Below are 54114 nucleotides of genomic sequence, written 5' to 3' on the forward strand. Positions count from 1 at the left end.
CGGGCCGCGGCGAGCGCGTCGAGTGCGGCGCTGGGCCAGGTGGCGCGGGCGGCCCGCATCATCTGCCGGCCGAGCCGCCGGGCGACCTGCCGCAGCGCCGGTACGGGCGTACGGGCGTCGGCAGCGTCGTCCAGGAGCAGCGGGTCGCAGCCGGCGGCGGCCGCGGCGGCGAGCCCCGCGGCGACCAGGCCCGCGGTGTGCAGCCGGCCCCGGCAGAAGGTTTCCAGGGTGGCGGCGTCCTTGATGCGTCCCGCGGTGACGGCCGGTTCGGCGCCGCCCGAGTGGGCGTGCCCTCCGGCGGGGAACCGGCCGTCGGCGAGGACGAGCAGCGCTGCGCGGCTCATCGGTGGTACGCGTCCTTCATCGGGATGTTCATCGGGCGGTACATCAGAAGAGGAAGTACCGCTGGGCCATGGGGAGTTCGGTGGCGGGGGCGGGTTCGACCACCTCGCCGTCGATGGTCACCGTGAAGGTGTCGGGGTCGACCTGGACGCGCGGCAGGGCGTCGTTGTTGCGCATATCGGCCTTGGTGACGCCGCGGGTGCTGCGGATCGCCTCGTAGCGCTTGGCCAGTGGGAGACGCTCGGGGAGATCGTCCTCGATTGCCTGCCGGGAGACGAAGTTGACCGAGTTGCTGCCCGGGGCCTTGCCGGTGGCGCCGAACATCGGGCGGGGCAGGATCGGCTGCGGGGTGGGGATGGAGGCGTTGGCGTCGCCCATCTGCGCGTAGGCGATCTGGCCGCCCTTGATGACGAGCTGCGGCTTGACGCCGAAGAACGCCGGGTCCCACAGGACGAGGTCGGCGAGCTTGCCGTCCTCGACGGAGCCGACGACATGGTCGATGCCCTGGGCGATGGCCGCGTTGATGGTGTACTTCGCGACATAGCGGCGGGCGCGGTGGTTGTCGGCGCTGCCGTCGCCGAGGAGGCTGCCCCGGCGCCGCTTCATGACGTGCGCGGTCTGCCACGTACGCATCACGACCTCGCCGATCCGGCCCATGGCCTGGGCGTCGGAGGACATGATCGAGATGGCGCCGAGGTCGTGCAGGATGTCCTCGGCCGCGATCGTGGAGGGCCGGATCCGGGACTCGGCGAAGGCGAGGTCCTCGGGGACGGCGGGGTTGAGGTGGTGGCAGACCATCAGCATGTCGAGGTGTTCCTCGACGGTGTTGATGGTGTGCGGGCGCGTGGGGTTGGTGGACGCGGGCAGCACATTCGGCTCGGAGACCATCGCGATCATGTCGGGGGCGTGGCCGCCGCCGGCGCCTTCGACATGGAACGCGTGGAGGGAACGGCCGCCGATGGCGGCGAGGGTGTCGGCGAGGAATCCGGCCTCGTTGAGGGTGTCGGTGTGGATCGCGAGCTGCGCGCCGCTCTCCTCGCAGACGTTCAGACAGGCGTCGAGGACGGCGGGGGTCGCGCCCCAGTCCTCGTGGATCTTGAAGCCGAGGATGCCCGCCCGCAGCTGGTCGCGCATCGATGCGAGCGAGGTGGTGTTGCCCTTGCCGAGCAGGCCGACATTGACCGGCAGGGAGTCCATCGACTCGAACATCCGGGCAACGTGCCAGGCGCCGGGGGTGATGGTGGTGGCCTTGCTGCCCTCTGCCGGTCCGGTGCCGCCGCCGACGAGGGTGGTGACGCCGGAGGCCAGCGCCTCGTCCACCTGCTGGGGGCAGATGAAGTGGACATGGGTGTCGATGGCGCCGGCGGTGAGGATCTTGCCGTTGCCGGCGATGACCTCGGTCTCGGGCCCGATGACCAGGTCGGGGTGGACGCCGTCCATGGTGTCGGGGTTGCCGGCCTTGCCGAGCGCGGTGATCCTGCCGTCGCGGATGCCGACGTCGGCCTTGACGATGCCCCAGTGGTCGAGCACCACCGCACCGGTGATCACGGTGTCGGGGGTGCCCTCGGCGCGGGTGGCGCGGGACTGGCCCATCGATTCGCGGATCACCTTGCCGCCGCCGAAGACGGCCTCGTCGCCGGCCCGGCCGGGCCCTCCCGAGCGGTCCTCGGTGATCTCGATGACCAGGTCGGTGTCGGCGAGCCGGATCCGGTCGCCGGTGGTCGGGCCGAAGAGATCGGCGTACGCCTGGCGGGTCAGCTCAGCCATCGAGGGTGCCTCCGGTCTCGCCCCGCAGGCCCATGACGATGCGCTTGCCCCCGATGGGGACGAGTTCGACCTCGGTGGGAATCCCGGGCTCGAAGCGCACGGCGGAGCCGGCCGCGACGTTCAGCCGCTTGCCGTGCGCGGCCGCGCGGTCGAAGTCGAGGCCGGGGTTGGCCTCGGCGAAGTGGTAGTGGGAGCCGACCTGGACGGGGCGGTCGGCGGCGTTGAGGACGGTCATGCGCGTGAGGGGGAGGCCTTCGTTCAGGCGCACCGGCTCGTCGGCGTAGAGGATCTGTCCCGGGATCATCTTCTGCTCTCCCGTGATCAGTTGATGGGTTCGTGAACGGTGACGAGCTTGGTGCCGTCGGGGAAGGTGGCCTCGACCTGCACATCGTGGATCATCTCGGGGACGCCCTCCATGACCTCGTCGCGGGTGAGCACCTTGCGACCGGAGGACATGAGCTCGGCGACGGTACGGCCGTCCCGGGCGCCTTCGAGGATGTGCACGGTCAGCAGCGCAATCGATTCGGGATGGTTGAGCTTCACCCCTCGGGACCGTCGCTTTTCGGCCACGTCTGCCGCCACATGAATCATCAAACGTTCTTGTTCATGCGGGGTCAGTTGCATACCTTCTCCACCTCACAGTCTTCACCACCCGGGACGCATTTACCCAGGTCACAGGCGTGGACGCACCTGTATCGATAGATGTACCACGCACTGATTAAAGGAGGAGCAAACCGACCTCCAGCACTTGGCCATCAAGAGCCCCACGACCGGAGGCTAGTTCGGCGGGATTTCATCGGCGTTACAGCCAGGGACACATCCGCGTCATCTGTTGCGCCTGATGTAACGCGGCGTCATTGCCGCCCGTTACGGCGCAGCAACCCGTTTGCCGGAACCGACTTACCCCCATCAAGCCCCCGCCCATACGGGACAACTGATGGCGAATTCCGCACCCCGAAGCCACCACCGGGCCGCGCGACAGCCGGGACATCCGGCGGCCTGACCGCCACGATCACCACAAACCCGACACGTCCCGCTCTGCGAACACCACTGTCCGATATGCGCTCTTGACGGGTTCGGGGACGGTCGCAATCCTCATGTGCGCGTCAAACAAGCTCAACCAACCCCCCACACTTGTATCGGAGCCACACTGTGACTCATTCGGCACGAATACGCCGGGCCGCGCTGGCCGCGGGCACCGTCACCGCCCTGGCCGCCACCCTCTTCACCGCGGCCGGCGCCTACGCCGACACCGCGCCGGCCGCCGCCCCGGACATCGACGTCAAGGCCGTCAAGGCCGACCTGGACCAGCTGCAGTCGATCGCCGACGCCAACGGCGGCAACCGCGCCCACGGCCAGCCGGGCTACAAGGCGTCCGTCGACTTCATCAAGGGCAAGCTGGACCAGGCCGGATTCACCACCCAGGTCCAGGAGTTCGACAACAACGGCGCCAAGGGCTACAACCTGGTCGCCGACTGGCCGGGCGGCGACGAGAGCAAGACCGTGATGACCGGCGCCCATCTGGACTCGGTCGACGCGGGCCCCGGCATCAACGACAACGGCTCCGGCTCGGCCGGCATCCTCGAGGTCGCCCTCGCGGTCGCCAAGTCCGACTTCAAGCCCGCCAAGCACCTGCGGTTCGGCTGGTGGGGCGACGAAGAGGACGGCATGGTCGGCTCGAAGCACTACGTCGACAGCCTGGCGCAGGGCGACCGCTCGAAGATCGACTCGTATCTGAACTTCGATATGATCGGCTCGCCGAACCCGGGCTACTTCGTCTACGACGACGATGCCCGCCTGGAGAAGGTCTTCAAGGACTGGTACGCGACCAAGAACATCGCGACCGAGCCCGAGACCGAGGGCGACGGCCGCTCCGACCATGCTTCGTTCAAGGACGCCGGCATCCCGGTCGGCGGACTGTTCTCCGGCGCCGACTACATCAAGACCGAGGCACAGGCGAAGGCCTGGGGCGGGACCGCGGGCAAGGCGTTCGACGCCTGCTACCACCAGTCCTGCGACACGTCGAAGAACATCGACGACACCGCGCTGGACAACAACAGCGACGCCATCGCCAACGCACTGTGGCAGCTCAGCTCTTGAGCCACCTGCCCCACCGCACGGTCAGCGCTCGCTGACCGTCATTTCTCCCGACCCGGTCGCCGATCCCCGGCGGCCGGGTCGCGGTGTTCCGCGGCGATACCGAACCGCCGTCGTTCGCCCGGAGCGGACGGCAGCTGCCGCACGGCGGACACCGTGCTGATCACCTGCTCCTCCTCCGCGTCCTGCTCGCACTGCCCGAGTTCTTCGAGTTGCTGCAGGTCAGCGGCGGATACCAGCGCGACGAGGGGCTTGCCGTGGCGGGTGACGACCACCCGCTCACCGCCGTAGACGACACGGTTGATCAGATCCGCCAGCTCCGCCCGGGCTTGCGTCACCGGAATTTCATAGGCCATGCTCCCATTCTAACGGGATGTACGTCCTGTACATTTTTTACAGAGAAGAGGAGCAGCCATGCTGCGATCGACAGCCCGCTATGTCCTTCCCGAGCTCACCGAGCGCACCTCCCAGGGGACGCGCACCATGGACCCGTACTCCAAACTGCTCAGCGAGCGCATCGTCTTCCTGGGCACCCCGATCGACGACGCCTCGGCCAACGACGTCATGGCCCAGTTCGTCCACCTCGAACACGCCGCGCCCGAGCAGGACATCTCGCTCTACATCAACTCCCCCGGCGGCTCGTTCACCGCGATGACCGCCATCTACGACACGATGCGCTTCGTGTCGTGCGACGTGGAGACCGTCTGCCTGGGGCAGGCCGCCTCCGCCGCCGCGGTGCTGCTGGCCGCCGGCACACCCGGAAAGCGGCTGGCGCTGCCCCGCGCCCGGATCCTGATCCACCAGCCGTCGCTCAGCGAACCCATCCAGGGCCAGGCCACCGACCTGCAGATCCAGGCGGACGAGATGCTGCGCACCCGCGACATGCTGGAGGAGATGCTGGTGCGGCACACCGGACAGCCTCGCGAGCGGATCGCCGCCGACATCGAGCGCGACAAGATCTTCGACGCCCCGGCCGCCCTGGAGTACGGCCTGATCGACGGGCTCACCCGTAACCGCAAGCAGTCGTCCCCCGAGCCCGTCGCGCGGTGATCCCCGATGCTGCCACCCGAACCCCCGCCACTGCCCGCCCTGACCCGCGCCGAGGGTGAGCTGATCGACTCCTATCTGGCGGTGCTCGACCTGCTCGGCCGGATCAATCCGACCCGCGGCGGCCACACCTACAGCGGGCTGCGCGCCGCCCAGGCACTGGTCGGCAAGGCCGCCGAACTACGGGACGCACTGACGCTGATGCACAACCGGGGCGAGAGCGAGCTGCACCGCGCAGCGCTGACCCGGGCGCTACAAGTACTGGACGGCGAGCGCCGGGCCGGGCTCGTGACGGTGCCGCCACCCGAGGACCTGTGACCCGACACGCGCGCCGGGGCTGCGCATACGGCGTAGCGTCCGCGCCTGTTGTAAGGAGGCGACGAATTGCGCGGGGCACACATAATTCATCCGGCCCTTGATGTTTCGCCGCTGGTCCCAGGGCCGCAACACCCCGCGTCAGACCACCTGCAGGAACAAAACTAACCATTCAGCCCAAATGTGACCCATGTCACATACGGCATTTTCAGCTCGGAATTCGGGCGGTGGGTGCGTGACGATCCCTTCGACGACAAGACCCCGCCACAGAGACGGGGCGGTCCGGACGGGCGCCCAATCCCGCCGCCGTACCGGATGTCCGGTCGACGATGTGGATCGGCGGGAGCGGAGGACCCGAGCACGACGGGGCCCCGGCCTTCCCGGCCGCGGGTTCCTTGGGGTGAAGCCGTACGCATGGCCGGGCATCTTCGCCTGCCCGAACCCGACAGGTCTTCCTTCGTAGGCGGCTGACGAAGGGTTTGCGCATGACCGTGCGCACACATACGCCGAATCTGCTGGCGCGCGCCGGCGCCGTCTCCGCGATGACGCTGGTCACCCTCGGCGGGGCGACACTCGCCCCGGGAGCGACCGCGGACGCCGAGGCCGCAACCGTCTCCGCCCATGCACTGCGGATCGCGGCGTCCAAGAGGGGCGCTCCCTACCAGTACGGCGCCCAGGGGCCCTGGCGCTTCGACTGTTCGGGGCTGACGCTGTACTCGTTCAAGCGCGCCGGCCGGGCCCTGCCACGCACCGCCGCCGCGCAGTACGGGCAGACCCGGCATGTGCCGGCCTCCTCCCGAAGACGCGGCGACCTGGTGTTCTTCTATTCGGGCAGCGGCATTTACCACGTCGGCATCTACGCGGGCCGGAGCCGGATCTGGCATGCGCCCAAGGCCGGCAGCGTGGTACGGCTGGAGCGGATCTGGAGCCGCGCCGTCTGGTACGGAAGAGTGCGTTGACCTGCGACTTCGCCTTACGCTCGGTCAGTTGTCAGTGGGCTTCGGTAATTTGACCGAGTGACCTCGCACCTGAGCAAGCTGCTGACGGCCGCGGCGCGCGGAAGCTTTCCGCCCGCCGACGGATCGGTGACGGTGCTGCCCCCGCCGTCACCACGGGACGTGGGGGTGGCGGCCTTCACCTGCCATGCCGTGGTGTTCGCGGACGTGGAGCCCTCATGGGTGCGGGACCGGATAGCGCCCGGTGATCTCTCGGCGCCGCTCAGCCCGCCGTTTCTCACGGCTCTGGGCGAGCGGGTGGGCCGCGAGGCCAACAACATCGACATGGTGACGGTCGCCGAGGCACTGCCCGGTCCGCCGCCGCTGGAGCTGGCGGAGACGACGGACCGCGGCCATCCGCGAATAACCCGGGCGCTGCGGCACCGCGACGACGTACGGGCCTGGACGACCGCCGACGGCGGGACGCTGGTCATCGGCCGTGGGGTGGCCGACCGCTGGGAGCTGGCCGTCGAGGTGGACGGCGTGGCACAGGGGCACGGCCTCGGCCGCCGGCTGGCGTACGCCGCCCGGCATCTCCTCCCGGCCGGCGAGCTGCTGTGGGCACAGGTCGCCCCCGGCAATGCGCGCAGCGTCCGCGGGATCCTGGCCGCCGGGTTCGTGCCGGTGGGCGCCGAGGTGCTGATGGTGCCGCACGGCGGTCGCGGCTAGGTCGGGTCCAGGACGTCGCTCAGGCGAGCACCAGCTCGACGAGCAGGATGCCGCCCAGGGCGGTGAGCAGCGCGCCGGTGGTGGCTTCCAGGGCCCGGGTCACCCGCGGGCGGCGCAGCCAGGCGCCCAGCCGGTCCACGAGCAGGGCGACGGCCGGGAACCACACCAGCGCCATCGCGACGACCATCGTGGCGAGCAGCAGCGTACGGGGCAGTGCGGGCTCGCCCGCCGGAACGAACTGCGGGAGCAGGCTGAGGAAGAGCACGGGGGCCTTGGGGTTGAGCGCATTGGTCAAAAAGCCCTGGCGCAGCCCCTGCGCGGTGCCCAGGAGGGCGGCCGGGCGGGCGCCGTCGGCGGACGGGGCGGCGGAGGGATCGGCCGAGGCGTCCACGACAGTCGCCGGGCGCCGGACGGCCGCGATCAGGGCGCGGCCACCGAGGTACAACAGGTAGGCGCCGCCGAGGAGTTGGACGGCACCGAAGAGCGCGGGCACGGCGACCAGCACCGCCGCGAGCCCGGCCACCGCCAGCGCGGTGTGCACCAGCAGTCCGCCCGCGACGCCGACGGCGGTGGCCACCCCCGCCCGGCGCGAGTCGAGGGCATTGCGCACCACGACCGCGAAATCCGCGCCCGGCATGGTGACCATGCCCGCGGCGACTCCGGTGAAGGCAATCAGCTGTCCGTCCATATGAGCAGCTTCGCCGGTCAGAGCCTTTAATAGGTATTGGCAATCTTCTTGGAGGGCCTAAAGAGGTTCTTATGTACGACCCCACACGGCTGGCCGCTCTGGTGGCGGTCGCGGAAGCCGGTTCGATCACCCGGGCCGCCGCCCGGCTCGGCTACACCGCCCCCGCGCTCTCCCAGCAGCTCGCCAAGCTGGAACGGGAGGCCGGGGCGGCGCTGCTGGTGCGCCACCACCGCGGGGCGCGGCTGACGGCAGCCGGGGAACTGCTGCTCATACGGGCCCGGCGGGTGCTCGACGAGCTGGATCAGGCCCGGCACGAGCTGTCGCAGCTGGCGGGGCTGTCCGGCGGCCGGCTGCGGATCGGCACGTTCATGACCGCCGGTACGCATCTGCTGCCGCCCGCGCTCAGCTCGTTCCGCCGTGCGCACCCCGATGTGGAGCTGAGCGTGACGGAGTTCGTACCGCCGCAGGACACCGCGGCGGTGGCGCTGGGCGAGATAGATCTGGCGCTGACGCACGAGTACGTGCCGGGCGAGGCGATGCCGCCGCCGGACGGTGTGAGTCTGGAGCCGCTGCTGGCCGAGGAGCTGGTGCTCGTCACGGCGCCCGGCCATGCCCTGTCGGCGGGCGCAGGACGGCTGCCGCTGGCCGAGCTGGCCGGCCAGCCGCTGGTCAGCATGGCGCCGGCCAACCCCAACCGGCGCGAGGTGGAGGCGGCGCTGGCGGCGGCCGGGGCGAGTGTGGCGGTGCGCTGTGAGTCGCCGAGCTATGCGGTGGTGTGTGCGCTGGTGAGCGCCGGGCTCGGGGTGGCGGTGGTGCCGGAGATGGTGGCGGAGGGCTCGGTGACCCCGCTGGGGATCCGCCGGCTGGACCCACCGGAGCTGCATCGCCGGATCTCGGTGGCCTACCGCCCCGGGGGCGGCACCCCGGCCGCTGACACCCTGCGGGCCCTGTTGCGCGGTGCCTTCACCCGCCACTCCCCCGCACCATGACGCACGGTCTCTGCGGCCGAAGCCCTGGTCAGCGGACGGCGACCGGCCATGGCATGGCGATCCCGACGGTCTTGCCGCCGGACGCGGTGGGGACGACCGAGAGGCGGCCGCCGGCCTCCGCGGCGAGGAAGCGGACGATGACCATGCCACGGCCGTTGTCCTGCTGGACCGCGGCGGGCAGCCGGCGCGGCCGGCGCGGATGGCTGTCGGTGACACCGACGCGCAGGTGTTCATCGCGGTCGAGCCGTAGCTCGATGGTGAAGGTCGGGGACTGGCCGAAGGTGTGCTGGACGGCGTTGGTCGCGAGTTCGGAGACGATCAGACGGACGGAGTCGGCGGTTTCGGAATCGGCCGGCAGGCCCCATTCGGCGAGCACTGCCAGGGCGTGTCGGCGGGCGATGGCGACCGAGGCCGGGGCGCTCGGCAGAGTGAGTGAGGATTGTTGGTGGTCTGCCATCGCGACGCCGTCCCTTTCCCACCGAGTCCCGGCTCCGGTCCGCTGACCAGGGACGCCGGGATGCCGCTCGGGACACCGATTCGGCCTCGGACTTCTGCTGTGCGCCAGAGTGCCACCCATGCTGCCGGTGTGGTGCTCGATCCACCAACATATACAGATATCTATCGCTCAATGCGGTGAACTCTGCTACGCGAGAACGGATTTGGGGCGCACGGGGCTCGATGGGCCCGAGGGATCTGGTGGACCCGGTGGAGCCGGTGGTGACGCCCGGACGGCGACCGCCCCACCGGTTCAAGCCGGCGCCGGATCAAGCCGTAGCCGGTTCAAGCCGGCGCCGCTTCAATCCGCCGCCGGATCGAGCCCCCGCCCATTCACACCACCGGCGCCGTGGCCACGATCGTGCCGACCGCCATGCCGAGCTGGGCATCCGTCAGATCCGCGCGGGCGGTGAGCCGCAGCCGGGAGATCCCGTCGGGTACGGACGGCGGCCGGAAGCAGCCGACTGCGAGGCCGGCCGTACGGCAGTCGGCGGCCCAGCGGACCGCGGCCTCCGGCGACGGGGCGCGTACCGAGACCACCGCGGCGTCCGGCCGTACCGCCGCCAGACCTGCCGCGGTGAGCCGCCCGTGCAGCTCGCGTGCGACCTGCCCGGCGCGGGTGGCGCGCTGCGGTTCGCGGCGCAGCAGGCGCAGCGCGGCAAGGGCGCCGCCGACCGCCGCCGGGGCGAGACCGGTGTCGAAGATGAACGACCGGGCGGTGTTGACCAGGTGCTCGATGACCCGGGCCGGGCCGAGCACCGCGCCGCCCTGGGAGCCGAGCGACTTGGAGAGCGTCACGGTGGCCACCACATCGCCGTCACCGGCCAGTCCGGCCGCCCGCAGCGCGCCACTCCCCCCGTCGCCCAGGACGCCCAGGCCATGTGCGTCGTCGACGAGGAGAGCCGCGCCCGCTGCCCGGCAGACCTCGGCGAGCGCGGGCAGCGGCGCGGCGTCGCCGTCGACCGAGAACACCGAGTCGGTGACGGCGAGCGCCCGGCCGTCGTGGCCGGTCAGCGCGGTGCGTACGGCCTCCGGATCGGCGTGCGGGACCACTTCGGTACGGGCCCGGGAGAGCCGGCAGCCGTCGATCAGGGAGGCGTGGTTGCCGGCGTCGGAGACGAGCAGGGTGCCGGGGGCGGTGAGCGCGGTGACGGCGGCGAGATTCGCGGCATATCCGGAGGACAGCACCAAAGCCGCCTCGAATCCGCAGAATGCGGCGAGTTCCGTCTCCAGCCGGGCGTGCAGCTCGGTGCTGCCGGTGACCAGCCGGGAGCCGGTCGCGCCTGCTCCCCAGCGGTGTGCGGCGGCGGCCGCGCCACGGGTGACCTCGGGGTGCCGGGCGAGTCCGAGATAGTCGTTGCTGGCCAGATCGAGCAGCGGGGAGTCGACGGGGCGGGGGCGCAGGGTGCGGACGAGTCCGGCACGGCGGCGCTCGGCGTGTGCCGCGTCGATCCAGTCGAAGGCCGCGTGATACGCCTGCGGGGAGGGCGAGTCGTGCGCCTGCCGGGCGGGCGCGGCGGACGGCTCGACGGGGGTCGCTGGCGAGGCGTCGCGGAGCAGCGACGGGGCGGAGTCCTGCGGCATCGGCGTCCTTTGTGAGTCGGCCTCGATTGTGGGCTGTCGATAGACGTTAGCGGTCGTTCCGCAGGCACACAGTGTGGTGATACACACACCCCGATCCACGCTCGTTGTGGGAATCCTCCTTGGCCGGGGGCGGTGGCGTACGTCAGGATCAACGCCATGGACCTGCTGAACACACTGGTGGACAAGGGACTGCGGCGCGAGTTGCCGACCCGCGAAGAGGCGCTGGCCGTATTGGCGACCTCCGATGACGAACTGCTCGATGTCGTGGCCGCGGCCGGAAAGGTGCGCCGCCAGTGGTTCGGGCGGCGGGTCAAGCTCAACTATCTCGTCAACCTCAAGTCGGGCCTGTGCCCCGAGGACTGCTCGTACTGCTCCCAGCGGCTGGGCTCGAAGGCCGAGATCCTCAAGTACACCTGGCTCAAGCCCGATGACGCCTCCAAGGCGGCCGCCGCCGGGGTGGCCGGTGGCGCCAAGCGCGTCTGCCTGGTGGCCAGCGGCCGCGGCCCCACCGACAAGGACGTGGACCGGGTCTCGGAGACCATCTCCACCATCAAGGAGCAGAACGAGGGCGTGGAGGTGTGCGCCTGTCTGGGTCTGCTCTCCGACGGCCAGGCGGACCGGCTGCGCGCGGCGGGCGCCGATGCGTACAACCACAACCTCAACACCTCAGAAGCCACATACGGCGACATCTGCACCACGCATGACTTCTCCGACCGGGTCTCCACCGTCCAGCAGGCCCAGGCGGCGGGCATGTCCGCCTGCTCCGGGCTGATCGCCGGAATGGGTGAGAGCGACGCCGACCTCGTCGATGTGGTCTTCGCGCTGCGCGAGCTGGACCCCGACTCCGTCCCGGTCAACTTCCTGATCCCGTTCGAGGGCACCCCGCTCGCCAAGGAGTGGAACCTCACCCCGCAGCGCGCGCTGCGCATCCTGGCGATGGTCCGGTTCGTCTGCCCGGACATCGAGGTCCGGCTGGCCGGCGGCCGCGAGGTCCATCTGCGCAGCATGCAGCCGCTCGCCCTGCACCTGGTCAACTCCATCTTCCTCGGCGACTATCTGACCAGCGAGGGCCAGGCCGGCAAGGACGACCTGGCGATGATCACGGACGCCGGCTTCGAGGTCGAGGGCACGGACACCACGACGCTGCCCGAGCATCGCAGGCCGTGCGGCGACGGGGCGGAAGCGCAGGCGGCCACTGCCGAGGAGGCCGAGGCTCCCGCCGCCACCGTTCCCGCCCCGTCCGACGAGACCCGCCGCGACCTGGTCGCGGTGCGCCGCCGCGGCGCCGGTACCGACCTTCCGCCCAATGCCTGAGCCGCTCACCCCCCGCGAACTGCTCGCCCTCGACCGGCAGCATGTGTGGCATCCGTACGGGCCGATGCCCGGCAAGGCCGCACCGCTGCTGGTCGAGTCGGCGTCCGGCGTGCGGCTCCGGCTGGCCGAACCCGCCGAGGGCCGGGACGAGTTGGTGGACGGTATGTCCTCCTGGTGGTCGGCGGTGCACGGCTACAACCACCCGGTGCTCAATGACGCCGCGCGCGGCCAGCTGGAGCGGATGAGCCATGTGATGTTCGGCGGGCTCACCCATGAGCCCGCCGTACGCCTGGCGAAGCGGCTGGTCGACATCACGCCCGAGCCGCTGCGGCATGTCTTCCTCGCCGACTCCGGTTCGGTGTCGGTCGAGGTCGCCGTCAAGATGTGCCTGCAGTACTGGCGCTCGCTCGGAAAGCCCCGTAAACAGCGGTTGTTGACCTGGCGGGGCGGCTATCACGGCGACACCTGGCAGCCGATGTCGGTCTGCGACCCGGACGGCGGGATGCATGAGCTGTGGCAGGGGGTGCTGCCGCGGCAGATCTTCGCGGACGCGCCGCCGGCCGGCTTCGACGCCGCGCCCGACGAGGCGTACGCGGCGCATCTGCGCGAGCTGATCGGCCGGCACGCCGAGGAGCTGGCAGCGGTGATCGTGGAGCCCGTGGTGCAGGGCGCGGGCGGGATGTCGTTCCACTCCCCCGGCTATCTGCGGGTGCTGCGCGAGGCCTGCGACACGCACGGTGTACTGCTCGTCTTCGACGAGATCGCCACCGGCTTCGGCCGTACGGGCGCCCTCTTCGCCGCCGAACACGCGGGGGTCGCACCGGACGTGATGTGCCTCGGCAAGGCGCTGACCGGCGGATATCTGACCCTGGCGGCGACGCTGTGCACGACGGCCGTCGCGGACGGCATCTCGCGCGGCGAACTGCCGGTGCTGGCACACGGCCCCACCTTCATGGGCAATCCGCTCGCCGCGTCCGTCGCCGACGCCTCGATCGAGCTGCTGCTGTCCCAGGACTGGGCGCAGGAGGTCAAGCGGATCGAGGCCGGGCTGCGGGACGGTCTGGCGGCGGCCGGGAGCATCGCCGGAGTACGTGACGTACGTGTCCTCGGCGCGATCGGTGTCGTCCAGCTCGACCACGAGGTGGACATGGCGGCCGCGACCCGGGCGGCGGTCCGGGAGGGCGTATGGCTGCGCCCGTTCCGGGATCTGATCTACACGATGCCGCCGTACATCACCGGCGACGAGGATGTGGCGCGCATCTGCGCCGCGGTGTGCGCGGCAGCTCGCGTGGGCTGAACTCCGGGGTGCGCGGGGCCAGTTGGCGAACGAGCCGGCCCGGCGCCCCCCGCCGCCGCACCGCAGGAACCATTCACCCAGTCAATGCGCGCGGGTTCGTCCGCGCGGAGTCGGAGGTACACCATGTCGGTGCTGTTCGTGACCGGCACGGGCACGGAGATCGGCAAGACCGTGACCACGGCCGCGATCGCCGCGGCCGCGCTCGCCCAGGGCCGTTCGGTGGCCGTGCTCAAGCCGGCCCAGACCGGCGTCACCGCGCACGAGAGGGGCGATGCGGCGGAGGTCGAGCGGCTGGCCGGTCCGGTCACCCTCAGCGAACTCGCCCGCTACCCCGACCCGTTGGCGCCCGCCACGGCCGCACTGCGGGCCGGTCTGCCGCCGGTGAGCCCCCAGGAGATCGCCGAGGCCGCCGCCAAGCTGGCCGCCTCGCACGACCTGGTACTCGTCGAAGGTGCGGGCGGTCTGCTCGTACGCTTCGACGCGGACGGCCACACCCTCGCCGACGCCGCGCGGCTGGCGGACGCCCCCGTCCTGGTGGTCGCCCAGGCCGGCCTTGGCACCCTCAACACCACGGCACTGACCGCGCTGGCACTGCGCTCGTACGGGCTCGACTCCCCCGGCGTCGTCATCGGCAGCTGGCCGGCCGAACCCGATCTGGCGTCCCGCTGCAATCTGGCCGACCTCCCGGAGGCCGCGGGCGCCCCGCTCCTCGGCGTCATCCCGGAGGGCTCCGGCGGGCTGCCGCCGCACGCCTTCCGCGCCGCGGCCCCCGGCTGGCTGGCGCCGGAGCTCGGTGGATCGGGCGCGTTCCGCACTCCCCCGAGCGCGTGATGTCGCGCGGCGCTCGACGCGGAACCGCCGGCGGGGTGGCCAGGAGGCCGCGCGGTCGGGCTCGTACGGATATCCGAATGCCGGGCGGGACGGCGCCGTGGGACTTGTCCCCTTCCAGGTGGGGAGACTGACAGGCAGGAGGGGGCACCGCCGGCGAAAGGGCCCGTCATGTTGCAGCGCAGGAGAATTCCGCAAGGCACCGTGCACCACCCGGTGTTCGCCCGCTTCTACGCGAGCTGCTGCGGTCCGGCCGCGGACGCGCGGGCGGGGGTCGCAGGGCTCCGCAAGGAGTTGCTGACGGGCGCTATAGGGCGGGTCATCGAGGTCGGCGCCGGCCCCGGACTGAACTTTCCGCACTATCCGGGGACCGTTTCGGAGGTGGTGGCCATCGAGCCGGAGTCCACGCTCCGGGAGGTGGCCCGGTCGGCGGCCGCGCATGTTGAGGTGCCGGTGGATGTGGTGCCCGGGGTGGCGGAGGCCCTGCCGGTCAAGAGCGAGGCGTTCGATACGGCGGTGGCGTCGCTGGTGCTGTGTTCGGTGCGCGATGTGCAGCGGGCGCTGATGGAGCTGCGGCGGGTGCTGCGTCCCGGTGGTGAGCTGCGGTTCTTCGAGCACGGGCGGGCGGCGGGGCGGGGGCTGGCGGCGGTGCAGTGGTCGTTGGACCACACGGTCTGGCCGCTGCTGATGGGGGGCTGTCACACCGGTCGCGATCCGCTGGGCGAGATCCGGGGCGCGGGGTTCGAGGTGGTGCGGATGCGGCGGTTGAAGGTACCGGAGCGGGGACCGACGCTCCCGACGTCGCCGGCGGTGCTGGGTGTGGCGCGGCGGCCGGGCAACTGAGCCACCCGGCGGCCGTCGCGCCGTCGGCGGCCGCTCGGTCGCCTCACACCGTCCAGGTGCGCAGTTCGTCGGCGATGGCGTGGACGTCCGCCGTGCCTTCCTTGACGAGGCGGGCGAGATCGCGGACCTGCTCGGGTGAGGTGGCGATCTTCAGGCCGCTGGCGACGAGATAGCCGTAGGCGACGGCGGTCGCGAACATGGCGTTCGAGCGCTCCAACGCCGGTACCTGGAGCAGGAGTTGGAGGAGGGCCGCGGCGCGGTCCTGGGGATCGGTGTAGACGGGCACACCGAATATTTCCGCTTCATGGCGGCTGACGGCGGCCACGAGGGCGCCCCAGTCGGAGACCTGAGGGTCTCCCGGGGTGTGCTGTTCGGCGATCAGGAGGAGCCAGGCGAGGTCGATGCGCAGCGTCACGTTGTGCCCGGCTGTCCTTCGCGGTGGGTGGTGGCGGGACGGCCTTGGGCGCCCCCCGGTTCCAGGCCGAATTCCTCGGCGAAGACCCGCTCGTACTGCTTCATGAAGTCGGAGGCGGCCTCGACGAAGGTCTGCCCGACCTCGCCGGCGTCCTTCAGGACGAGCTCCTCGATATAGCGGTTCACGCTCACTCCCCGCTGCAGGGCGCGCGCTCGCGCCGCTTCGGCGGTGGCTTCGTCCACCCGGACGTTCAGCTGTGTCTTCGCCACCCCTCCAAGCTAGCGCGCATCCGCTAGCACCGGCAAGCGTCGTCGCCCGTGTGGTACCGGGCCGGAGCGGAGGCCGCCCCGCGCGCCGCTGCCCACCCTGCCGGAGCGGATGCCGCACGATGTGATCCGTCGTGAGACCGGGGTGATCGTGCGGGACTCGGCACACCGGCGCGATCAGCGAACGACCGGACCGCCCACGACCGCTCGGCCCTCAGGAGGACCACCGCAGTGTCCGTCCCAGCCTCCGTCCCGAATCTGAAGCGCAGCCTGCGTCGCTTCGACATCATGGCGATCAGCGTCGCCGCCGTGATCTCCTTCGATGTGATCGGGCAGATCGCCTCCGGCGGCGGCCAGGCCGTCACCTGGATCGCCGTTATCGCGGTGGCGTTTCTGCTGCCCTACGCCCTGATCTTCGCCGAGACCGGCGCCGCGTTCCCGCAGGAAGGCGGGCCCTATGTCTGGGTGGAGGTGGCCTTCGGCCGGCTGGCGGCCGCGCTGACCACCCTGTTCTATTGGGTCACCAACCCGGTCTGGCTGGGCGGCTCGCTGGTCTTCGTGGCCGCCGAGGCCTGGGACGGCTTCGTCTTTCCGCTCGGCTCGGGAACGGTGGCCGACTACGCCTTCAAGCTGGTCTTCATCTGGGCCGCCATCCTCACCGCGGTGGTGTCGCTGCGCCGCGGCAAATGGATCACCACGACCGGCGCCGGGGCCAAGGTCCTGGCGCTGGCGTTCTTCACCGGTACCGCGGTGGCGTACGGCGTCCAGCACGGCTTCCAGGGCCTGTCGGGCGCCGGTTTCGCGCCCAGCGGTGCCGGGTTTCTGGCACTGGTGCCAGTGCTGCTGTTCGCGTTCGTCGGGTTCGAGGCGCCCAACGCGGCAGGGGACGAGATGCTCGATGCGCAGCACGATGTGCCGGTCGCGATCGGGGTCTCCGGCGCCATCGCCACCTGCTGCTATCTGCTGCCGGTCCTGGCCATCCTCTCCGTCGCCCCGGGCGGCCAGGTCACCGGAGTCGGCGGCTTCATGGATGCCGCCCGGCTGGTCTTCGGTATCTACGGCGGCTGGCGCGACCCCCTTCTGACCTTTGTCGCCGTGCTGTTCGCGGTGGCACTGCTGACCCAGGGCAGCGCCTGGATGATCGTCGCCGACCGGATGCAGGCGATGGCGGCCGCCGACGGCGGGTTCTTCACCCGCGGCCTGGGCGCCTTCCATCCACGGCTGGGCACACCGGTCCGGATGAATCTGGTCTCCGGTGTCACCGCCACCGCCTTCATGGTCGCCGCGATGCATCTGGCGAGCGGGGACACCTCTTCCGTCTTCGGTGTGGTGCTGTCCGTCGCGATCACCACGCTGCTGCTGTCCTATCTCGCCGTGATTCCCTCGCTGTTGGTGCTGCGGCTGCGTCACCGCTCGGTGCCCCGGCCCTATCAGGTGCCCTTCGGCACCCGCGGCTTCACGGTCGCGGTCGTGCTCGTCTACGCCTGGATCCTGCTCGGCTCATGGGTGGCGCTGTTTCCCGGCACTCTGGAGGAGCTCTTCGGCATCCCGTACGACTTCCGGGCGACCTGGAGCGTCTCCCGGCTCGCGTTCGAGACGTTCACCCTCGGCACCGTCGTCCTGCTGCTCGCGGTCGCCGCCGCCGGGTACATGACCCAGCGCATGCGCACACAGCCCCAGGACGATGAGCGCGAGACCGGCCCAGCCCGATAGTGCCGGCGCCGCCACGCCCACCATCAGCGCCTCACCGAGCAGGGTGAACGGCACCTCGGCCGCCTGGGTGGCCTCGACCGCGCCCAGGGTGGCGGGGTGGTGGCGCACCAGGTCGGTGGCGCGGAAGAAGAGGGTGGTGGCCACGACGCCGGAGACCAGGGCGACGATCAGCGACTGCGTCAACTGGCCGCCGCTGGGCGGGCCTTGGGTCACCGCCGCCGTGGCCGCCAGTGCCAGCCACAGCGGGAGCGAGCCCAGTGTCATCGCCAGGGTGCGCTGGACGCCGTCCAGGCCGTCGAGCCCGAGGAGTTTGCGGTTGCCGAGCGGGTAGGCGACGGCGGCGACCGTGACCGGCAGCACCACCCGGAGGACCGTGGCCGGGCCCGTACCGTCGGCGTGCTCCAGCTGGGCCAGCAGCACGCCGACGACGATCAGCACGGAGACCCCGAGCGTACGCAGCGGGACCCGGCCGCCGCCGAGCGCGCCCAGCCCGATGCCCGCGACGATCACCAGCTGCCAGGTCGAGGCGACCAGCCAGCCCGCCCCTGCCTGGCCGGCCCAGGTGAGCGGCGCGTAGAAGAGGCCGAAGCCGACGGTCGACCAGATCAGCCAGGTCGTGGGGCGGGCGCGCAGAGTGCGCAGTACGCCGGGCAGACCGCCGCGCACGGCCACCAACGCGACCAGCGGGACGACCATGAAGAGGTAGCGCAGGCTCGCGCTCCACATCCAGGAGCCGCCGGCCACGCTCATCCAGCGGTTGAGCACAAAGGTGGTGGCGAAACAGGCGGCGGCGATCAGCCCCAGGGTCATCGGACCCGCCACACCCCCCGTACCGGAGCGCGCGGCCGCGCCCCGGCCGCCGGGTATCCGTATCCGTGTCGGCACCTCGTCCGTCTCCCTGCTGTATCGCCGTTACATCGCCCTGGACAGACGTCCTGACCTCCCGCTTTCCCGAGAGAGGCGAAATTGACATCTGAAATGTTAGTTCCTCTTCGGGGCGCCTCGTCGCGCGGGGGTCCGCGCATAAGATCGAGGGCGTGACCGCACTGGAACCGGTGCCGAGAAGGCTGCTGCGCGACGAGGCGTATGACGCGCTGCTGGAGGCGATCGTCTCCGGCGAGCTGCCGCCCGGCCAGAAACTCAACGATGCCGAGCTCGCCGAACGGCTGGGGCTCTCCCGCGCCCCGGTACGGCAGGCGCTCGCCCGCCTGGCCGCGGAACGGCTGGTGGTGTCCAAGCCACAGAGCTACACCCGGGTCGCCCCCGTCGTGGCCGAGGAGATCCGGGACGCGCTCGCCGTCGTCCAGGCGATGCATGCGCTGGCCGTACGCGAGGCGGTCCCCCGGATGACCGAGGAGCACCTCGACCGGATGCGGGCGGCCAATGCCGCGTTCGTCCGCGCGCTGGACGCCGAGGACGCGCTCGCCGCCATCGCCGCCGACGACGAACTGCACGCGGTACCGATCGAGGTGTGCGGCAACGCGGCGCTGGCCGAGACGGTCCGCCGCTACACCCCGCTGCTGCGCAGACCGGAGCGCCGCCGCTTCTCCAGCGCCGCGGCGCGCGCGTCCGCCGAGCGGCACGATGCGCTGATCGACGCCTGCGCGGCGGGCGCGACGGAGGCCGCCGTGGAGCTGTCGGGCGAGATCTGGGGCGGACTTGACGCGATGGACGCCCCCTCCTGATCACCACCGACCACGGCATGAACGCCAAGAGCGAAGGCGCGGGCGAGGCCCAAGTGGTCTTTCGGCAGGGACGTGGCCGCCGCACGGGAATCGATGCTTCGTCCGCCAGCGTTGCAACGGATCATGGTTGCATGGGCCGGTGACCGGTCACGGTCACCGCCGATCGCGCACTTTCCAAGGGGACTTCGTGCCACGTCCGTTCCGCTTCGGCGTCAATATGCTCACCATCGATTCGGGAGCCACCTGGCACGAGAAGTGCCGGCACGCCGAGGAGCTGGGCTATGACGTACTGCTCGTCCCGGACCATCTGGGCATGCCGGCGCCGTTCCCCGCGCTGATCGCCGCGGCGGAGGCGACCGAGCGGCCGCGGGTGGGCACCTTCGTCCTCAACACCGGGTTCTTCAACCCGGCGCTGCTGGCCCGCGAGGTGGCCACCACCGATGCGCTGACCGGCGGGCGACTGGAGCTTGGCCTGGGCACGGGGTACGTCCGTGCCGAGCACGAGACGGCCGGTCTGCCCTGGGGCTCGCCGGGCGAGCGGGTGGACCATCTGACCCGCACCATCGAGGAGTTGGACCGGCTGCTGGGCGACGACGGGCATGTGCCGCAGCCGGCCCAGCGGCCGCGGCCGCCGCTGCTGATCGGCGGCAACGGCCCGCGGATGCTGCGACTTGCGGCCCGGCACGCGGAGATCGCGGCATTCACGGGTGGCCGGCAGTCGCCCGGCAAGCCGGAGGGCACGCTGGAGCTGATGCCGGCCGACCAGCTCGCGGCCTCGGTCGCCAGGTATCAGGAGTACGCCGCCGACCGCCCCGAGCCGGCCGAGCTGAACATCCTCGTACAGCAGGTGCTGGTCACCGACGACCGTCGGGCCGTCGCCCGGGAGATCGCCGCACTGGACATCGGGCTCGACGAGGAGCAGGCACTGGACGCACCGACGCTGCTGATCGGTACGCCGGCGCAGATGGCCGAGCAGCTGCGGGAGCGCCGTGAGCGGTTCGGGTTCTCCTACATCACCGTCCTGGACCCGTTCCTGGAGGCGTTCGCGCCGGTGCTGGAGGAGCTGAAGGGCAGCTGACGCCGGGGCAGCCCGCATCGTGGAATCCGGTCGACACCCCGCTCAGCCCGGTGGTGGGATCCGGCTATGAATGATCTTCAGATCCGGGCCGGGACGCCGGCCGATCTCGATGCCGCACTCGCCTTCTGGAAAATCGCCGCCGAGGGCACCAGCATCAGCGATGACACCGACGGCGTGGCGCGACTGGTGGCCCGCGACCCCGAGTCGCTGCTGCTGGCCATGGAGGTCCCCCTGGTCGAGCGAAGCCGAGAGATAGCGGGAACGACGGTGAGCTGGTGGGCACGGTGATCGCCGGCTTCGACGGGGAGAGCATCCACCTCAACGGCGAAGACCACCTGCGCGTCATCACCAGCGTCTACGGCAGCGCCACCGAGGCCATCGCACCCTCGCCCTCACGGGAGCACCCGCCATCACGCCTGCCACTTCGACAGAGCCGCTCACGCCGCAGACCCGGACCGTCCCGGTGTACGCCGCCGACCCCGGCGACCACGAAGCTCTCCTGAGTAGGTGTTTTTCAACCTGCCGAGATGCCCCGTGGCAGGTGGCATCGGTGACACTGGCGCTGGTGTAGAGGGCGTCAGCGGTCGACGTAGCCTTCGCGCAGAGGACCGCCTGTCAGGTTCAGCACTCGGATGGCTGAGGTCGCCGGCAGTGTGGGATCAGCGTGTCTGGCCAGAGCGAGGTGTCCGTCGAGCAGGCCCTTGCCGAGTACGGGGTCAGCTGCTCTCAAGCGCCTGGGCAGCCATTTTCCGGCACCGTTCCACATGCGATGGTGCGCGGTGAGCAGGTGCGCGGCTTCGCGCAGGACCCGGTCTGCCACGGCCAGCTGTTCGTGAGGGTCGCTGTTGGGGCCGGTGTCAGTGAGATCGTCCAAGAGGTCTGTGAGCAGGGCTCGCTGGGCGTCGTGCTCGGGCCCGGTCAGGGGATCTGGGCCTGCTGCCAACAGGGCTTTGGCCTCTTGGCGAAGCGCCTCGACATGGCCGTCGGGGTCGTGGAGAACGAGGGAATCAGCGAAGAGGAAGAGAGCGGTCGCCCTGCGCGTCGTGCGACTTTCCGCGAAGGCAGTTCGCAGGTCGGAGCGGCTGTTNACTTTCCGCGAAGGCAGTTCGCAGGTCGGAGCGGCTGTTGAGGAAGACCTCAGCCAGGATCTCGTCGTGACGAAGCACCTCACGACGTCTCATGCCGTGATCGGGGAGAAGGACTGTGATGTCGAGGTCACTGTTGGGAGTGGACTGACCGCGTGCGGCCGAACCGCCCAGCACCGCGCCGATCGCTTCCGGATAGCGCGCGGAAACGAGTCGGCTGGCCGCACGGACGTCTGCCGCTGCCTCGTTGGAACCGAGCCGGAGGCCTGACATTCCTGTATGGGGATGCGGCTGGGGATTCATGGCCGTCATCGTGCCAGGTCAGGCTAGGACCGCATCGTCCAACTGTCGGTGCGAGATCCTTTGTGGGTCAGGCGCTTGGTCATCACGGTGATGAGCGCCCAGTTGAGACGGGCCCGATGGCGATTATTGGGTCGCAGTCGCCAGGGCTCGTTGGTAGACAGATACGGTGGCAGACGACGGCTCCAGCGAGTTTCAGGCAGGGCAAACGGGACTCATCGTGAAGATCCCCGAGGCCGAGCCCGCTGTTCGTGCGTGGCGCGAACAGCTTGACCCCTCAGCCCGCGCGGGTGTTCCAGCGCATGTCACGGTGCTCTTCCCGTTCCTCGAAGAGAGCCGCATCGATAGCGCCGTCTGCGCTGCTGTCGGGGAGGTGCTGGAAGGGCACCGGGCCTTTGAGGTTCGGTTCGAGAGCTGTGGACGGTTTCCCGGGGTGCTGTATCTCGTCCCCGAACCGGACACGCAGTTCCGGCAGCTCACTCAGGCGATAGCCGATCGATGGCCACAGACCCCGCCGTTCGGCGGCCAGTTCACAGACGTCATCCCGCACCTGACCGTGGCCCAAGGCCAACAAGCCACTGCCCTGAAGAAGGTTGAGGCCGACCTCCTCGGCTGTCTCCCCATCACAGCGCGCGTATCGTCGGTAGAACTCATGGTTCACGACGGCACGGGGTGGCATGAGCGAGCGTCCTTCACTCTCCAGTAATGTCCCGCGCCTGTCGGCGGTCAGTTGAGGGGCTGGGATTCTTCGTCCAGCTGTCGGTACGGGCGCTTTTGCGAGTCAAGCGCTTGGTCATCACCGTGATGAGTGCCCAGTTCAGGTGGGCTTCGCTGTGTTGAGGCAGACGCTCGTGGTCTCGGACGTTTCGGCGGGCGTTCATCAGCCGGCCGATCGTGCGCTCGACCTTCCGTCGTCGCGGCAGAACAACGAAGCCTTCGGCTGTCCGTGGCCGGGCGACGGTCCGCAGGCTGAGCCAGAGCCGGTCGTCAGCCCAGTCGACAAGCTGGCCGGCATGGGCGGAGTCGGCCCAGACCCGGGTGAGCTGGGGATGGGTGAGGCGGAGGCGCCAGAGCATTTCGCGGGCGGCGTCGCGGTCGGTCATGTTGGCGCGCGTCACCATGATCATCATGGGAAGGCCGAGGGTGTCGACGGCGATGTGTCTCCTGCGGCCGTTGACTTTCTTCCCGGCATCGTAGCCGCGGGTGGTGCTGCCGACGGTGGAGGCGGCCTTGATCGATTGCGAGTCCACGATCAGTGTGACCGGGAAGGGGCAGCGTCCCTTCCCGGTACGGATCCGGCGCCGCAGCTGATCGCGGATGAAGGTCACCCACCCGCCCCGGTTCCATCGCTGAAAGAATCCGCAGACGGTCTCCCAGGGCGGGAAATCCGCAGGTAGAGCCCGCCACTTGGCGCCGTTGTCGACGATGTAGCGGATCCCGTCCACGATGTCCCGCCGCAGCCACTTCTCGGGGTGTCCGCCGGTATTGGTCTGACAGGCCGGGGCGGGCAGCAAAGGCTCGATCAGGGCCCACTCGGCGGCTGTGGTATCGGAGGGGTAGCGGCTGCGGCGGCGGGAACAGGTTCGCATGATGGGCTCGGCAATTCTCGTCATCGGGCTATTTCGTGAGCTGGGCCAGCGTCGCGCGGACGCCGGTGAGCTGGGCGGATGCGAGTTGGGCCCATTCGTCGTCGGGGTAGCGGGCCATGTGCGGATCGAGCGTGCCCGTGATCATCCGGGTGAGTCGGCCGAGGATCAGCCGGAATAGCTTCTTCTCGTACTCGACCCGGTCCGCAGGGTCCTCGGAGAACATGTAGCCGTCCCGGCGTCGCCAGATGTTGGGGGTAAGGTGCTCGGCCGCCCCGACGTCCCGCAGGTGCCGGATCCCGCGTCCGACCTGGGACTTCGTCAGACGGGTAGCGATGATGAGCTGTCTGGTCCGAAGGCCGGCGGGGCGGACTTCCATCAGGGCGACGCGGACCAGGTCGCCGTAGTGCTCCGAAAGCGGCAGGGCCTCCCGGCGGCGTGGCATGACTACTCGCCCTTGAGGAGCTGGGTCAGCTGCTCGTCGAGGGTGAACTCACCGTTGTCGATCGCGGCTTCGAGCCACTCGGCCCCAGCCCTCACCCTGGCGATTCCGCGGCGAACCGTCTCGCGCTCATCCTCGCTGAACTCCTGGCCCCGGAGCCTGGGGACCAGCCGGCCCAAGGCGGCTACGAACTGGTGGCAGGATCCCGCCAGGTTCAAGTACTCAACCGTGTGCTCGATCTTGCGGACAGCCGGGGTGCGTTCACGGATCGTCTCGCGAGTTTGGTCGGAGTTATCGAACTGGGCCCGGTTGACCAGAAACCTGACGGTGTCGTCCCGCATCGTCTCGCGGACGACGTCAGGCCGCCGCAGCAGATCGGTGGAGACCTTCTTTGCGACCTCGTCATCCCTGGTGAACTCCTGGATGAGCATCCACCCGGAGGAGATACCCGCTACCCCGCGGCGTAGCTGAGGCAGAACAGGTCCTGGGCACGCTCCAGGTCCCGCTCCGTACGAAGCTGCACCTCCAGATCGCCGGTGCCGTGGTGACCGAGGCGCGTCACGTCCCGGGTGAACCCGGGAACGAAGCCAAAAGTCGCGTCTGCGGTAAAGGCAGAGCCGCCCCGGGTGCGAACCAAAGGTGCAGGCTCGAATCGGAAATGCCCCGCTCCCGAGGTCATTCCTCCGGCTCGGCTGCCACGATGGCCAGCAATCCAGGAAACCGCCGCTCGAGGTCAGTCCGGCGCAGGCTGGCCATCCGACTGTTACCTCGGGAGACCTGCCTGACCAGCCCGGCTTCGCGCAGAATCCGGAAGTGGTGCGTGACGGTCGCCTTGGAGACCGGCAGTGCGAAGGAGCTGCACGTCCGCGCCGTGCCGTCGGGCTCGGCCGCCAACACACGCACCACTCGGCGGCGCAGGGGATCCGCCAGCGCGGTGAGCACCGAGCCGAGCTCGATCTCCCCGACGGCCGGGTGGCCTTCGTCGTCGGGCATCAGGACACCTCCATCTCCATTCAGGTATGACTTGCATCGTACCTACAGACTCGCTAGCGTCATGAAGGTACGAGATTCATCGTACCTATCCAGGAGAGAACTTTCATGACTCAGCCGCTCACACTCGTCGGCACCGCTCACCCCAAGCCCGAACGCGCCGCAGAGCTGAAACAGCTCCTGCTCTCATTCGTTGAGCCGACCCGGCAGGAGCCCGGTTGCCTGGAGTATCACTTCCATGAGGACCGCGATGAACCCGGCGTCTTTGTCTTCTACGAGGCATGGCGCTCTCAGGCTGATCTCGACGCCCACCTGACCCTCCCGCGCATGCGGGCCTTCTGGGAGCAGCGCATGGATTACCTGGAATCCGACCTCGACATCCGTTTTCTCACCATGCACAGCCCGTACCAGCCCGCCGCCCGGACCTGACTGCTGACTCTGACAGCCTCTGTGGCGCCGTGCCGAACTTGAGCTTCTCAGCCGGCCTTGCCCCTGCCATGGGAATCGGAAGAGGTCCGGTGAGACAGGGGCAAGGTTCCGCGGGACCGGATGGCGGCCATGCCCCCGCGGATCGTTCGCCTGAAAGGTGAGCGAATCGGACCCGGCTTATTGAGGCCGGGGGCCGGTTTGGCTGAAACGGGGCACAAATGCTGCCGCTCGGTGCGCGGCGCAGCGAGAATCCGCCGGTGCGGTTGAGATCGAGCGAGAGTCCGCTGGTTTGAAGGCGACAGGGCGGCAGTCGAGTTCGCCTTCACTCCGATCCAGCTCAACCACTCCGACCCCTTCGGCGCGACCGTCGTCCTGATGGAGGAGGACAGCAACAACATGCGTCTGCCCGAAGCGTTCGCCCGCTGACTGTGCGTGGAGAGGAAGGGGAGGGCGTGTCCCGCAGTTCCGATGATGACGCAGCGAGCCGAATGAGCGGTGCGGACGAGCAGCTCAGTGCCGACCAGCGGCAGGCAGCCGCGGGTGAGCGGGCAAATCTCGGTGGCATCCGGCGCACAATCAAGAAGTGGGAGCGGGATCTCACCCGCCGGAGGCGTGTCACCCGCGTGCGCCGTGTGGCACTGGCGGTCGCCGCCGGTGCCCTGCTGATCGGCCTTGTCCGTCTTGTCGAGGTGCCCGTACACCGTCGAGCGGGGCACGCCGGACATGTCGGCGATCTGCTGGACGGTCTTCTCTCGCTCGTCGTAGAGCCGTTGGGCGAGCGAGGCCTGGTCCGCGGTGAGCTTCGGCCGGCGCCCGCCGACGCGGCCCCGGGCGCGCGCGGAGGCGAGCCCGTCGTTGGCGTTCGCCACGATCAGCTCGCGCTGGAGCTCGGCGAGCACGGACAGCACGGACAGCACGGACAGCATCCCGAACATCGCCCGGCCCTCCATCGTGGCGGTGTCGATGCCCTGCTCGATGACGTGCAGCCCGATCCCGCGCTCGCGCAGGTCGGCGCCAGGGTCACGAAGTGCAGGACGGAGCGGGAGAGCCGGTCGAGCCGGGTCACCTTCAACGTGTCGCCCTCGCACAGCAGTTGGAGGACGAGATCGAGCTTTGGGCGGGACGCCTTCGCGCCGCTCGCCTTGTCGACGTGGATGTTGTCGCGGTCGACGCCGGCCCGCAGCAGGGCGTCAATCTGATGATCGAGGTTCTGGTCGGCGGTCGAGAGCCGTGCGTAGCCGATGAGGATGTGCCGGAATCCATCGGTCGGACCGTTCACCGACGTTGATTGCCGACTCGAGTTGTCGACACTGCCCACCTGCGGGTTCGTGATCACGGGGGTGAGTGTCGGCAGACGGTCGTGTGCCGACACTCCCGAGCCGGTCGGCTAGCTCGAGCAGATTGCGGCTTCGATTTGGGCGAGTTGGGCAGCGAGGATGTCCTCGAATGCGGCGCGGCGGTCCGCCCCGAGGGGGCGGACGTCGCGGGCGAAGTGGGCCAGGGCCGGGAAGTGTTCGGGGTCGGCGCCCAGTACCGCCACGCGGAACAGCTCCAAGCCCTGTTCGTGCTCTTCCGGGGTGACCGCGCCGGCCCCGGCCTCGGAAGCGATCAATGCGGCGATGAGGACCGCGATCCGGTGGTAGCGCACCGGGATCTCCTCGTCGGGCAGTCCCGACTCGCGCAGCGCCTGTAGCACCTCTTCCATGACCAGCCGGGAACCGGTGCCGCTTGACGCGTAACGTCCCCAGACCGCGGCGAGCTGGGGCTGCTGACCGAAGGCATCTCTCACGCGCAGGGCCAGGGCCGTGATGCGCTGCTTCCAGTCGCCCTCGGCGCGGTGGCCGTCCATGGCGGCCAGGAGAATCCGGTCGGCGACCGCGCGCAGCAGTTCGGTCTTGCTGCGGAAGTGCCGGTAGAGGCTGGAGGAATCGGTCCCGAGGGCCGCGGCCAGCTTGCGCACGCTGAACGAATCCGCGTCGCTCGTGCGCAGCAGCTCCGCCGCCGCATCCAGGATCTCTTCGGTCGACCAACGCCTTCGACCTGCCATCTTGCTCCTCTCGCCAGATCTCAGCCTAACCTATGCACTTGGCGTTGCACGCACCGCGTGCATAATGAGGACATGAGCATGCCGGGCGGGCCGGCATGCCACTCGTGCCCTGTTATCCGGGTCAGGCGACCGATGCGGAGCTCACCCCGGGGAATACGAAAGGACGCATGACGTGAAGAACCCACTGGATTCCGCGGCGCTGAACGCAGCCATCGAAAACGTCCACCGCGCCGGGATGCCGGGCCTGTTCGCCGAGGTGCGAGACGGCGACCAGGTCTGGCGCGGCGCCGCCGGGGTCGCCGATGTCGCCACCGGCCGCCCCGTCACCGCCGGCATGCGGCACCGCGTCGGCAGCATCACCAAGACCTTCACTGCCGCCGCGGTCCTGCAGCAGGTCGAGAGCGGTCAGATCGGTCTCGACACACCGATCGGCCGGTACCTTCCGAAGCTGGTTCCCGGAGAACGCGGTGACGCGATCACGGTCCGGATGCTGATCAACCACACCAGCGGCCTCGCCGAGTACCTCCCGTACGCCTACCCCTCCCTCAAGGCGTACCCCGCCCTCGCGGACACCGGACCCCAGAGCCTGGACGACCATCGGCTCACGCGGTTCGACCCCACTGAACTGATCGAGATGGGGGTCACCGCACCTGCCGTCGGCGCCCCGGGCGGTACGCCGGGGGTGTACTCCAACACCAACTACCTGCTCCTCGTCCAACTCCTGGAACAAGCGACCGGCACCACGGTCGAGCGGTACATCACCCGGAACGTCATCGAGCGCGCCGGGCTCCGGGACACCGAACTCCCCGCCGGACCGTACGTCACCGGGCCGCACTCGCAGCTCTACGAGGCGTGGTTCGGCATGATCGACCCGCCGCGCGACTACAGCGTCTACGACATGTCATGGGTGGGGCCGTCGGCCTCGCTGATATCAACCGTCGCGGACCTCAACCGCTTCTACGGCATGCTGCTGGCCGGGGAGATCGTCAGCCCGTCGTCGCTGGCGCAGATGCAACGCACTGTCCCGGTCGTCTCCCAAGAGGGAAGGACGATCGACTACGGCCTCGGCCTGCACCCGATGGAGGGACCCGGTCAGGGCACCTTCTGGGGCCATGGCGGCACGGTCTGGGGTGGTGGAGCGCTGGCCATGACCCGTGCCGACGGCAAGCGGCAGATGGCGGTCGCGGTGAACATGCAGAGGTGGAACAGGCTCGACTCCTCCGGCAAGCCGCAGCCCCATCCCATCGACGACGCGCTTGCGACTCTGTACCGCGTGGCGATGTACGGCTGACCGGGCCGGAGAGAGTCGCTTTCACCAAGCCGGCAAGGATCCCGGGACGGGAGAGTCGAGACGGCAGCAGGAATGACCGCAGCACGTTCGGCACGGCGACGCCGCAGGCTCCTGGCGGTGATGTGGATCGGGCTCGCCCTGACCGCCCTCGCCGCCGTCCACCCGTTCGTCGACCGTGCCACCACCCATCTGCTGACCGACCGCATCCGGGCCGGCTATCCCAGAGTGACTGTGCGGTTGCGAGTGCGGGTGAGTCGGTCGAGTGATGCGAGTTTGTTGCGGGCGGCGTCGAGGCTGATCTGGAGCCCTTGGACCTCGCCGAGCCAGCCGTTGACGCGTGCCTCCTCGATGCGGTCACCGAGGTTGCGGATGATCTCTTCCGACGCCGACGCTGTTGCGGGTCGACTCGGAGCATCGGACATCGGATGCATGCTTCTCTGAACCAGCGATAGCCCGGGCGAACGGGCGGGAGGGAAGATCGTGATTCTCTCGGCTCGCCTCGGGGCCAGGAACTACTGTCGCGAGCATGGTCGAACACGATGCCCTCAGTGCCACCCGCGAGGCTTACGACGCTGCTGCCTCCACCTATGCGCAGCTGTTCCGCGACACGCTGCGTGACAGTCCCCTGGACCGCGGGATCTTGGGTGCCTTCGCCGAGGTCGTAAGTGCGAGTGGGGACGGTCAGGTCGCGGACCTGGGGTGTGGGCCTGGCCATATCACCGCTTATCTGGACGAGCTGGGGCTGGCGGCGTTTGGTGTTGATGCCTCTCCTGCGATGATCGAGTTGGCTCGACAGGCCTATCCGGGCCTGCGGTTCGACGTGGGCTCGATGGCCGCGTTGAACATCGCTGACGGCGTGCTGGGCGGCGTACTCTCACGTTGGTCCATCATCCACACGCCGCCGCAGGAACTCCCCGTCATCCTGGGCGAGTTCCATCGCGTGCTGGCACCTGGCGGCCACCTTCTGGTCGGCTTTTCGGCAAGCGATGATCCGTCTCACCCCACGCAGATCTTCGATCACACAGTCGCGCCGGCCTATCGGTGGTGGCCTGATCACCTCGCCGCGATGCTGCGCAAGTCCGGGTTGGCCGAGGTGGCCCGGATGGTTCGCGAGCCTCAGCCCACCGACCGACGGCAGTTCCAGGAGATTCAACTGCTCGCCCGCAAAGCCTAGACAGGGGCTGTTTGGCCAAACACATGAGCGCATCCAACCTGTCGGACGGGGAGCCGTCAGGCTCCAGGCGTCGATTCATGATCAGGGCTCACCGCCGTTCGAGCTCCGATTTGGTCGAACGAGGGGACTCCGAGGAACACCTTCGATGACCTGCGCTGCTGGCGGGCATCGAGCTGGGCAATCTTCTCTTCTGCCCCAGCGAGGCTGACCCGTAGCCCTTCGACCTCGCCGAGCCGGCCTTCGCGTTCGGCCTCGGCGATGCGGGCGATCAGGTTGTCGCGGACGTCGGCAAGTCGTGTCCGCTGAGCCAGGTCCGGTCGAAGGAGTGAGCATCTGACACAAGCTTCTCTGAACTTCGAGTTGGGGACCGCAGTGCAGCGTCTGATCGGCCAGCAGCCGGTCAGGACAGGAGTCGGCGGAGCTCCGCCCAGATGAGAAGTTGATCCCGTGTTGGGCTGGGCTCCATGTGGTTGACGAGTCAGTCCAGATGGGCCGTCAGGTTCTTGTGCCGCCGCAGCTCGCGGATCTGCTCGATGGCCAGGTCACGCCAGCGGCCGGCGAGAGCACTGGCTTGTGAGGGCGAGAGATCCAGTGCGGCGAGAGTCTCGGACGCCAACGTCTCGGGGCTCCAGTCGGGATCACAGACCTGCTAGCGGCGCCTCGACCGGCAGCAGCAAGCAGGCGTCTTCGACCAGTTCCACCGCATCCTGCTCGCCGAACTCACCACGGCCAACGTCAACGACGTCACCCAGACCCTCGCCCTGGTCGACGGCACCCCGCCCGTGACGGGCCGCCCCGGGCGCCCCCGCAGGCGTCCCGACGCCCCGCTCGGGGGCAGGACCACGACTCCCACCCCGACCGCGAAGAGCTGCGCAAACGCCGAATCCTGCCCGTCACCTCCCGCAAGGGCGCCCCGAACATCCAGGGCATGGGCAAGCTCCACTACGTCGTCGAGCAGACCTACGCCCTGCTCCACCACTTCAAACGCCTCGACGTCCGCTGGGAACGCCGCCCGGAACTCCACGACGCCTTCGTCTCCGTGGCCTGCGGCCTCATCTGCCGGCGACGCCTCAAGAAGCACCGGTCATGACCCTGCTACGAGCTCATGGCACCCTGTGTCCACGTTCCCGGGGGCGGGGGCGACCCGGCCGTCAAGGTGCTCGATATACCGTGTCGACCGAGGATGATTGAGCCCGGTTCGACGCACCACATCAACCCAAGCTGATGAGCCGCAGCCGACCGCCCCTGTGGTCAGGAGTGGTCGTACCAGGCCAACGCTGCGATCCGCCAGCCCTCTGAGGTACGGACGAACTGGATGGTCTTGGTCCCGCCTCCCTCGAACGGCTCACCATCCAAGATCCCGGACTTGCGGTACTCGCCGAACCGCGACGCAATATCGCCCGCGATCTCTGTCCGTTCGGAGGTCTCCCACTCGGAGAACTCGACCAGCCGACCGTCGGTCAGCAGCCGCTGGCGAGGCTCGATGAACTCGTCCATGGTGTAGACCGTGAACTCCGGGCCGGTCTTGACGATCACGCCACCCGGAAGCATCAGCCGGCGGATCCGGGCCACATCGGCAGCCTTGCCGCCCCGGTTGTCAAAGGCATCGAAGAACTCGGCGGTCACCACGTCTATCTCGATCTTGGACATGGCGCGACGGTAACACCGAGGGGGCGCCGGACATCGTCGGTCTCGACAAGCTGCGGTACGTCGTCGAGCAGACCGTCGCGCACCAGTTCAGGCGCCTCGCAGTCCACTGGCAACGGCCTTAGCCTCGCCGGCCTGCGGACTGATCTGCTGGAGACAACTCGACAGTCCTTCACCATGATCGCGTTACGAGCTCGTAGGACTGGTTTCACCCCCGCCAGCAGCCGGACCATTTCCGCCGCTGCCAATGCCGTGCATCGCCCCGATCAAGATGCCCGCAAATCAGATCATCCGACTCCGCGCTGATTGTGCGTCAGGTGAGGGCCGTCAGGATCTCGGCGAGCGCCCTGTAACTGTCGTGCACTCCATCGGTATTTCCGAGGCGCTAGCGTTCCGGTCGAACAGAGCCGCGGTGCCGGGCTTCATAGATCCGTGCTCGCAACAGCGTATTGGGCGCTTCATCGCGGGACCTGTAGAACCCCCGGAACGCCTCCCGTTCGTCCTGCTTGGCCAGGGCCATGCGGACCGTCCAGTCGCCGCTGGATCGCCCCACAACGTGCGATCGAAGCCCCCGGTGCCCGGCTCACTCCCCCCGGCCTTCGTCATCGTCGTCGAGGCCGACCGCGTCCGGGTCACACAGGGGCCGCAGCCCGTCGCGTGGTACGGAGGCGGTGAAGCTGTATCGACCTAGGACATTGAGGTTCGTGTGCTTGAGCGGGGACAGCCGTGCCACGTCCTCGTCCGGATCTCGCGGCCCTCGGCGCGGAGCTGGGCAACCGCGACGTCGATGGAGCGAGTCGTCCACAGGACCAAGGCGTTCAGCCCGAGTGGGCCGCTGGCGTGCAACTTCGGCGGCCGGCTGCCCAAGGCCCAGTCCGACGCGGCAGGACTCTGTCTGGATCTGGCGGGCGCGTAGCTTGTTTGCGCCTGGACCAAGCTCGTTCCTCGGCACGGAAACCGTTCGCCGAAGAGGCCGGCGCTCTGCTTGGCTCGCCCCATGAGCGATCTCCACATCCGCTGTGCCACCCTCTCGGACATCGACACGGTGTTGCAGTTCTGGCGCGAAGCCGCGGAAGGAACGAGCATCAGCGACGACTACGACGGAGTGGCCCGACTCGTCACAAGAGACCCCGAAGCCCTGCTCCTAGCAGAGCGCGACGGCGCCCTCACGGGGACCGTGATAGCCGGCTTCGACGGATGGCGATGCTCCGCCTACCGACTGGCCGTACACCCGGACTGCCGCCGGCAAGGCGTCGCCACCGCCCTACTGGAAGCAGCAGAACAACGCTTCGCCACCCTGGGCGGGCGACGCGTCGACGCCATGGTCCTGGAAGCCAACGAGCGAGCACACCACACGTGGGCTGCGGCTGGGTACCGCCGCGAGGACCACTGGCGGCGCTGGGTCAAGCCTCTGTAAGCATGGGCACGGATGTTTGTGAGCAGCCAAGTTTCGACGGCTGGCGGTGCCATCTCTACCGGCTGGCCGTGCACCCCGAGCGCCGCCGGCAGGGCATCGGCGGTGCGCTGCCGGCGGCCGCCGAGGAGCGGTTCCTCGCGCCGGGTGGCCGGCGCGGCGACGCGATGGTGCTGGACCGCAATGAGCCGGCCCGGCATGCGTGGCGCGCGGCGGGTTACGCGCCGGAGCCGCAGTGGAGCCGCTGGGTCAAGCATCTGGTCGACCGAGCTGACTGAGCACCGGCACCCCAGGAGCCCGCCCCGCAGAGGGGCGGCTCCTCACTTACCACCGACTTTGCTGATCCTTTACCATGGTGTTTCCCCTCCCCGAGTGAAAGGTGTGTGAGCGTCCAGCCATGGGCGAGCCTCCCAGTTGTCGAGCACCCTCCCGACATAGCGCGAACCTCCCGATCCTGTTCGATCATGGGACGGAGGTGACTCGATGACCGACCTGCTCTTTCTGGGCGTGGCGCTCCTCCTGACCCTGGCCTGTGGTGTCTTTGTCGCGGCCGAGTTCTCCCTGACGACCGTCGAGCGCAGTGACCTCGAACGCGCCGCCGAGCGCGGCGACCGGGGCGCGGACAGCGCCCTGAAGGCGGTCCGTGGTCTCACCTTCCAGCTCTCCGGGGCCCAGCTCGGCATCACCGTCACCGGCCTGGTCATCGGCATGCTGTCCAAGCCGGCCATCGCCACCTTGCTGGCCGGACCGCTGGATGCGATGGGCCTGCCGCGGGCGGCCGCGGAGTCGCTGGCCCTGGTGCTCGGCACCGCGATCTCCACGGTCATGCTGATGGTCGTCGGCGAACTGGTCCCGAAGAACTGGGCGATCTCCAACCCCCTGGGCATCGCCAAGAGGGTCGCCACCGCCCAGCGTGGCTTCAGCGCCGCCTTCAAGCCGTTCATCCGGCATCTGAACAATGCCGCCAACCGCATGGTCCGCAGGATGGGTCTGGAGCCCGCCGAGGAGCTGGCCTCGGCCCGCGGCCCGCGGGAGCTGGTGGCGCTGGCCCGGCACTCCGCCAAGGAGGGCGCGCTGGAGCCGGACACCGCCGAGCTGTTCGTCCGTACCCTCAATCTCGCCGATCTGACCGCGGAGAACGTGATGACACCGCGGGTGCAGGTGATAGCGCTGGATGTGCAGTCCACCGCCGAGGACGTCGCCAACGCGACCCGGGCCACCGGACTGTCCCGCTTCCCCGTCTACCGCGGCAGCCTGGACGGCGTCGTCGGCGTGGCACACATCAAGGACGTCCTGACCATCCCGGCCGAGCGCCGCCCCCGCCACCCGGTCTCCGAGCTGCTGCGCGAGCCGCTGCTGGTGCCCACGACGCTGACCGTGGACCGGCTGCTGGACCGGCTGTCCGGCAAGCGCACGATGGCCGTGGTCATCGACGAGTACGGCGGCACGGCCGGTGTCGCGACGCTGGAGGACATCGTCGAGGAGGTGGTCGGCGAGGTCCGCGACGAACACGACCCGCTGGAGACCCCCGACCTGGCACCGGCGGGAACCGACGCCGAGGGCCGCAGTGTCTACCAGGCCGACGGTGCCGCCCGCACCGACCAGCTGGAGCGGATCGGCCTCTGGCTGCCCGAGGGCCCGTACGAGACCCTCGCCGGTCTGATCGCCACCGAGCTCGGCCGCATACCGGTCGCCGGCGACACCCTTGAGGTGGCCGGCTGGTCGATGGATGTGCTGGACGCCTCCGGCCACCGGGCCGCGCGGGTGCTGTTGCACGCCCCGCTGCCGGGCAGCACCGCCGAGCAGGACGCGGAGGCCGGCCGATGACCGCGCTCCAGCTTTTCGTGGGCCTGCTGACGCTGGTCGTCAACGCCTTCTTCGTGGGCGCCGAGTTCGCCCTGATCTCGGTGCGCCGCAGCCAGATCGAACCGTACGCCGAGCGCGGTGACCGCCGGGCGGCCAGTGTGCTGTGGGGTCTGCAGCATGTCTCGGCGCTGCTGGCGGCGGCTCAGCTGGGCATCACGCTGTGCACCCTGGTGCTGGGCGCGGTTGCCGAGCCGGCCATCGCGCACATCCTGGAGCCGGTGTTCCATGCGGTGGGCATCTCGCAGACGCTGATCCACCCGATCTCGTTCGTGATCGCCCTGTCGCTGGCCACGTATCTGCACATGCTCTTCGGCGAGATGGTGCCGAAGAATGTCGCACTGGCCGAGCCGGTACGCAGCGCGCTGATCCTGGGGCCGCCGCTGGTCGCGCTGACCCGGACGCTGCGCCCGGCGATCTTCGCGATCAATGCGCTCGCCAACGGGCTGCTCAAGCTGCTGCGGGTGGAGACCCGGGACGAGGTGGCCGCGACGTTCTCGGACGACCAGCTCGCGAAGATGGTCGAGGATTCCCGGCAGGCCGGACTGCTCGACGAACGGGCCCAGGAGCGGCTGCGGGACGCCCTGGAGCTGGGCCGCCGCCCCGTCAGGGACGTGGTGCTGCCCGTCGAGAAGGTCGTCTCCGCACGGATGGGGATCACCCCCGAGGAGCTGGAGCGCCTGGCCGCCGAGTCCGGCTTCTCCCGCTTCCCCGTCGTCGACGAGACCCAGCGCATCCTGGGCTATCTGCACGTCAAGGACGCGCTGGACGCCATACCGCGCCAGGTGCCGTTCCCGGTCTCCGCGCTGCGCCCGATCGCCCGCGTCAAGGCCTCGACACTGCTGGACGACGTGCTGACGGCGATGCGCGGATCGAGTACGCATCTGGCCGCGGTGATCGGCGACGACGGGCGGCTGGCCGGTCTGGTGACGATGGAGGACGTGCTCCGGGAGCTGGTGCTGCAGCAGCCCCCGGCCTGAGCGGCCCGAGCGCCCTGGCAAGGGGGCCGGAAGACAACGGACTGACCGATCGGTTAGATTGCTGACCGGTCGGTTAGATGCATGCCTTCCGGCGCTGCGTCCCCGCCGGTCGTCATCGCATCCGTACGCGACAAGGGGGCTGAAGCATGGACCGCACGACGTGCTGCATCGTGGGCGGCGGACCCGCCGGAATGATGCTGGGACTGCTGCTGGCCAGGGCGGGCGTCGAGGTGACCGTCCTGGAGAAGCACGCGGACTTCCTGCGCGACTTCCGCGGGGACACCGTGCACCCCTCGACCCTGCGGCTACTGGACGAGCTCGGGCTCGGCGAGGCGTTCGCGCGACTGCCGTTCGCCAAGCTGGAGGAGATGCGGGCACAGATCGGCGGGACGACGGTCGTCATGGGCGATATGCGGCGCATCCCCGGCCGGCACAAGTACTTCGCCATGGTCCCGCAATGGGACTTCCTCAGCCTGCTCTCAGCCGCGGCCGCCGGGGAGCCCGGCTTCACCCTGCGGATGCGCACCGAGGTCACCGGGCTGCGCACCGAGGGCGGCCGGGTGACGGGGGTGCGCTTCACCGACGAGCACGGCGCGCCCGGCGAGCTGGCCGCGGATCTGACGGTCGCCTGCGACGGCCGGGACTCGGTGGTACGGCAGGCGGCCGGGCTGCGGCAGCAGCTGTTCGAGGTGCCGATGGACGTCTGGCAGGTGCGGGTGGACGCTCCCCCAAGCTCTCAACTGCTCCCCCACTCTCGGCTTCGCTCAAGCGGGGGGACCCCCATGCGCAGGGGGGACCCCCATTCCGACGACCTCAAGAGCGGCCGGGTCTTGGCCCGCTTCGGCGGCGGCCAGGCGGCGGTCACCATGGACCGCGGCACGTACTACCAGACCTCCTATCTGATCGAGAAGGGCCGGGACGCACAGCTGCGCACCCACGACATCCAGTGGCTGCGGGACCGGCTCGGCGCGCTGTTCGGCTGGGACGACGAGGTGACCGGCGCGATCGGCTCCTGGGACGACGTCAAGCTGCTGGAGGTGACGTTCGGCCGGCTGCGGCGCTGGTACCGGCCCGGTCTGCTGTGCATCGGGGACGCGGCCCACACCATGTCGCCGGTCGGCGGCGTCGGGGTCAATCTGGCGCTGCAGGACGCGGTCGCAGCGGCCCGGATCCTGGCCGGGCCGCTGTGCCGTGGCGCGGTCGGCTTGGCGGATCTGGCGCGGGTGCAGAAGCGGCGGCAGCTGCCGATGGCCGTGGTGCAGAAGTCCCAGCAGGCCGAGCACTCGATGATCCGTGCCGCGCTGGACGGCACGCTCGACGGCGACCGGCTGCCGGTGCCGATGCGGCTGCTGCGGTGGGTGCCGCCGCTGCGGACGGTGACCGGCTACCTCGGCGGGATCGGCGTACGCCCCGAGCGGGCGCCCGCCTTCGCGCGGGTCAGGGCCGGCGCTCGATCGCGTTGAGGGTGAACTCCTCCAGCTCCGCGGCCGCTGCGTCCAGGTCGAGCTCCGGGTGGACCAGCCAGTGGGCGATCACCCCGTCGATCGCCCCGCCGATCGCCAGGGCGACCGTCCGCACATCGAACTCCCGGAACACGCCCGCCTGCTGACCTTCCGTCAGGAGTGCGGCGAGGGCCTGCCAGCGGCCGTGGGTGTCGTGCGAACCCGGCGTCTTGAGCCGGGTGCCGCCGTGGTCGTCGAGCAGCATCTCGGTGATCACGCGCACCTGGCAGCGGTTGGCCTGCTGGTAGCCGATCATCGCCCGTACGTAGGCGATGACCGCCTCCCGCGGGCCCGACGCCTGCGCCAGCCGCTCCGCGACATAGGCGCTGAACTGCTCGATCACCTGCTCCAGCGCCGCCCGGGTCAGGTTGTCCTTCGAGGAGAAGTGGTAGAGCACCGCGGCCTTGGACAGCCCGGCCCGCTCGGCGATCGCGGACAGCGAGGTCGCGGGGTAACCCCGGGTGGAGATCAGCTCGATGGTGGCCTCGATGAGCTGCTGCCGGCGGGCCCGCTCGGTGAACGTCGGCTCGTCGGGGTCGGCGCCCCGGCGGGGAGTCATCGCGCGTCCACCTCTGCCTTTCCTCGGCTGCCTGCCGTCGCCCTTGGGACGACAACAGACCGTACACCGCGCGGGAAACGCCGGACGGTGAGGGATGCCCGCCTCGCCGCCCTCCCCCAGCCTTCGGCCTTCGGCCGGGGGTACCCCCACCTCGCTCCTCTCGCCCGGTTTCCGCTACGCGGCATCTGGTGCCGTGGATGGCCCGGCGGCTCACCGGGCGGTCCTCGGGGGACGGCCGTCCCGCCAAACACCCCGAACTGTTGCCCTACGAGGGCTGATCGACTGCGCCGTCCCGGCTTGGAGGAAAGCACAGCCGGGACCGGGGCGCCGACCTGCGCGAACCGCCAGTAGACTCTCACCACGTGACTGCTGTGTCTGCGAAGCCTCGCATCCCCAATGTTCTGGCCGGCCGCTACGCCTCCGCGCAGCTGGCCGTGCTGTGGTCCCCCGAGTACAAGGTCAAGCTGGAGCGGAAGCTGTGGCTTGCCGTGCTGCGTGCACAGAAGGACCTCGGGGTGGAGGTTCCCGAGCAGGCGCTGGCCGACTACGAGCGGGTCCTGGAGACCGTCGACCTGGCCTCGATCGCCGAGCGCGAGAAGGTCACCCGGCACGACGTCAAGGCCCGGATCGAGGAGTTCAACGCCCTCGCCGGCCATGAGCAGGTCCACAAGGGCATGACCTCCCGCGACCTGACGGAGAACGTCGAGCAGCTCCAGGTGCGGCTGTCGCTGGAGCTGATGCGAGACCGTACGGTCGCCGTGCTGGCACGTCTGGGCTCGCTGGCCGCCCAGCACGCCGAGCTGGTGATGGCGGGCCGCTCGCACAATGTCGCCGCGCAGGCCACGACCCTCGGCAAGCGCTTCGCGACCGCGGCGGACGAGCTGCTGGTGGCGTACGCCCGGCTGGAGGACCTGCTCTCGCGCTACCCGCTGCGCGGCATCAAGGGCCCGGTCGGCACCGCCCAGGACATGCTCGACCTGCTCGGCGGCGACGCGTCCAAGCTCGCCGACCTGGAGCAGCGGATCGCCGCGCACCTGGGCTTCGGGCAGGCGTTCACCTCCGTCGGCCAGGTCTACCCGCGCTCGCTGGACTACGACGTGGTCACCGCGCTGGTGCAGCTGGCCGCCGCCCCCTCGTCGATCGCCAAGACGATCCGGCTGATGGCCGGGCACGAGCTGGTGACCGAGGGCTTCAAGCCCGGCCAGGTCGGCTCCTCGGCGATGCCGCACAAGATGAACACCCGCTCCTGCGAGCGCGTCAACGGACTGATGGTCATCCTGCGCGGCTATGCCTCGATGGCCGGTGAGCTCTCCGGCGACCAGTGGAACGAGGGCGATGTGTCCTGCTCCGTGGTGCGCCGGGTCGCCCTGCCGGACTCCTTCTTCGCGCTGGACGGCCTGCTGGAGACCTTCCTGACCGTGCTCGACGAGTTCGGCGCCTTCCCCGCCGTCGTCGCCCGCGAGCTGGACCGCTATCTGCCCTTCCTCGCCACGACGAAGGTGCTGATGGGTGCCGTACGCGCCGGTGTGGGCCGCGAGGAGGCGCACGAGGCGATCAAGGAGAACGCGGTCGCGTCGGCGCTGGCCATGCGCGAGCAGGGCGTCGAGCGCAACGAGCTGCTCGACAAGCTGGCCGCGGATGCGCGGATCCCGCTGGACAAGGCGCAGCTGGACGCGCTGATGGCGGACAAGCTCTCCTTCACGGGTGCGGCGGCCGACCAGGTGGCATCCGTCGTCGCCCGGATCGAGGAGATCGCCAAGCAGCACCCGGAGGCCGCGGCGTACACCCCGGGCTCGATCCTCTGACGTGCGTTTCACTCCTGAAGAGCTGCAGGCCGCTCGCGACCGCCTCGTCCCGGACGTGGCGGCGAGCGGCCTGCGGGTGCTCTTCTGCGGGATCAACCCCGGGCTGATGACGGCGGCCACCGGCCACCATTTCGCCCGTCCGGGCAACCGCTTCTGGCCGGTGCTGCACGCCGCCGGCTTCACCCCGCGCCTCTTCAGGCCCGCCGAGCAGGAGGAGCTGCTCGCGCACGGCCTCGGGATCACCAATGTGGTGGCCCGGGCGACCGCCAAGGCCGATGAGCTGACCGCCGAGGAGTACCGCGAGGGCGGCCGGCTGCTGGCCGAGAAGGTGGCCCGGCTGCGGCCTCAGTGGCTCGCCGTCGCCGGCGTCACCGCCTACCGCGTCGCCTTCGGCGACAAGCACGCCACGATCGGTCCGCAGCAGCGCACGCTGGGCTCCACCCGCATCTGGGCGCTGCCCAACCCCAGCGGTCTGAATGCCCATTGGACGCTGCAGACGATGGCGGAGGAGTACGGCCGGCTGCGTACGGCGGCGTTCGCGGAGCCCGGCGAAGGGTGAGGCGCGGGAGGCGGGTGCGCGTCCGGCGTATGTGAGGGACGCTGGAGTCGGGTCCGTATACGGCCGATCGGCCGCCGTTCGGCTACGCGTCATCTACAAGGCGTGTACATGCCACCGCGGCGGTTCTACGCTATCGCCGCCCGTACCACCCCCCTCACCCGTACGGAGGCCCCCGTGCCTGCTCCGTCCTCCTCGCCCTCCCCCACCACGCACCGCGTCCGCCGCTCGCGCCGGCGCAAAGTCGGCGCGCTCGCCGGGGTGTTCGCCCTCGCCACGACCGGACTCGGCCTCTGGGCAGGCACCGGCTTCGGCGCCGAGGCGGCCACTGCCGCCGTGCCCACCCCCGACCATGTGGTCGTGGTGGTCTTCGAGAACCACGCCTACAACCAGGTGATGGGCAGCTCCGGCGCCCCGTACATCAACTCCCTGGCCTCCGGCGGCGCCAGCCTCACCGCGTCCTACGCCGAGACCCACCCCAGCCAGCCCAACTACTACGCCCTCTTCTCCGGCGACACCCAGGGCGTCACCGACGACAGCTGTGTGACCCCGGGCTTCAGCGACGCCCCCAACCTCGCCTCCGAGGTGACCGCGGCCGGCAAGTCCTGGGCGAGCTACAACGAGTCCCTGCCGTCCGAGGGCTCCACCACCTGCAAGAGCGGCAAGTACGCCCAGAAGCACAATCCGTGGTTCGGCTTCAGCAACGTCTCCACCTCCTCGGCGCACACCTTCGGCGCGTTCCCCACGGACTTCTCGAAGCTGCCGACCGTGTCCTTCGTCGTACCGAATCTCTGCAGCGATATGCACGACTGCTCGGTGTCCACCGGTGACACCTGGCTGAAGAACAACCTCAAGAGCTACGCCGACTGGGCCAAGACCCATAACAGCCTGCTGCTGGTCACCTTCGACGAGGACAACCGGCTCAGCGGCAACCGCATCCCGACCGTCCTGTACGGCCAGCCGGTGCAGGCCGGGTCCACCTCGGGCACCACCTACAACCACTACGACGTGCTGCGCACCCTGGAGGACATGTACGGCACCTCGCATGCCGGGAACGCCGCCGACGCCAAGGACATCAGCGGCATCTGGGCCAGCTGACGTGTATCTCGCAGACCGCCGATCCGCCTCGTCCTCCGCGGCGTCCCCGGTGGAGCGGCCGCCCGGCCCGGACCGCCGTCCGGGCCGGCGCGCCGTGGCCGCCGTCCCCTCCACGGTGCTCGTCCTGGGCACCGTCAGCCTGATCACCGACATCTCCTCCGAGATGGTCACGGCCGTGCTCCCGCTCTATCTCGTCGCCGAACTCGGCCTGTCCCCCTTGGGGTTCGGCGTTCTGGACGGGCTCTACAACGGGGTGAGCGCGCTCGTACGGCTGGTGGGCGGCCGGCTGTCGGACCGGGGCAGGGGCGGCGGTCACAAGGCGGTGGCCGTGGTGGGGTACGGGCTCTCCGCCCTCTGCAAGCCGTTGTTGCTGATGGTGCACTCGCTGCCGCTGATCGGGGCGGTGCTGGCGGTGGACCGTACCGGCAAGGGGCTGCGGACCGCGCCACGGGACGCGATGATCTCCCTGGCCGCCGAACCGGCCACCCGAGGGCGGGCGTTCGGGGTGCACCGGGCGATGGACACGGCGGGCGCGCTGTGCGGACCGCTGGTGGCGTTCGTGCTGCTGCGGGTGGCGGCGGAGGGCTATGACGCGGTGTTCACGGTCAGCTTCTGCGTCGCCGTACTGGGCGTAGTCGTCCTCCTGCTGTTCGTCCCTGGCCGCGCCGCACGTGCCGCCGAGCGCACCCCTGCCGCTGAGCGCACAACTCCCGCCGAGAGCACCACTGTTGCCGAGAGAACCGCTGTTGCTGAGAGCACCGCCGTTGCCGAGAGCACCACTGTTGCTGAGGGAACCACTGTTGCTGAGGAAACCGCCGAGCGGGACCCGGCCGGGCCACGGATGCCGGTGCGCGCGCTGCTGGGCCGGCCGGAGGTACGCCGGCTGACCGGGTGTGCGGTGTTGCTCGGTCTGACGACCATCAGCGACTCCTTCCTCTATCTGACGCTGCAGCGAAGGCTGGATCTGCCCGGCGGGTGGTTTCCGCTGCTGCCGCTGGGGACCGCCGCGGTGTTCCTGTTGCTGGCGGTGCCGTTGGGTGCGATCGCCGACCGGATCGGCCGCCGGCGGCTGTTCCTGGCGGGGCATCTGGCGCTGCTGTGCGCCTACGGGCTGCTGCTCGCCCCGCTGAGCGGCGGCGCGGCCCTGGTCTGTGCCGTGCTCGCGCTGCACGGCTCCTTCTACGCGGCAACCGACGGAGTGCTGGCGGCCGCGACCGCCGACGCGGTGCCCGAGCACGTCCGCGGCAGCGGGCTCGCCGTGGTCCAGACCGGCCAGACCGCCGCTCGCTTCCTCTGCTCCCTCGCCTTCGGCGCCGCCTGGACCGCCTGGGGCGACCACACCGCCATCCTGGCCGCCGCCATCGGCCTCGCCCTCGCCGCAGCCGTCAGCGCCCGCCTTCTCCGCCGTGTCGGTGCGTCATCGCCCCTGAACTCCCCACCGGAGCAAGCATCGTGAGCCGCCCCCCGTTGAGCCGCACCGCACGTCTCCTCATCCTGCTGGCCACCGTCCTCGTACTCGGCGGGGTCGCCGTCGGCGCGACCCTGTACGCCGCGGGGCGCGCCGCCCAGAAGGACCGCACCCAGACCGGCGGTCCTGCGGTGACCCCCGGAGCCGTCCGCCTGGACGACCCGCACCACACCCTCTTCCGCAATATGGCCTGGGGCCCGCACCGCGATGAGATCACCGCCGTCCCGACGGACCGGCTCTCCGGCCCGCGGACCGCCTCCGGCGTCCGCTGCCTGCGCTTCTACCAAGCCTCCGGCACCGGCATCTGCCTCCAGGCCGTGCACGGCAAGCTCCGCGACACCTATCGCGCCATCGTCCTCGACAACCATCTGCACGAGCTGCGCCATTACGACCTGGCCGGCACCCCGACCCGCGCCCGGGTCTCCCCCAGCGGCCGCACCGCCGCCTGGACCGTCTTCGTCAGCGGCGACTCCTACGCCGGAACCGCCTTCTCCACCCGCACCTCCCTCGTCGACACCCGCACCTGGCACCTGGACGCCAACCTGGAGAGCTATGCGCTGGCCGTCGACGGACACCCGGTCCACGCGGCCGACATCAACGTCTGGGGCGTCACCTTCGCCGACGACACCCACTTCTACGCCACCGCCGCCACCGCCGGTAAGACGTATCTCGTCCGCGGCGATCGCATCGCCAAAACCCTGCGGGCGCTGCACACCAACGTCGAATGCCCCTCGCTCTCCCCCGACGGCACCCACATCGCCTACAAGAAGCGCGTCCAGGGCGCCGATCCGGACGCCCCGTGGCGGCTGTACGTCCTCGATCTGCGCACCCTGCGCGAGAGCGCGACCGGCGAACACCGCAACGTCGACGACCAGGCCGTCTGGCGCGACGACCACACGCTCGTCTACTCCCTACCGGGCAACTACGGCTCCGACCTGTGGACCGTCCCCGCCGACGGCACCGGCACCCCGCGCCGCCTCACCACCGCCGCACTCGCCCCCGCGTTCCAGCATTAGCCGAGCCGGCCCGGGCTCTCCTCCGACGGCGGCCCTCCCCGGGGCGGGTCCGCCACATCCCCCTCCCCCACCGCCACCAGCAGCTGAAAGGGCAGCTCGCGGTCCCCCTGCCCCACCCCCACGCCGACCCAGCGGCCCGCCACCCGCCAGCCGTGCATCCGCGGGACATAGCCGCAGAGCGTGTCCAGCGGCGGCCGGACCGGTATGCCCCTCGCCATCCGTTCCAGGTGCCAAGCGAGATCGAGTATCCCGGGCTCGCCCCACCGTAAGGACAACGCCTGCACCAGCGCCGTCAGCTCCGCGTCGAACTCCTCCTCGGCCTCCGCCACCTCGGCGAGGTCCGCGTCCCAGAACTCCTGGCTGACCCGCAGGCCGGCTATGTGGAAGCCCGGCCCGCTCTCGACCATGGCGGAACGGCCCCGCTCCGCCGGGAACTCCCGCAGACGCAACAGGTCGATGGCGGCCAGATACCGGTCAGTCGTCATGCCGTCAGTAAACCGCCCGGGTCTGACAATTGACCTCCCACGCCGCCCTTCCCGGCGACGCCGCGCACCACCGCGGGCCGACGGCACCCCTCCAGGGCTCGCCGCACACCGTCTGACCGGCTACGATCCGCCACACACGGAAAGCTAGGGAGACGGACGTTGGCGCGGCTCACGGGCGGGGATCCCTCGCTGCTGCGGCGGATCAACTCCGCGGTGGTGCTGCATGCGCTGCGCGCGGCGGACTCCCCCACGCTCACCCATCTCGTCCAGGTGACCGGTCTGTCCCGGCCGACGGTCGAGGGCGTGGTCGAGGGGCTCATCGAGACCGGTCTGGTGGTCGAGGTGCCCGCCGAGGAGGGCGAGACCCGTCGCCAGGGGCGGCCGGCCCGCCGGTTCCGCTTCCGTACGGAGGCCGGGCATCTGCTGGGCATCGAGATCGGCCCGCACCGCATCACGGCGCTGCTGTCCGATCTGAGCGGGCGGGTGCTGGACACCGCGCAGCGCGCCGTCGAGGAGACCGCACCGGCCGACGAGCGGCTGGAGCGGGTCCGCGCCGTGGTGGCCGATCTGCTGCGACGTACGGGCGTGCCCCGCAGTTCGCTGCGGGCCGTCGGTGTGGCCACCCCCGGCATCGTGGAGGCGGAGGGCACCGTACGGCTGTGCACGGCGCTGCCCGGCTGGACGGGGCTGCCGCTGGGCGAGCGGCTGCGGCGGTCGTTCCGCTGCCCCGTCCTTGTCGAGAACGATGCCAATGCCGCCGCGGTGGCCGAGCACTGGCAGGGCGCGGCCACCGGCTCCGACGACATCGTGTTCGTACTTGCGGGGCTGAGCCCGGGCGCCGGTTCCCTGATCGGCGGCCGGCTGCACCGCGGGTTCGGCGGGGCCGCCGGGGAGATCGGCGCGCTGCATCTGCTCGGCCGCGAGGCGACGCCGGAGAAACTGCTGTCGACGACCGGGAAACCGCTGCATCCCCTGGACGAGGCGCAGGTCGCCGCGGTGTTCGCGGCGGCGCGGGACGGCGAGGCACCGGCCCGGGAGGCGGTGGACCGCTTCATCCAGCGGCTGGTGCATGATGTCGCGGCCCTGGTCCTGGCGCTCGACCCGGAGCTGGTGGTGATCGGCGGCTGGGCAGCGGGGCTGGCCGGCGTGCTGGAGCCGCTGCGCGGAGAGTTGGCGCGCTACTGTCTGCGCCCGCCGCAGGTCGCGCTGTCACAGCTGGGCGAGGCGGCGGTCGCCACCGGGGCGCTGCGGCTCGCGCTGGACCATGTGGAGGGCGAACTCTTCGCGGTGGAGGGCACGGTGACGGCCCGCCGCTGACCGGCGGCCACAACGGCAACGGGCCCACACCGGCGAAATGCCCGGCGTGGGCCCGTAAGGGCGCCGCTCAGCCCGCGAGCAGCGAGACCGCTTCACTCTCACCGAAGGTGAGACGGCAGGTGTCCGCACGGTACGTGGAGACCGCGACGGCGCTGGTGCGGCCCCCGGAGACATAGCGGGTGGTGACGACCAGGACGGGCGCCCCGGGCAGCCGGTCCAGCTGCTTGGCGTCCTCCGCTCGGGCCGAGCCGAGCTCGACGGTACGGTCCTGGCCCTCCAGCTCCAGCGGCTGCAGCTCCTTGAGGACCGCACGGGCGCGACCCGGGGCGCCGAGCGAGGCCGCCCCGGCGAAGCCGGGGACCACGTCCGACGGGACGTACAGCAGCTCGGCGGCGACGGGCTGGCCGTGCGTGACCCGGCTGCGGCGCACTATGTGCACCCGGTCGCCAGGGGCGGTCTCCAGCAGACGGGCCACCGCGGCCGGCACCGTCTCGCTCTCGACGGCGTCGACCGGCTGCCAGTCGTCACCGGGGGCGCCGGGCCAGGTGTGCCGGGCGGGCGCGACGGCGACGCCGACGCGCGGCGGTGCGACCGTGGTGCCCACACCGCGGCGGCGCTGCAGTCTGCCTTCGAGCTCCAGCTGTTCGAGCGCCTGCCGCAGCGTGGCCCGCGCGACGCCGAACCGCGCCGCCAGCTCACGCTCGTTGGGCAGAATCTCGCCGACCGCGAACTCCGAGTCCAGCGCCTCGCTGAGCACGGTCTTGAGGTGCCAGTACTTCGGCTCCGGCACCGTTTCGAGCTGCGTGGTCCCCACCCTGTCCTCCGCACTGGCCGTTACCCCGCGGGGCTGCGCCCCTGGGAGGCGGGCCCGCACGCACGCCCGATTATGAGCGCTTCTTTATTAAAGGTTGTTGCAGTATCCCGACGATATGGCCGCCCCCACCCTTGGTCAAGACCAATCCCCCATCGGTTTCGCACCGGCCGCCCCTCCCACGGCACCCGCCCCGCCGCTCGCTACCCTGACCGCCATGCTCGCCCTGCTGCACACCTCGTCCGCCCATGTCCCGGTCTTCGACGCCCTGCGCGACGAGGACGCCCCCGGCTTGGCGCTGCATCACCTCGTACGCCCCGAACTCCTCAGCCGCGCAAGGACGCAGGGCCCCGACGCCGTGGCCGAGGATGTCTCCGACGAGCTCGCGGCAGCGGCCCGCGACGGGGCACGGGTCGTGCTCTGCACCTGCTCCACGATCGGCTCGGTCGCCGAGACGGCCGGCGCCGCACTCGGCCTCCCCGTCCTCCGGGTGGACCGCCCGATGGCCGCGGCCGCCGTCGCCGCCGGTCCGCGCATCGCCGTTCTCGCCACCGTGGAGAGCACCTTCGCGCCCACCGAGTCCCTGCTCGCCGAGGAAGCCGACCGAGCCGGCCGCGAGATCAGCGTGCGGAGGGTGCTGGTGCAGGGCGCCTGGGAGAAGTTCGAGACCGGCGACACCGACGCCTATCTGGCAACGGTCGCCACCGCGGCACGCGCGGTAGCGGACACCGATGTCATCGTCCTCGCGCAGGCATCCATGGCGCCCGCGGCCAACGACCTCGCTCTCGGCGTGCCGGTGCTCTCCAGCCCCCGCCCGGGCCTGCGGGCCGCCGCTCAACTCGCCGCCAGCGACCCCAACTTCTCCGGATTGCGCACGATGTAGACCGTCTGGATCTTCCCGTCCGCCATACCGAGCTGGATCACGGAGTCCGGCACGCCGCCGTCATGCGCCAACAGCGCCATACCGCCGTTGAGTTCCACCAGGCTGAACTCCAGACCGGCCGGCGCGGACTTCGCGACGCCGAACAGGAAGCGGGCGACCTTGTCCGCGGACTCGATGATCCGCAGCGGCGCCTTGGCCTTCCCACCACTGTCCCCGACCAGCCGCGCATCCGCCGCCAGCAGACTCAGCAGCCCCTCCAGATCCTCGCCGGCCGCCGCGGCCATGAACCGCTCGGTCAGATCACGCTGCCGGCCTGGATCGACCTCGAAGCGCGGTCTGCCCTCCTCCACGTGCCGCCGCGCCCGCCCGGCCAGTTGGCGCACCGCGGCCTCGCTGCGATCGAGGGCGGCAGCGATCTCCGCGTACGGATAGCCGAACGCCTCACGCAGCACGAACACCGCGCGCTCCAACGGAGAGAGCGACTCCATGACGACGAGCACGGCCAGCGTGACGGACTCGGTGAACACCGCCCGCTCCGCGGTATCGGGGGCGCTACCGAAGTCGGTCGCCAGCGGCTCCGGCAGCCAGGGCCCCACGTACGACTCGCGCCGCGACTGAACCTGCCGCAGCCGGTCGATGGCCAGCCGTGTGGTGACCCGTACCAGAAAGGCCCGCGGCTCCCGCACGTCCGCCCGATCCGCACCCGACCACCGCAGCCACGCGTCCTGCACCACGTCCTCGGCGTCGGCCACCCGCCCGAGCATCCGGTAGGCCACCCCGAACAGCACGGGCCGGTGCTCCTCGAAAACATCGGTCGCAGAATCCTTCAGCACCCGTCCATCCCACCGGCCCGTCCCCGCGTTGTCCAGCGGAAACGGCGGTGACGTCAGCCGCACCGTGCGGCGGACCTCAACGGCGCTCGGTACGGCCGGAAAGGTCGCCGACGCGCGGAGGCCGGAGAGTTGCCGGGTGTCCCCTCCGGCTCCCCACCCACGGTGGGCACCGCACCACCCCTGACCCCACTGCCACCCCCACCCCCACCATCAAACTGCCCCCCACCTGCGCCATCCCGTACCCGCCCGTCCCGGCCAACGGCGCGGTGAGCGCGGCGAAGACGGGGATCAGCCCGGAAAACAGGGTGGCGCGCTCCGGGCCGATCCGCTGGATGCCCGCGTACCAGCAGACGAACCCCACGACGGTGACGACGACGGCCTGCCAGCCCAGCGCCACCGCCTCCACCGCATCCGGCATCCGCAGCCAGCCACTCCCCTCGGTCACCACTCCCAGCACACCCGCTTCGACCGCGGCGACCCCGCTGACCACCGCCGACAGGAGCTTGGGCCCGAGCGGCGCCAGAACGGGTACGGCCAGGACGGCGAAGCCGACCTCGCCGCAGAGCGCCGCCACGGACCAGACGATGCCCATGCCATCGGTGCGCCCCCAGCCCTGTACGGCAAAGGCACCCGCCGCCACCAGCAGCGCGCCCTGGACCACGGCCGGGCGGGGGCGGCGCCCCGCGAACGCGGGCACGATCACCGCGACGACGACCGGCGCGCAGCCGACGAACACCCCCGGCACGGCCGGTTCCGCGGTGCGTTCCGCCGCCAGGATCGCCAGGTTGAAGCCGAGCATGCCGACACCGGCGAGCAGGGCGAGGCGCGCCCATTGCCGGCCGGTCAGCGCCCGCAGCGGTGCGCCGGCGCGCCGTCCGACGAGGGACAGCAGGATCAGGGCGGCGAGGCCGTAGCGCAGGGCCTGGCCACCCGCGTACGGATAGCCGCCGAGCAGGCTGTTGGCGGTGAACGAGCCACCGACGAGGAAGCAGGCGAAGGCGGCCAACAGAGCGCCGTGCAGAGGAGTCCGGTTCATGAGACGGACGCTAGGGATGCGGGCGGCCCGTCTTAAGGTCCACTTTCATGACGCCTTGGAGGACCACTTTCAGCGTCGGCGGGCCAAACCAACAGGGGGAACACCGGCACATGCCGCACGACGACGAGGGACCCGGCACCGCACTCTGGACCACCGCCTGGGAACTGCTCCTCCCGACGGCCTCGGCACCACCCCGCCGACGCGGCCGCATCCTCCAGGAGGCCCTGCGCGACGCGGTCCGCTCGGGCCGCCTCGCGCCCGGCACACGGCTGCCGTCGGGCCGGGCGCTGGCCGCCGATCTCGGGGTGTCGCGGGGCCTGGTGACCGAGGCGTACGAGCAGTTGACGGCCGAGGGCTATCTGCACAGCCGACGCGGTGCGGGCACCTGGGTGGGCGGGGCCGTACGCGCCACGGTGCCACCGCGGCCCACCGACACCCCGCCGGCCGGCGTCCCGCTCGTCGACTTCACGCCCGGCACCCCCGATCTCTCGCTCTTCCCGCGGGCGGCCTGGTCGGCCGCGCACCGCAGGGCCCTCGGCCGGCTGCCGCATCGCACGCTGGGCTATCCCGACCCGCGGGGTCTGCCCGAACTCCGCGCGGAACTTGCCCAGTTGCTCACCAGAAGGCGCGGTGTGGTGGCCGATCCGCAGCGGGTGGTGGTGTGTTCAGGGGTGGCGCAGGCGATGACGCTGCTGGGGTTCACGCTGCGCGCGGCCGGGCACCGGGCCGTGGCCGTGGAAGACCCGGGGAGCCCCGAGCATGCGCAGCTGTTCGCCGCCGCGGGGCTGGCGTCCGTACCGGTGCCGTTGGACGACGAGGGGCCCGACCCGACCGCCCTCGCGGACTCCGGGGCCCGGGCCGCCGTGCTGACCCCGTCCCATCAATTCCCGTCCGGAACCTCGGTATCGGCGCCCCGCAGGGCACAGCTGCTGCGGTGGGCGCGGGCGGCCGACGGGCTGCTGATCGAGGACGACTACGACGGCGACTTCCGCTACGACCGGGCGCCGGTCGGCGCGTTGCAGGGCCTGGACCCGGACCGGGTGGCGTACACGGGCTCGGTGAGCAAGTCCCTGGCCCCGGGGCTGCGGCTGGGGTGGCTGGTGGTGCCCGAGCGGCTCGCCGCCGAGGTCGTGGCCCGTAAGCGCACGATGGATCTGGGCAATCCGGTGCTGGACCAGGCGCTGCTGGCCGATTTCATCGCCCGCGGCGACTACGACCGCCAGCTGCGCCGCTGTCAGCGCGCCTACCGGGAGCGGCGGGACGCGCTGACCGCGGCGCTGGCCGCGCACTGCCCCGGTGCGGAGGTGACCGGCATCGCCGCGGGGCTGCATGTGATCGTCACCCTGCCCGCGCGCCACGGCCCGGAGGAGGCGTTCCTGACGCGGGCCCGCCGCGCGGGGCTGGCACTGCGGCCGCTGTCCGCCTACAAGAGCCCCCGCCCCGCGGGCGACAGCCACGTACGCCCCGGCCATGCACGCCCGGACCACCCACCCGTAGACGCACACGTGCCCCCCGACCGCATACGCCTGGTCCTGGGCTACGCACATCTCTCACCGTCGGACATCACCCGCGGCATACGCCTGCTCGGCGAGGTGTGAACCGGCTACCACCGGCTCACGAGTTGGACCACTCCCGCTGCGAGAGCACCAGCCGGTAGCCGTCCGGATCCTCGATGGTGACGCCCCACTCGTCCCAGTACGGGTTGTAGGCCGCGACGCGCTTACCCCCGCAGCGCTCCAGCCGGCCGACCAGCTCGGCCGGCACCGCTTCGCCGAGGTAGACGACGAGCAGATCGTCCGGTGTGGGGGACGGCCCGAGGGTCCCGGACGGGTCGAGGGTCAGCTCCAGGTGCCAGTGGGCGTCCGGCCAGCCGAGCATCAGCAGGGCGTGCTCACCGGCCTCGGAGCTGTGCCGGTACAGCTCCGAGAGGCCCAGGCCCTGCTTCCAGAAGCGTTCGGCCGCGGCCAGATCGCGGGACGGGCGGGCGATACGGATATGGGCGGAGCCGTTGGCCGGCATGCGGTGTCACCTTTCCTGAGGCCACCGTCCGGCGGCGCGTACCAGGACCGTAAACGTCCCGGCCGCGTCCTGGCGATCGGCCGATGGTCTTGCGACCATGGCCCCGGTCCGGTGGTCCGCAGGTCCAGGACCCGTGACGGTGAACGGCGAAGGCGAACAGCGACAGCGTTCGGCAGAGCGAAGGCGGACACACAGACCGAGGCCGGTCGAACAGCCCGGTGTTCACCGTCCGTTCGACTGCGGGGCACCGGACAGCGATACGAACGGGTCGTCAGCGAGGTCGGTCGAGGCATGGAGGTTTCAGATGGTGCAGGGATCCGGTGGCGGCTTCGGACGGCGGTCGTTGCTGCAGGGCGCGGCGGCGGGTTCCGCGGCGCTCGCGCTGCCCACGCTCGCCCGTGCCGCGCCGGCGCAGACCCGCGGCGGACGGCCGAGCGCCGACTGGGGAGTACAAGTCGGGGATGTTACGACGTCCTCGGGCCTGGTGTGGGTGCGGTCCGACCGGCCGGCCCGGATGGTGGTGCAGACCGCGGCGACCGAGTCGTTCCGTAACGCCAGGACCTGGCGCGGGCCGGTGGTCGGCGCGGGGACGGACTTCACCGGTGTCACCTCGCTGCACGGTCTGCCGTCCGGTGAGCAGATCCACTACCGGGTGCTGCTCGCCGACCCGGACGACCCCCGGCGCACCGGCGAGCCGGTCTCCGGCACCTTCCGCACGGCGCCCGCCGATCGTCGCGCGGACATCCGCTTCCACTGGTCGGGCGATCTGGCCGGGCAGGGCTGGGGCATCAATCCGGACCGCGGTGGCTACCGGATCTACGAGGACATGCGGCGCCGGAACCCGGATTTCTTCCTGTGCAGCGGCGACAACATCTACGCCGACAACCCGATCCCCGAGCGGGTGACGCTGCCGGACGGCCGGATCTGGCGGAATGTGACGACCGAGGAGAAGGCGAAGGTCGCCGAGACGCTCGCGGAGTTCCGTGGCGCGTTCCGCTACAACCTGCTGGACGACAATCTGCGCCGGTTCAACTCCCAGGTGCCGACGATCACCCAGTGGGACGACCACGAGGTGCACAACAACTGGTACCCGGGGCAACTGCTCGATGACGACCGGTACACGGAGAAGGACGCGGATGTGCTGTCGGCGCGGTCGCTGCGTGCCTTCGGCGAGTACTTCCCGATCCGTACGCTGCGGCCCGACGGGGGAGGCCGGGTCTATCGCGTGGTGCATCACGGCCCGCTGCTGGATGTGTTCGTGCTGGACATGCGCCGCTACCGCGATGCCAATTCGCCGGGCCGGCAGACCGACGACCCGCAGGGCATTCTCGGGGCCGAGCAGCTGCGCTGGCTCAAGCGAGAGCTGTCCCGCTCGCATGCGGTGTGGAAGGTGATCGCCTCCGATATGCCGCTGGGTCTGGTCGTCCCGGACGGCAAGACCAACTTCGAGGCGGTGGCGCAGGGCGATCCGGGCGCTCCGCTGGGGCGCGAGCTGCAGCTGGCCGAGCTGCTGCGGCACATCAAGCACGACCGGGTGACCGGCACCGTATGGCTGACCACGGATGTCCACTACACGGCGGCGCAGCACTACGCACCGGAGCGGGCCGCGTTCAAGGACTTCGAGCCGTTCTGGGAGTTCGTGTCGGGGCCGCTGAACGCGGGTGGTTTCCCGGCGCTGAAGCTGGATGGAACGTTCGGGCCGGAGCAGCCGTTCATCAAGGCACCGGACCGTGCCAATGTCTCCCCTGCGGAGAGTCCGCAGTACTTCGGCGAGATCGATATCGACGGGGGAAGCGGGGAGCTGACGGTGCGGCTGCGTCAGGAGGGCGGAGAGGTGTTGTTCAGCAAGGTGCTCCAACCGGGACGGGTAGGACAGTAGAGGCCAATGCGCCGATTGCGTCTTTTACCCGTCGGACACAATGTGTTGGCGATCAGGCAACACCTGTCCGCGAGGCTGTATGCATGACTGAAGCATCCTCTGCCAATTCCTCCCGCCGTCATCACTGGCGCCGGGACATCGTCGAGCTGGCCGCCCTGTTCACGGCCGTGGCGGTGGCCGATGTCGTCGCCAATACGATCGCGCACGGCCCGTCGGGCCCGGTGCTGCTGTGCACCGCCGCGGTCGCCCTGATGGCCACGGCCGCCTTCCACGTCTGGTGGTCCCGACGCCACGAAAATGCCCCGCCGCCGACCGATACCGGCGCCACGGCACCGTCCGCCGCCGGCCAGGCCCCTCGGGCCGGCGGTCAGGAGACGGCGCTGTGGCGGATGCGGACCACGGTCCGGGACGAGCCGGGCAGCCTGGCCGCCCTGTGCACGGCGCTGGCGGCGCGGCGGGTGGACATACTCAGCCTGCAGACCCACCCGCTGTCCGACGGCACGGTCGACGAGTTCCTGCTGCGCGCCCCCGGTGCGCTGACGCCCGCGGAGCTGACCCGCACGGTGGCCGGCGCGGGCGGCTCGCAGAGCTGGCTGGAGCGGGCCGATGCGCACGATCTCGTCGACGCACCGACCCGGATGCTGGGCCTGGCGACCCGTACGGCGCTGGATTCCGCCGAACTCCCGTTGGCGCTGCGGCAGTTGCTGGGGCGCTGCACCATCCACTCGGTGCCGGCGCGCTCGCTGAGCGGACAGCCGCTCGCCGAGCAGGTGCCGGCCGAGGGTGTGCTGGAGGAGCACGTCATGAAGTTCCGCGACCCCTCCGGGGGCTCTCTCACCATCGAAAGGCCGCAGTTGCCGTTCACCCCCACCGAGTTCGCCCGGGTGCGGGCGCTGGTCGACCTGGACACCAGGCTCGGTCAGCGGGTGCCGCCGCGGCGTGATGTGCTGACGCTGCCCGAGGGCAACGAGATCACCGTCCGCCGTGCCGACACCTCCGACCTGGTCGCGGCCCGCGAGATGCACGACCGCTGCTCCTCGCAGACCCTCGCGCTGCGCTATCACGGCCCGGTCGGCGACGCGGACCGCTACCTGGGGCATCTGCTCAGCCCGCGGTTCGGCCGCACCCTGGCGGTGGAGACCGCGTCCGGCCGACTGGTGGCGCTCGGCCAT

60 protein-coding genes, 6 pseudogenes and 1 riboswitch (1 of these 67 only partly in view) are annotated in these 54114 nt (G+C 70.5%); of the genes and pseudogenes, 36 read left to right on the forward strand and 30 right to left on the reverse strand.

Annotation, left to right across the window (positions count from 1 at the left end; all coding sequences use genetic code 11):
• The 4 genes from DY245_RS29720 to DY245_RS29735 form a co-directional block, all read right to left on the reverse strand.
• The coding region (locus DY245_RS29720) for an urease accessory protein UreF (RefSeq protein ID WP_280525012.1) at positions 1–344 on the reverse strand (344 nt) is incomplete at its 3' end.
• A gap of 43 nt (positions 345–387) precedes the next feature.
• Complete coding sequence (locus DY245_RS29725; protein WP_128510294.1) at positions 388–2109, reverse strand: urease subunit alpha; 1722 nt, start codon at positions 2107–2109, stop codon at positions 388–390.
• Positions 2102–2413: an urease subunit beta gene (locus tag DY245_RS29730; RefSeq protein ID WP_128510295.1), complete on the reverse strand. Its 312-nt coding sequence runs from the start codon at positions 2411–2413 to the stop codon at positions 2102–2104. The genes DY245_RS29725 and DY245_RS29730 overlap by 8 nt, the downstream gene beginning before the upstream one ends.
• A gap of 17 nt (positions 2414–2430) precedes the next feature.
• Positions 2431–2733 (reverse strand): urease subunit gamma, encoded by a 303-nt coding sequence (locus tag DY245_RS29735; protein WP_006608038.1) that lies wholly within the window; start codon positions 2731–2733, stop codon positions 2431–2433.
• Positions 2734–3261: 528 nt separating this feature from the next.
• Here DY245_RS29735 and DY245_RS29740 point away from each other — a divergent pair.
• Positions 3262–4209 carry a M28 family metallopeptidase gene (locus DY245_RS29740; RefSeq protein WP_128510296.1) on the forward strand — a complete coding sequence of 316 codons (948 nt, stop codon included), beginning with the start codon at positions 3262–3264 and terminating at the stop codon, positions 4207–4209.
• A gap of 38 nt (positions 4210–4247) precedes the next feature.
• Here the strand turns inward: DY245_RS29740 and DY245_RS29745 are convergent, their stop codons facing one another.
• The gene (locus DY245_RS29745) at positions 4248–4562 is read right to left on the reverse strand and encodes a type II toxin-antitoxin system Phd/YefM family antitoxin (RefSeq protein WP_128510297.1); all 315 of its coding nucleotides are present in this window, start codon (positions 4560–4562) and stop codon (positions 4248–4250) included.
• A 58-nt stretch (positions 4563–4620) separates the two neighbouring features.
• Here DY245_RS29745 and DY245_RS29750 point away from each other — a divergent pair, with 58 nt between their 5' ends.
• The 4 genes from DY245_RS29750 (at position 4621) to DY245_RS29765 (ending at position 7232) form a co-directional block, all read left to right on the forward strand.
• Positions 4621–5256: an ATP-dependent Clp protease proteolytic subunit gene (locus tag DY245_RS29750; protein ID WP_128510298.1), complete on the forward strand. Its 636-nt coding sequence runs from the start codon at positions 4621–4623 to the stop codon at positions 5254–5256.
• 6 nt (positions 5257–5262) lie between these two features.
• On the forward strand, positions 5263–5571 hold the full coding sequence (locus DY245_RS29755) for a hypothetical protein (RefSeq protein ID WP_128510299.1): 309 nt from the start codon (positions 5263–5265) through the stop codon (positions 5569–5571).
• 291 nt (positions 5572–5862) lie between these two features.
• A riboswitch (cyclic di-AMP (ydaO/yuaA leader) is annotated at positions 5863–6049 on the forward strand.
• A gap of 4 nt (positions 6050–6053) precedes the next feature.
• Positions 6054–6527, forward strand: a complete 474-nt coding sequence (locus tag DY245_RS29760; RefSeq protein WP_128510300.1) for a C40 family peptidase — start codon at positions 6054–6056, stop codon at positions 6525–6527.
• A gap of 57 nt (positions 6528–6584) precedes the next feature.
• Positions 6585–7232 (forward strand): GNAT family N-acetyltransferase, encoded by a 648-nt coding sequence (locus tag DY245_RS29765; protein ID WP_128510301.1) that lies wholly within the window; start codon positions 6585–6587, stop codon positions 7230–7232.
• Between the two features lie 19 nt (positions 7233–7251).
• Here DY245_RS29765 and DY245_RS29770 read toward each other — a convergent pair whose 3' ends face one another.
• The gene (locus tag DY245_RS29770; RefSeq protein ID WP_128510302.1) at positions 7252–7920 is read right to left on the reverse strand and encodes a LysE family translocator; all 669 of its coding nucleotides are present in this window, start codon (positions 7918–7920) and stop codon (positions 7252–7254) included.
• A gap of 71 nt (positions 7921–7991) precedes the next feature.
• Here DY245_RS29770 and DY245_RS29775 point away from each other — a divergent pair, with 71 nt between their 5' ends.
• The gene (locus DY245_RS29775) at positions 7992–8909 is read left to right on the forward strand and encodes a LysR family transcriptional regulator (protein WP_128510303.1); all 918 of its coding nucleotides are present in this window, start codon (positions 7992–7994) and stop codon (positions 8907–8909) included.
• Positions 8910–8937: 28 nt separating this feature from the next.
• Here the strand turns inward: DY245_RS29775 and DY245_RS29780 are convergent, their stop codons facing one another.
• Complete coding sequence (locus DY245_RS29780; RefSeq protein WP_128510304.1) at positions 8938–9366, reverse strand: ATP-binding protein; 429 nt, start codon at positions 9364–9366, stop codon at positions 8938–8940.
• Positions 9367–9737: 371 nt separating this feature from the next.
• Positions 9738–10988, reverse strand: a complete 1251-nt coding sequence (locus DY245_RS29785; protein ID WP_244943356.1) for an 8-amino-7-oxononanoate synthase — start codon at positions 10986–10988, stop codon at positions 9738–9740.
• A gap of 156 nt (positions 10989–11144) precedes the next feature.
• Between DY245_RS29785 and bioB the strand changes: the two genes are divergently transcribed.
• The 4 genes from bioB to DY245_RS29805 all read left to right on the forward strand — a co-directional run bounded on the left by bioB (position 11145) and on the right by DY245_RS29805 (position 15270).
• A complete protein-coding gene (gene bioB / locus DY245_RS29790; RefSeq protein WP_128510305.1) occupies positions 11145–12302 on the forward strand; it encodes a biotin synthase BioB in 1158 nt (385 codons plus the stop codon).
• The gene (locus DY245_RS29795; RefSeq protein WP_128510306.1) at positions 12295–13599 is read left to right on the forward strand and encodes an adenosylmethionine--8-amino-7-oxononanoate transaminase; all 1305 of its coding nucleotides are present in this window, start codon (positions 12295–12297) and stop codon (positions 13597–13599) included. Before bioB ends, DY245_RS29795 begins: the two co-directional genes overlap by 8 nt.
• Positions 13600–13683: 84 nt before the next feature.
• Positions 13684–14430: a dethiobiotin synthase gene (bioD, locus tag DY245_RS29800; protein ID WP_128510307.1), complete on the forward strand. Its 747-nt coding sequence runs from the start codon at positions 13684–13686 to the stop codon at positions 14428–14430.
• Positions 14431–14598: 168 nt separating this feature from the next.
• Positions 14599–15270, forward strand: coding sequence for a class I SAM-dependent methyltransferase (locus tag DY245_RS29805; protein WP_128510308.1), 672 nt, complete (start codon positions 14599–14601; stop codon positions 15268–15270).
• 43 nt (positions 15271–15313) lie between these two features.
• Here the strand turns inward: DY245_RS29805 and DY245_RS29810 are convergent, their stop codons facing one another.
• Together DY245_RS29810 and DY245_RS29815 are read right to left on the reverse strand one after the other, a co-directional pair.
• Positions 15314–15685: a fic family toxin-antitoxin system, toxin component gene (locus DY245_RS29810; protein WP_128510309.1), complete on the reverse strand. Its 372-nt coding sequence runs from the start codon at positions 15683–15685 to the stop codon at positions 15314–15316.
• Complete coding sequence (locus DY245_RS29815) at positions 15682–15954, reverse strand: toxin-antitoxin system HicB family antitoxin (RefSeq protein ID WP_128510310.1); 273 nt, start codon at positions 15952–15954, stop codon at positions 15682–15684. Before DY245_RS29815 ends, DY245_RS29810 begins: the two co-directional genes overlap by 4 nt.
• A 228-nt stretch (positions 15955–16182) precedes the next feature.
• Here DY245_RS29815 and DY245_RS45425 point away from each other — a divergent pair, with 228 nt between their 5' ends.
• Entirely contained in the window at positions 16183–17664 is a 1482-nt protein-coding gene (locus DY245_RS45425) for an APC family permease (protein WP_128510311.1), read from the forward strand.
• Positions 17665–17673: 9 nt separating this feature from the next.
• On the opposite strand, the pseudogene DY245_RS46965 reads toward DY245_RS45425, so the two are convergent.
• Positions 17674–18474: pseudogene (locus DY245_RS46965) on the reverse strand (multidrug resistance efflux transporter family protein); the annotation flags it as partial.
• 227 nt (positions 18475–18701) lie between these two features.
• On the opposite strand from DY245_RS46965, the gene DY245_RS29830 reads away from it, so the two are divergent.
• The 4 genes and pseudogenes from DY245_RS29830 to DY245_RS46970 form a co-directional block, all read left to right on the forward strand.
• Positions 18702–19349, forward strand: a complete 648-nt coding sequence (locus DY245_RS29830) for a GntR family transcriptional regulator (protein WP_128510312.1) — start codon at positions 18702–18704, stop codon at positions 19347–19349.
• A 187-nt stretch (positions 19350–19536) separates the two neighbouring features.
• Entirely contained in the window at positions 19537–20427 is an 891-nt protein-coding gene (locus DY245_RS29835; protein WP_128510313.1) for an LLM class F420-dependent oxidoreductase, read from the forward strand.
• A gap of 66 nt (positions 20428–20493) precedes the next feature.
• Positions 20494–20747, forward strand: a pseudogene (locus tag DY245_RS29840) (GNAT family N-acetyltransferase); the annotation flags it as partial.
• Positions 20748–21109: 362 nt separating this feature from the next.
• Positions 21110–21514, forward strand: a 405-nt coding sequence (locus tag DY245_RS46970; protein WP_244943358.1) for a hypothetical protein, incomplete at its 3' end; no start/stop codon positions are given.
• 1 nt (position 21515) lies between these two features.
• On the opposite strand, the pseudogene DY245_RS29850 reads toward DY245_RS46970, so the two are convergent.
• A pseudogene (locus tag DY245_RS29850) lies at positions 21516–21824 on the reverse strand (nucleotidyltransferase domain-containing protein); the annotation flags it as partial.
• A 157-nt stretch (positions 21825–21981) separates the two neighbouring features.
• Between DY245_RS29850 and DY245_RS29855 the strand changes: the two are divergent.
• Complete coding sequence (locus tag DY245_RS29855; RefSeq protein ID WP_181923936.1) at positions 21982–22518, forward strand: 2'-5' RNA ligase family protein; 537 nt, start codon at positions 21982–21984, stop codon at positions 22516–22518.
• Here DY245_RS29855 and DY245_RS29860 read toward each other — a convergent pair.
• The 5 genes and pseudogenes from DY245_RS29860 to DY245_RS29880 form a co-directional block, all read right to left on the reverse strand.
• A complete protein-coding gene (locus tag DY245_RS29860) occupies positions 22505–23425 on the reverse strand; it encodes an IS5 family transposase (RefSeq protein WP_342354227.1) in 921 nt (306 codons plus the stop codon). The genes DY245_RS29855 and DY245_RS29860 overlap by 14 nt on opposite strands.
• Positions 23426–23429: 4 nt before the next feature.
• Positions 23430–23843 (reverse strand): hypothetical protein, encoded by a 414-nt coding sequence (locus tag DY245_RS29865; protein WP_128510315.1) that lies wholly within the window; start codon positions 23841–23843, stop codon positions 23430–23432.
• Positions 23844–23845: 2 nt separating this feature from the next.
• Positions 23846–24271, reverse strand: coding sequence for a DUF6192 family protein (locus DY245_RS29870; protein WP_220377965.1), 426 nt, complete (start codon positions 24269–24271; stop codon positions 23846–23848).
• Positions 24272–24291: 20 nt separating this feature from the next.
• Positions 24292–24429, reverse strand: a pseudogene (locus DY245_RS29875) (transporter); the annotation flags it as partial.
• 86 nt (positions 24430–24515) lie between these two features.
• A complete protein-coding gene (locus DY245_RS29880) occupies positions 24516–24833 on the reverse strand; it encodes an ArsR/SmtB family transcription factor (RefSeq protein WP_128510316.1) in 318 nt (105 codons plus the stop codon).
• Positions 24834–24938: 105 nt separating this feature from the next.
• On the opposite strand from DY245_RS29880, the gene DY245_RS29885 reads away from it, so the two are divergent.
• Positions 24939–25259, forward strand: a complete 321-nt coding sequence (locus DY245_RS29885) for a putative quinol monooxygenase (protein ID WP_128510317.1) — start codon at positions 24939–24941, stop codon at positions 25257–25259.
• Positions 25260–25306: 47 nt separating this feature from the next.
• Here the strand turns inward: DY245_RS29885 and DY245_RS46975 are convergent, their stop codons facing one another.
• From DY245_RS46975 to DY245_RS29895, 3 genes and pseudogenes are all read right to left on the reverse strand, one after another.
• Positions 25307–26167, reverse strand: coding sequence for a helix-turn-helix domain-containing protein (locus DY245_RS46975; RefSeq protein ID WP_425329457.1), 861 nt, complete (start codon positions 26165–26167; stop codon positions 25307–25309).
• Positions 26141–26631: pseudogene (locus DY245_RS29890) on the reverse strand (recombinase family protein); the annotation flags it as partial. The pseudogene DY245_RS29890 and the gene DY245_RS46975, both read right to left, overlap by 27 nt.
• 15 nt (positions 26632–26646) lie before the next feature.
• Positions 26647–27306 (reverse strand): TetR/AcrR family transcriptional regulator, encoded by a 660-nt coding sequence (locus DY245_RS29895; RefSeq protein ID WP_128510318.1) that lies wholly within the window; start codon positions 27304–27306, stop codon positions 26647–26649.
• Positions 27307–27478: 172 nt separating this feature from the next.
• On the opposite strand from DY245_RS29895, the gene DY245_RS29900 reads away from it, so the two are divergent.
• On the forward strand, positions 27479–28597 hold the full coding sequence (locus DY245_RS29900) for a serine hydrolase domain-containing protein (protein ID WP_128510319.1): 1119 nt from the start codon (positions 27479–27481) through the stop codon (positions 28595–28597).
• 215 nt (positions 28598–28812) lie between these two features.
• Here the strand turns inward: DY245_RS29900 and DY245_RS29905 are convergent, their stop codons facing one another.
• The gene (locus DY245_RS29905; protein ID WP_220377966.1) at positions 28813–29019 is read right to left on the reverse strand and encodes a hypothetical protein; all 207 of its coding nucleotides are present in this window, start codon (positions 29017–29019) and stop codon (positions 28813–28815) included.
• Between the two features lie 104 nt (positions 29020–29123).
• Between DY245_RS29905 and DY245_RS29910 the strand changes: the two genes are divergently transcribed.
• Positions 29124–29771 carry a class I SAM-dependent methyltransferase gene (locus tag DY245_RS29910; RefSeq protein ID WP_128510320.1) on the forward strand — a complete coding sequence of 216 codons (648 nt, stop codon included), beginning with the start codon at positions 29124–29126 and terminating at the stop codon, positions 29769–29771.
• A gap of 478 nt (positions 29772–30249) precedes the next feature.
• On the opposite strand, the gene DY245_RS44780 is transcribed toward DY245_RS29910, so the two are convergent.
• A complete protein-coding gene (locus tag DY245_RS44780; RefSeq protein ID WP_181923937.1) occupies positions 30250–30387 on the reverse strand; it encodes a hypothetical protein in 138 nt (45 codons plus the stop codon).
• Between the two features lie 312 nt (positions 30388–30699).
• Between DY245_RS44780 and DY245_RS44785 the strand changes: the two genes are divergently transcribed.
• Complete coding sequence (locus DY245_RS44785) at positions 30700–30861, forward strand: hypothetical protein (protein WP_181923938.1); 162 nt, start codon at positions 30700–30702, stop codon at positions 30859–30861.
• A 161-nt stretch (positions 30862–31022) separates the two neighbouring features.
• Here the strand turns inward: DY245_RS44785 and DY245_RS29925 are convergent, their stop codons facing one another.
• Positions 31023–31421, reverse strand: a complete 399-nt coding sequence (locus tag DY245_RS29925) for a nuclear transport factor 2 family protein (RefSeq protein ID WP_128510322.1) — start codon at positions 31419–31421, stop codon at positions 31023–31025.
• 580 nt (positions 31422–32001) lie between these two features.
• Positions 32002–32252 (reverse strand): annotated as a pseudogene (locus tag DY245_RS47980) (Tn3 family transposase); the annotation flags it as partial.
• On the opposite strand from DY245_RS47980, the gene DY245_RS47635 reads away from it, so the two are divergent.
• The 6 genes from DY245_RS47635 to DY245_RS29950 all read left to right on the forward strand — a co-directional run bounded on the left by DY245_RS47635 (position 32206) and on the right by DY245_RS29950 (position 37138).
• Positions 32206–32334, forward strand: coding sequence for a hypothetical protein (locus tag DY245_RS47635; RefSeq protein ID WP_280525013.1), 129 nt, complete (start codon positions 32206–32208; stop codon positions 32332–32334). The pseudogene DY245_RS47980 and the gene DY245_RS47635 sit on opposite strands and share 47 nt — an antisense overlap.
• Before the next feature lie 81 nt (positions 32335–32415).
• Complete coding sequence (locus DY245_RS29930; RefSeq protein WP_128510323.1) at positions 32416–32835, forward strand: GNAT family N-acetyltransferase; 420 nt, start codon at positions 32416–32418, stop codon at positions 32833–32835.
• 2 nt (positions 32836–32837) lie between these two features.
• On the forward strand, positions 32838–33110 hold the full coding sequence (locus DY245_RS29935; protein WP_425329456.1) for a GNAT family N-acetyltransferase: 273 nt from the start codon (positions 32838–32840) through the stop codon (positions 33108–33110).
• 205 nt (positions 33111–33315) lie between these two features.
• The gene (locus tag DY245_RS29940) at positions 33316–34659 is read left to right on the forward strand and encodes a hemolysin family protein (protein ID WP_128510324.1); all 1344 of its coding nucleotides are present in this window, start codon (positions 33316–33318) and stop codon (positions 34657–34659) included.
• On the forward strand, positions 34656–35675 hold the full coding sequence (locus DY245_RS29945; protein WP_128510325.1) for a hemolysin family protein: 1020 nt from the start codon (positions 34656–34658) through the stop codon (positions 35673–35675). The genes DY245_RS29940 and DY245_RS29945 overlap by 4 nt, the downstream gene beginning before the upstream one ends.
• 146 nt (positions 35676–35821) lie before the next feature.
• Entirely contained in the window at positions 35822–37138 is a 1317-nt protein-coding gene (locus DY245_RS29950) for an FAD-dependent oxidoreductase (RefSeq protein WP_128510326.1), read from the forward strand.
• Here the strand turns inward: DY245_RS29950 and DY245_RS29955 are convergent.
• Positions 37113–37736 (reverse strand): TetR/AcrR family transcriptional regulator, encoded by a 624-nt coding sequence (locus DY245_RS29955; RefSeq protein ID WP_128510327.1) that lies wholly within the window; start codon positions 37734–37736, stop codon positions 37113–37115. The genes DY245_RS29950 and DY245_RS29955 overlap by 26 nt on opposite strands.
• A gap of 371 nt (positions 37737–38107) precedes the next feature.
• Between DY245_RS29955 and purB the strand changes: the two genes are divergently transcribed.
• The 5 genes from purB to DY245_RS29985 all read left to right on the forward strand — a co-directional run bounded on the left by purB (position 38108) and on the right by DY245_RS29985 (position 43679).
• Positions 38108–39541, forward strand: a complete 1434-nt coding sequence (purB, locus tag DY245_RS29965) for an adenylosuccinate lyase (protein ID WP_128510344.1) — start codon at positions 38108–38110, stop codon at positions 39539–39541.
• Between the two features lies 1 nt (position 39542).
• Complete coding sequence (mug, locus tag DY245_RS29970; protein ID WP_128510328.1) at positions 39543–40100, forward strand: G/U mismatch-specific DNA glycosylase; 558 nt, start codon at positions 39543–39545, stop codon at positions 40098–40100.
• A 174-nt stretch (positions 40101–40274) separates the two neighbouring features.
• Entirely contained in the window at positions 40275–41195 is a 921-nt protein-coding gene (locus tag DY245_RS29975) for an alkaline phosphatase family protein (protein ID WP_181923940.1), read from the forward strand.
• Position 41196: 1 nt separating this feature from the next.
• Positions 41197–42651 (forward strand): MFS transporter, encoded by a 1455-nt coding sequence (locus DY245_RS29980; RefSeq protein WP_128510329.1) that lies wholly within the window; start codon positions 41197–41199, stop codon positions 42649–42651.
• Between the two features lie 11 nt (positions 42652–42662).
• Positions 42663–43679, forward strand: a complete 1017-nt coding sequence (locus tag DY245_RS29985; protein WP_128510346.1) for a TolB family protein — start codon at positions 42663–42665, stop codon at positions 43677–43679.
• Here DY245_RS29985 and DY245_RS29990 read toward each other — a convergent pair.
• Positions 43676–44164, reverse strand: a complete 489-nt coding sequence (locus DY245_RS29990) for a hypothetical protein (RefSeq protein WP_128510330.1) — start codon at positions 44162–44164, stop codon at positions 43676–43678. The genes DY245_RS29985 and DY245_RS29990 overlap by 4 nt on opposite strands.
• A 159-nt stretch (positions 44165–44323) precedes the next feature.
• Between DY245_RS29990 and DY245_RS29995 the strand changes: the two genes are divergently transcribed.
• Positions 44324–45481 (forward strand): ROK family transcriptional regulator, encoded by a 1158-nt coding sequence (locus DY245_RS29995; RefSeq protein WP_128510331.1) that lies wholly within the window; start codon positions 44324–44326, stop codon positions 45479–45481.
• A gap of 67 nt (positions 45482–45548) precedes the next feature.
• Here DY245_RS29995 and DY245_RS30000 read toward each other — a convergent pair whose 3' ends face one another.
• Complete coding sequence (locus DY245_RS30000; RefSeq protein ID WP_128510332.1) at positions 45549–46295, reverse strand: GntR family transcriptional regulator; 747 nt, start codon at positions 46293–46295, stop codon at positions 45549–45551.
• A 214-nt stretch (positions 46296–46509) separates the two neighbouring features.
• Here DY245_RS30000 and DY245_RS30005 point away from each other — a divergent pair, with 214 nt between their 5' ends.
• Positions 46510–47175, forward strand: a complete 666-nt coding sequence (locus tag DY245_RS30005; protein ID WP_128510333.1) for an aspartate/glutamate racemase family protein — start codon at positions 46510–46512, stop codon at positions 47173–47175.
• Here the strand turns inward: DY245_RS30005 and DY245_RS30010 are convergent.
• Entirely contained in the window at positions 47127–48008 is an 882-nt protein-coding gene (locus tag DY245_RS30010; RefSeq protein WP_128510334.1) for an RNA polymerase sigma-70 factor, read from the reverse strand. The genes DY245_RS30005 and DY245_RS30010 overlap by 49 nt on opposite strands.
• 76 nt (positions 48009–48084) lie before the next feature.
• Complete coding sequence (locus tag DY245_RS30015) at positions 48085–49044, reverse strand: DMT family transporter (RefSeq protein WP_128510335.1); 960 nt, start codon at positions 49042–49044, stop codon at positions 48085–48087.
• Positions 49045–49154: 110 nt separating this feature from the next.
• Between DY245_RS30015 and pdxR the strand changes: the two genes are divergently transcribed.
• Entirely contained in the window at positions 49155–50642 is a 1488-nt protein-coding gene (gene pdxR / locus DY245_RS30020) for a MocR-like pyridoxine biosynthesis transcription factor PdxR (protein ID WP_128510336.1), read from the forward strand.
• A gap of 16 nt (positions 50643–50658) precedes the next feature.
• Here the strand turns inward: pdxR and DY245_RS30025 are convergent, their stop codons facing one another.
• Entirely contained in the window at positions 50659–51063 is a 405-nt protein-coding gene (locus DY245_RS30025) for a VOC family protein (RefSeq protein ID WP_128510337.1), read from the reverse strand.
• A 304-nt stretch (positions 51064–51367) separates the two neighbouring features.
• Here DY245_RS30025 and DY245_RS30030 point away from each other — a divergent pair, with 304 nt between their 5' ends.
• Together DY245_RS30030 and DY245_RS30035 are read left to right on the forward strand one after the other, a co-directional pair.
• Complete coding sequence (locus DY245_RS30030) at positions 51368–52942, forward strand: alkaline phosphatase D family protein (protein ID WP_128510338.1); 1575 nt, start codon at positions 51368–51370, stop codon at positions 52940–52942.
• A gap of 83 nt (positions 52943–53025) precedes the next feature.
• Positions 53026–54114: the 5' portion of a GNAT family N-acetyltransferase gene (locus tag DY245_RS30035; protein WP_128510339.1), read on the forward strand. It continues 309 nt past the right edge of the window; 1089 of the gene's 1398 nt are visible here — the first part of the coding sequence; its start codon is at positions 53026–53028; the stop codon falls past the right edge of the window.

Source organism: Streptomyces inhibens (genome assembly GCF_003389455.1).
Classification (GTDB): Bacteria; Actinomycetota; Actinomycetes; order Streptomycetales; family Streptomycetaceae; genus Streptomyces; species Streptomyces inhibens.

What these genes read in the sequence shown, in the direction of transcription:
- DY245_RS29780 (WP_128510304.1), bottom strand. Translation starts at nt 9,366, where the DNA reads ATGGCAGACCACCAACAATCCTCACTCACTCTGCCGAGCGCCCCGGCC.
- DY245_RS29935 (WP_425329456.1), top strand. Translation starts at nt 32,838, where the DNA reads ATGGGCACGGATGTTTGTGAGCAGCCAAGTTTCGACGGCTGGCGGTGC.
- DY245_RS30030 (WP_128510338.1), top strand. Translation starts at nt 51,368, where the DNA reads ATGGTGCAGGGATCCGGTGGCGGCTTCGGACGGCGGTCGTTGCTGCAG.
- DY245_RS29940 (WP_128510324.1), top strand. Translation starts at nt 33,316, where the DNA reads ATGACCGACCTGCTCTTTCTGGGCGTGGCGCTCCTCCTGACCCTGGCC.
- DY245_RS29795 (WP_128510306.1), top strand. Translation starts at nt 12,295, where the DNA reads ATGCCTGAGCCGCTCACCCCCCGCGAACTGCTCGCCCTCGACCGGCAG.
- bioB (WP_128510305.1), top strand. Translation starts at nt 11,145, where the DNA reads ATGGACCTGCTGAACACACTGGTGGACAAGGGACTGCGGCGCGAGTTG.
- DY245_RS29775 (WP_128510303.1), top strand. Translation starts at nt 7,992, where the DNA reads ATGTACGACCCCACACGGCTGGCCGCTCTGGTGGCGGTCGCGGAAGCC.
- DY245_RS29745 (WP_128510297.1), bottom strand. Translation starts at nt 4,562, where the DNA reads ATGGCCTATGAAATTCCGGTGACGCAAGCCCGGGCGGAGCTGGCGGAT.
- DY245_RS30025 (WP_128510337.1), bottom strand. Translation starts at nt 51,063, where the DNA reads ATGCCGGCCAACGGCTCCGCCCATATCCGTATCGCCCGCCCGTCCCGC.
- DY245_RS29730 (WP_128510295.1), bottom strand. Translation starts at nt 2,413, where the DNA reads ATGATCCCGGGACAGATCCTCTACGCCGACGAGCCGGTGCGCCTGAAC.
- DY245_RS29910 (WP_128510320.1), top strand. Translation starts at nt 29,124, where the DNA reads ATGGTCGAACACGATGCCCTCAGTGCCACCCGCGAGGCTTACGACGCT.
- DY245_RS29950 (WP_128510326.1), top strand. Translation starts at nt 35,822, where the DNA reads ATGGACCGCACGACGTGCTGCATCGTGGGCGGCGGACCCGCCGGAATG.
- pdxR (WP_128510336.1), top strand. Translation starts at nt 49,155, where the DNA reads ATGCCGCACGACGACGAGGGACCCGGCACCGCACTCTGGACCACCGCC.
- DY245_RS29990 (WP_128510330.1), bottom strand. Translation starts at nt 44,164, where the DNA reads ATGACGACTGACCGGTATCTGGCCGCCATCGACCTGTTGCGTCTGCGG.
- DY245_RS29865 (WP_128510315.1), bottom strand. Translation starts at nt 23,843, where the DNA reads ATGCCACGCCGCCGGGAGGCCCTGCCGCTTTCGGAGCACTACGGCGAC.
- DY245_RS30015 (WP_128510335.1), bottom strand. Translation starts at nt 49,044, where the DNA reads ATGAACCGGACTCCTCTGCACGGCGCTCTGTTGGCCGCCTTCGCCTGC.
- DY245_RS29945 (WP_128510325.1), top strand. Translation starts at nt 34,656, where the DNA reads ATGACCGCGCTCCAGCTTTTCGTGGGCCTGCTGACGCTGGTCGTCAAC.
- DY245_RS29895 (WP_128510318.1), bottom strand. Translation starts at nt 27,306, where the DNA reads ATGGCAGGTCGAAGGCGTTGGTCGACCGAAGAGATCCTGGATGCGGCG.
- DY245_RS29905 (WP_220377966.1), bottom strand. Translation starts at nt 29,019, where the DNA reads ATGTCCGATGCTCCGAGTCGACCCGCAACAGCGTCGGCGTCGGAAGAG.
- bioD (WP_128510307.1), top strand. Translation starts at nt 13,684, where the DNA reads ATGCGCGCGGGTTCGTCCGCGCGGAGTCGGAGGTACACCATGTCGGTG.
- DY245_RS44785 (WP_181923938.1), top strand. Translation starts at nt 30,700, where the DNA reads ATGGGCAAGCTCCACTACGTCGTCGAGCAGACCTACGCCCTGCTCCAC.
- DY245_RS29805 (WP_128510308.1), top strand. Translation starts at nt 14,599, where the DNA reads ATGTTGCAGCGCAGGAGAATTCCGCAAGGCACCGTGCACCACCCGGTG.
- DY245_RS29955 (WP_128510327.1), bottom strand. Translation starts at nt 37,736, where the DNA reads ATGACTCCCCGCCGGGGCGCCGACCCCGACGAGCCGACGTTCACCGAG.
- DY245_RS29870 (WP_220377965.1), bottom strand. Translation starts at nt 24,271, where the DNA reads ATGCTCATCCAGGAGTTCACCAGGGATGACGAGGTCGCAAAGAAGGTC.
- DY245_RS29770 (WP_128510302.1), bottom strand. Translation starts at nt 7,920, where the DNA reads ATGGACGGACAGCTGATTGCCTTCACCGGAGTCGCCGCGGGCATGGTC.
- DY245_RS30005 (WP_128510333.1), top strand. Translation starts at nt 46,510, where the DNA reads ATGCTCGCCCTGCTGCACACCTCGTCCGCCCATGTCCCGGTCTTCGAC.
- DY245_RS29750 (WP_128510298.1), top strand. Translation starts at nt 4,621, where the DNA reads ATGCTGCGATCGACAGCCCGCTATGTCCTTCCCGAGCTCACCGAGCGC.
- DY245_RS29925 (WP_128510322.1), bottom strand. Translation starts at nt 31,421, where the DNA reads ATGTCCAAGATCGAGATAGACGTGGTGACCGCCGAGTTCTTCGATGCC.
- DY245_RS29755 (WP_128510299.1), top strand. Translation starts at nt 5,263, where the DNA reads ATGCTGCCACCCGAACCCCCGCCACTGCCCGCCCTGACCCGCGCCGAG.
- DY245_RS29885 (WP_128510317.1), top strand. Translation starts at nt 24,939, where the DNA reads ATGACTCAGCCGCTCACACTCGTCGGCACCGCTCACCCCAAGCCCGAA.
- DY245_RS29760 (WP_128510300.1), top strand. Translation starts at nt 6,054, where the DNA reads ATGACCGTGCGCACACATACGCCGAATCTGCTGGCGCGCGCCGGCGCC.
- DY245_RS29725 (WP_128510294.1), bottom strand. Translation starts at nt 2,109, where the DNA reads ATGGCTGAGCTGACCCGCCAGGCGTACGCCGATCTCTTCGGCCCGACC.
- DY245_RS29735 (WP_006608038.1), bottom strand. Translation starts at nt 2,733, where the DNA reads ATGCAACTGACCCCGCATGAACAAGAACGTTTGATGATTCATGTGGCG.
- DY245_RS29880 (WP_128510316.1), bottom strand. Translation starts at nt 24,833, where the DNA reads ATGCCCGACGACGAAGGCCACCCGGCCGTCGGGGAGATCGAGCTCGGC.
- DY245_RS29930 (WP_128510323.1), top strand. Translation starts at nt 32,416, where the DNA reads ATGAGCGATCTCCACATCCGCTGTGCCACCCTCTCGGACATCGACACG.
- DY245_RS47635 (WP_280525013.1), top strand. Translation starts at nt 32,206, where the DNA reads ATGGAGCGAGTCGTCCACAGGACCAAGGCGTTCAGCCCGAGTGGGCCG.
- DY245_RS29785 (WP_244943356.1), bottom strand. Translation starts at nt 10,988, where the DNA reads ATGCCGCAGGACTCCGCCCCGTCGCTGCTCCGCGACGCCTCGCCAGCG.
- DY245_RS29860 (WP_342354227.1), bottom strand. Translation starts at nt 23,425, where the DNA reads ATGACGAGAATTGCCGAGCCCATCATGCGAACCTGTTCCCGCCGCCGC.